Raw genomic sequence first — 56581 nt, forward strand, 5'->3', positions numbered from 1 at the left:
CGGCTGGTCCCCGTCAAACGCTACGACCTGCTCATCGAGGCCTTCGCCCCGGTGGCCGCCGCCCACCCCGACTGGCAGCTGCGCATCTACGGCAAGGGCGAGGAGCACACCCGGCTGCGCCGGCTCATCCAGCGCCTCGGCCTGAGCGACAACGCCTTGCTGATGGGCGCCGCCACGCCGATGGAGGCGGAGTGGGTCAAGGGCTCGATCGGCGCGACCGCCGCCAACTTCGAGCCCTTCGGCATGACCATCGTCGAGGCCATGCGCTGCGGACTGCCCGTGGTCAGCACCGACTGCCCGTACGGCCCCGCCGAGATCATCGAGGACGGCGCCGACGGACGCCTCGTGCCCGTCGGCGACCGGGACGCCCTGACCGCCGCCCTGCTGGACCTCGTCGGCGACGACGAACTGCGCCGCCGCATGGGCCGTACAGCCCTGAGCAACGCGCGGCGCTTCGGCCCCGCGCCCATCGTCGAGCAGGCCGAGCGCCTCATCGAGGCGGCGGCGACGGCCCGCCGGACCGGCCGGCCCCCGGCGCCACCGGAACCCGCGCGCCTGCGCCGGGCCCTGGCCGGCCGCGGCTTCGCCGCCCGGGACGCCGCCTACGCCGCGGCCTCCGCCGCCCGGCGCACGATCCGCGGAGGACAGCGATGACCACGACGACCGAAACGGCACTCGCCACCGCCCCGCGCGCCGCCTGCACGGCCGACGCGGACGGCCGGATCACCTTCCACCTCGCCCCGCCCGACCCGGTGGCCTTCCCGTCGCCCCGGCTGCTGCTGCGGCTGCGCCCCAGGAAGGGCGAGCCCGAGAAGATGCTCCAGGTGCTCGACCTCACCGCCGGCGGCGACGGACGGCTGAACGCCGTCCTCGATCCGCTGCCCGCGCTGCCCGAGGGCCGCTGGGACCTCTATCTGCTGCCCGCACCCGAGGGGGAGCGGGTACGCCTGCGCCCCGGCCTGCGGGACTTGCGGGCCCTCGTGGACGGGCACGTCCGCGACCGGGTGTCACCGGTGGCCGTCCGCATCCCCTACGTCACCAAGGACGGGTACCTCGCGCTGCGGACCTGGCTGCGCGACGCCCATGTGGAGGTCGCCGGCGTCGACGTCACCGACCGGTCCACCACCGTCCGGGCCCGCCTGCACGGCGCCTCGCTCGACGCGGGGGCCACGGTGCGGCTGCGGCTGCGGGGCGGGAAGGGCGTCGAGCGGACCGTGGCACCGCGGGCCGGTGCGGACGGCCGCGACCTCGCCTTCACCGTGGACCACGCGGACCTGCTCCCCGAGAGCGGGGCGGGCGACCGTGTCTGGGACGTCTTCGTCCGGGCGGGGTCCGGCGCCGACACGTCCCTGATCCGCGCCGGCCGTCTGCTCGACGACGTGGCGGACCGCAAGGAGATCTTCGTCCATCCCACCGCCACGGCGGGGGAGTTCGCGGTGCGGCCCTACTACACGGTCGACAACGACCTCGCGGTCGAGGTGGTCCGGCGGACCTGAGCCGGCCGCCCGTCAGGCGGCGCTGCTGCGGTGGGGCGACCGGTGACGGCAGGTCAGGTCGTGCTCGCTGCCGAGGCTGGTCCACCACCGCTCGCAGCACGCCGCGTCGAGCTCGGCCCGCACGATCGCCTCGGCGGCGCCCACGTCACCGCGGCGCGCGGCCGGAGCGGCCGACTCCCGCAGCAACTGGTCCTGTTCACCGATCACGGTCTCGCGCACCACGGCGATCACCGGCACCAGGCTGGCGGCGGCGAACAGGCACGCCGCCCACACGGGGCCGTACCGGATCTCCTGGACCGTGACCCAGGCGAGCCCGGCGCTCGTGGCCAGGTAGAGGAGGCAGAGCAGGCGGCTGAAACAGTTCATGGGCTACACCGTCCTTGGGGGAGGATCGATACCTCTTGCCCAACTGTCGGCGGGCCCATACGGACTCGGGTGATTTATCCCACCGTTACCGAAGACGCCTCCGCGACGCTTCTTCCCTGGAAGGCGGTGCGATAGGCATACGGGGTGGTGCCGACCACCCGCCGGAACCGCTCGCGGAACGCGGTCGGCGACCCGAACCCGGCCTGCCGGGCTATGCGTTCGACCGGATGGTCGCTGTTCTCCAGCAGGTACTGGGCCCGCCGCACCCGCGCCCGCAGCAGCCACTGGAGCGGCGTGGTCCCGGTCTGCTCACGGAAGCGGCGGCTGAAGGTGCGCTCGCTCATCCCGGAGCGCTCCGCCATCGCGGCCAGGGTGAGCTCCCCGGCCAGGTTGTCCTCGATCCACTCCAGCACCGGTTCGAGCGCCGAGCCGCGCGGCACCGGCGGATACTCGTGCACGATGAACTGCGCCTGCCCGCCCTCCCGTTCGAGCGGGACGACGGACATCCGGGCGCTGTGCGCGGCCACCGCCGATCCCAGGTCCCGGCGGATCATGTGCAGACACATGTCCAGGCCCGCGGCGGCCCCGGCCGAGGTGAGGACCGAGCCGTTGTCCACGTAGAGCACGTCCGGCTCGACCTTGACGGCGGGGAAGCGCCGGGCCAGCTCGTCGGTGGCCATCCAGTGGGTGGTGGCGCGCAGCCCGTCCAGCAGTCCCGCCTCGGCGAGCACGAAGGCGCCCGAGCACACGGACGCGATCCGGGTGCCGGCCCGGGCCGCCTCCCGCAGGGCCGCGACGACCGCGTCCGAGGGCGGCCCGGAGTGGTCGCTGCCGGGCACGACGACGGTGTCGGCGTCCACAAGCCCGTCCAGGCCCCGGTCGATCCGCAGGGCGAAGCCCTCCGTGCGCACCTCCGGCCGCTCCGCGCACAGCCGGACCCGGTACGGGCGCCGCCCGTCCGGCAGTCGCGCCCAGCCGAACATCTGGAAGGGCGCCGCCATGTCGAACGGCACCACGTCGTCGAGGACCAGGATCGCCACGGTGTGCATGGAGGCCACCCTAGGCGGATTCCCGCCATCCACAGAACCCCTGGTGGGACGAGGTGTGCCGCAGCAAGGCACAGGCGAGACCGGTTGGCGGGAATCCGTGGGATCCTGTCGATCCAGCCACTGTGCGCGAACGGGGACGATCTCTAGCGTGGGCGGCGCCGATCACCCGCCGACCCCGAGGAAACCCAGCTCCCCATGACCAAGTTCCTGCTCACCCTGCACGTCCTGGCCGCGATCGTGGCCGTCGGACCCGTCACCGTCGCCGCCAGCATGTTCCCGCCCGCGGCCCGGCGCGTCCCCGCCGCGGACGGTGCCGTCGCGGTGGGCACGGTCCGGCTGCTGCACCGCGTCTGCCGGGTGTACGCGACCCTCGGGGTGTCGGTGCCCGTGCTCGGTCTCGCCACCGCCCTGGCCATGGGGGTGCTCGGCAGCGGCTGGCTCATCACGTCGATCACCCTGACGGCGGCGGCCGCCGGCCTCCTCATCGCGTTCGTCCTGCCCCGGCAGGAGGAACTGCTGGAGGAACTGGACGCCGGACGGCCCGTCGAGCGGCCCGCGACGGTCCAACTCGCCATGTTCACCGGGATCTTCAATCTTCTGTGGGCCACCGTCACCGTGCTCATGATCGTCCGGCCGGGCTCCACGACGGGCGCCTGACCCCCGGGCCATAGCACCGGTTCATCCCCCGCCCAAGCACTCTGGCAGAATTCGCACTTCAGTGTGCGTCGGCGCCTAGACTTCACAGCCGTGCCCAAAATGCACACAGGGCCACGACAGAAAGGCGCGTTGACGGGTGTTCCAGGATTCCCCCATCTACGACCGGCTCATCGCGGAGCGCGGCGACATCCCCCTCCAGGTGCGCAGGGAGGCGGAACGCGTGAGCAGGGACCTGGAGTTCGTCCTTCAGCCGCTCCAGTCCCCGGGCCGCCCGCCGGCGCCCAGGGGCCAGGCCGCCGCGGCCCCGGTCTGGCAGCGCACCGCCCTGCCGCCGGGGCCCGCGTCGCTCTGATCCCGCCAGGTCAGACCATCGTCGTGTCCGCGTCGCCGCTGTGCGCGGGCCGTCCCGGCACCGGGGTGGCCAGCCACTCGGCGATGGACCGGGCGATCGGCTGACCGGTGTCCACCTCGACGAACCCGAACTGCCCGGACTGGTTGCACTCCAGGAACCACCACGTCCCGTCCGCGTCCTCGGCGAAATCGAAGGCCCCGTAGGCGAGCCCGGCCCTCCGCAGATAGGCGCGGACGCCCTCGGCCACCCGCGCCCCCACCTCCACGGGCCGCCACGGGCTGTCGGACGGCGCGAACCGCACGTCCACCTCGGCGTCGGCACCGGCCGGCTTGCGGGCGGCCAGCAACTCACCGCCGACGGCGGTCAGCCGGATGTCGGCGCGCTTGACGACCCGCCGCTGCAGCAGCGTCGGCCCGAAGGCGACCGCGGAGAAGTCCGCGTCCGGCGCCACCCTGCTCGTCGGCACCGCCCGTGGCGGGTCCTGCGGATGCGCGCCCGACACCGGCTTGACCACCAGATCCGGGTGACGGGCGGCGAACTCCCTGGCCGCCTGCGGGAACGTCGTGATCAACGTGGCGGGCACGGGCAGCCCGCAGCGCTGGGCGAGCCGCAGCTGCCACGGCTTGTGGCGGGCCCGGCGGGCCGCGTCCGGATGGTTCATCCAGCGCAGGTCACTGGCCCGCAGCATCCCGTAGAGGGCCTGACCGGACTCCTCCGCGAGCCACGGCGAGGGAGCGGCGGCCCGCGCCGCGGGCGCACCCGGCCGGCGCACCCACACCGACCGCAGCCCGCTCAGGGTCACCAGCCGTCCACCGGACGACAGATGGCCGTGGAACGTGCCGTGCGCGTATTCACCGGACAGGGCGACATCGCCGGTCAGGTCGGCGGGGTCGAGCCGGACCACCGGGACACCGGCGGCGTTCAGGTGCACGACCACCATGTCCGCCGTCACGTCCTCTTCGTTGGTCAGAATCAAGACGGTCATCTTCGGCGGCCTGTGTTCAGTCGTCGAAGTGAGTCTTGGAACCCGCCGTGGACGTCGTGGTGCCCAATTCCCGCAGGAGCGCGTGATCGCTGGCGGCTATGCGCCCGTCACGCAGCACGTTCAACTGCAGACCGGAGTCGTAGACGTACACAGCGGCGATCTCCAACTCCGCTGCCGGCCGTGCATAGTTGAGCGCGAACGGTTGCATCGTCTCTCCCTCACAGGTGCTGCTCCGATCGAGCCTGGTCACCCAGCGGCGTCACGCTGCCCTACGACGCCCTTCGGTTTCCACTTACTTAAACGAATCGAACGAGTGGTTGGTTTCCTTACTTTCCGTGACCAACGGCGTCCGATGGCCCGAGCCGGGCGAACGGCGCAGCGTGCGCAGTGCCAGCAGGAGCACGCCGATGTCGTCCAGATACACGGGATCCGGCATCAGATCGGTGGGCAGCACGAAGTACAGGACGGCTCCCCAGAAGACCCAGCGGGGGCCGGTCGGCAGCCCGGCGCGGCGCATCACGCGCCGGGTGCGCACCAGTCGCGTCAGGACCGCGACGGCCACGGCGAGTACGACGGCGGCCAGGGCCGCTCCTGCGACGATCCATGTGGTGGTCGGCTCCACGGACCCTCCTCCCGGCGGGTGGCGCACGCCACACGCTCCGCAGGTCGGATTCCCCCTCGCGCCGCGCACATGGCATGACGGCGGTCACCCGGCCGCATCACGTCACCCGTCAGGACGGAAGACGCCGGATCGGGGCCGGTCACCTGCCCGGGCAGGCGTGCGAAACCGTCGAGGCCCCACCGAAGCGCCCCCGCCCGTTGCGGTACGGCCTGACCGGGCATCCGGCGCAGCGGCCGTACGCCGGATTGTCAGCGGTCGGCGTTCTCCCGGGGCCGCTCGGTGGTCTCCTCGGGGGCGGGGGCCTGCTTGCGGACCCGCGCCGAGGCCTTGAGCCGCTCGAAGGTGCGGGTGAGTTGCTGGAGCGGGGACGGGGCGGGATCGCCGGGCGGCGCGGGCGGCAGCGCGGCCACGGCGTCCGCGGACTCCCGGAAGGCGGCCAGCGCGGCGTGCGCCTCCTCGGCGGCCTCCCGGTACAGGTCCCGTGACTTCGTCATCGCGTCGAGCGCCTCGGCGTACATCCGCACCAGATCGCGCTCGCGCTGGAGTTCCTCCTCGAGGGTGAGCAGGGTCCAGTCCTCGCGCAGCGCGGTCAGGGTGGCGTCCGCGCCGGCCGGGAGCGCGTGCGGCAGCGCCGCGTAGCGGGTGACGGCGTGGATGAGTTCGGCCGGCTCGGTGCCGTCCAGGAAGACGGTGCGGACGGTGAAGTCGTCCGGGTCGTAGCCGGACGGGGCCGGGGTCCCGGGGAGCACGACGGCGCCGCCGCGCGGCAGCTGCGGGCCGAGGTCGCGCAGGGCGTAGTTGACCACGCGCAGCTGGCTGGGGACGGCGCGGTGCTCCACCACCCGGTGCCGCAGGCCCGGCGGCAGCATGCCGGCCAGCGGGGTGCGGCCGCGCTCGTCCGTGGTCATGGCCTCGTGGACGAGGACGTGGATGCCGCCGCCGTCCCGGACGGCGTCCCGCAGCAGGCGCCGTACGGCCTTGTCGTCCGTGGGCAGCAGGTTGACGGTGCCCAGGGGGAGGCCGGTGGCGGCGTCGTGGGCCCAGGGCGCGTCGTCCTCCTCGAGCCAGAACAGGGCGGCCGGCGACGGCCATCGGGGGTCCCACGGGGCCTCGGCCTCCGCGACGAGCGTCCATACGCGGGTGTCGTCGCGGCTCTCCTCCAGCTCCAGCCGGGCACGCACGGTGACCTGACCGGCGACCCGCCAGCGGGCCTCGAAGGCCGTCGCGTCGCTTCCGTCGGGCGCGGGCCGTTCCCGGAAGTCGTCGAGGTCGCCGCTGACATTGCGCCGGGTGAGGGCGGTCAGCAGGTCGTCCCGCGCGGCGGGCCCTCGGTGCCGGCCGCGGGCCGACCACACGGTGGGGGGAGTCATGGGGCGGGTGCGGGAGGAGCTGGGCATGAGTCCATCTGTGGCCGGGGGCGCGTGCTCCGTCCAGTATCGTCACCGCGCGACCGCACCGGGGCAGCGGGGGGTGCACACGGGGTGTGTGTCGCGCGCACCGACCGGTCCGCGCTCACGCGTGGCCCGTGCCCCGGCCGGTCATGACAATGACTCGGTGAGCGGGACCCGTCCACCATCCGCACCGGGACGGGTCCCGTCTCCAGACCGTGTGCCGGTCAGCTGTGGAACGTGATGTACCCGTTGCCGTCCCGGTCGTTCGAGCCCTTGGTGTAGGAGTGCGTGTCGGCACCCGCGCCCGACGGCTTCTTCAGGTAGATCGTGTCCTTGTCGTTGTTCCACATGAAGTTGCAGTTGTTGCGGTAGACGACGTTGCCTGCGTCGGAGTCCGTTCCGCGGCCGCCCCGGAGCTTCACGTAGTCGCCCGGCTGGAGGTAGTGGTTGCGGGTGAAGGTGAACTTGTTGCCGGCCTTGTCCTTCACCACGTAGCCCTTGAGGTTGACCGTGGAGCCCGACGAGTAGTTCTTGATCGTCAGGTACTCCTCGTCGGTGTTCCCGGAGCTGCAGCTGTTGGAGTCGCGGCCGGGCGCGTCGTACTGGACGCCACGGACCTTGAGCGCGGACGAGTACTCGGTGGCCTGGGCCGGGGTGGCGGTCAGGGCCGCGAGGGCGCCGGCGGCGAGGGCCGTCGTGGCGATCGTGCGTATGCGCATGGAGAAACATCCCCCCTGTGTGGAGCTTGTGTGAAGATCAGGAGTGTATACAACCACCTCGCCCGTGCCGTCCACTTCACCGGAACCCGGGACGCGGGAGCCTCAGTGGGGGTAGGCCCGAGGTGGGCGCTGGTGGGGGAGGGCGGTGCGGAACTCCTCGATGGCCGTGCTGATCTGGCGCATCAGGGCGGTGTCCGCCAGGCGGTCCAGGTACAGGTTGCGCCGGGCCAGGGCGGGCGCGTCCACGCAGAAGTACAGCGCCATGAGCGGATTGACGAACAGTTCGCCGCCCCGGGTCCGCTCGGTGAACCGCACATCGCCGAACTCCCCGCGCACGGCCGCCGCGACGGACCCCTGGACGATGCTCGGCCACTCCGGAGTGTCCCGCTGGGCCTGTTCCACCGCGTCCAGGAACAGGCGCCCCTCCTCACTGGCGCGCGGCAGTGAGAACGCGCCCAGGTAGCCGCCCTCCCGGTCCAGGGCGGCGAGGTTCTCCAGCACCAGGGCGTGGCTGATCCCGTGGTAGGCGTCCACCCCGAAGCCGAGACAGGCCACCAGCCGTTCGGCGACCTCGTCCAGCCCCGCCACGGCGGCCAGGCTGGCCATGTCCTCCTCCGGCGTGCCGAGGCCGTGTTCGTCGCCGCGCATCAGGATGTCGGTGCCGCCATCCACCAGCACCACCGCGTCGACGCCGCCGAGGTGCTCCAGCAGGGCGCGGTAGGCGGCCCGCAGCGGCCGTACGCCGGTCTGCGGGAACGCGTACACCGTGGCGGGCAGGTCGTGCGCCGCGAGCCACCGGGCGAGGCTGTGCTCGGGGAAGTACCGGCCGCGGACCGCGGTGTCCGGGCGTACCGCGGCGACGTCGTCGCCGACCCAGACGCCCGCGTCCAGCCCGTACAGATCCGCGAAGGACAGGTTGGCGAGGTGGACCTCCTTGCCGGCGGTCCGCAGCGCCAGGGCCAGCGGCAGCCCGGCGTACACGTCGAAACCGCCGCCCGCACCGGCGACGAGCACCCGCCGCGCGTCGCGCAGGCGGGTGAAGAACGGGGGTTCGAGAAGCGAGAACACCCGGGGAAGCTAACAGACGGTGATCTTCGAGGCCGTCTGTTCTCGCAAGGAGGAGGGCCAAGGACTCCAGCCCCCGGCCCTCCTCGCCGCGTTCGCGGACGCGCTTACGCGCCGCTCTCCCGCAGCATGTCCTCGCGCTCGACGATCTTCACGCGCTCACGGCCCTCGGGCTCGCCCAGCGCCTTCTCGGCGGCGTCGAGCTTGTACCAGCCCTCCCACGTCGTGAAGCGGATCTCCCGCTCGGCCAGGAACGCCTCGACGGCCTCCGGCTCGGGCGAACCCGGCGTCTGCAGGCGGCCGTTCGCGAAGTCGTCCAGCAGGTTCGCCACCGTCTCGTTGGCGTCGCCCTTGGTGTGGCCGATGAGGCCCACCGGACCGCGCCGGATCCAGCCGGTGACGTACGTCGACTGCAGGTGTTCGCCGGACTCCTGGACGACCCGGCCGCCCTGGTCCGGGACGGTGCCCGAGTCGATGTCCCACGGCAGCTTGGGGAGCTTGTCGGACAGGTAGCCGACCGCGCGGTAGACGGCGGTGACGTCCCAGTCCTTGAACTCGCCGGTGCCCTTGACGTTGCCGGTGCCGTCGAGGGCGGTGCGCTCGGTGCGCAGGCCCACGACCTTGCCGTCCTCGCCGAGGATCTCGGTGGGCGACTCGAAGAAGTGCAGGAACAGCTTGTGCGGCCGGTCGCCGACGTCGCGGATCGCCCAGTTCTCCAGCGTCTTGGCGACCATGTCGGCCTGCTTGTTGCCGCGCCGCGTCTCGATGGAGCCCGCGTCGTAGTCGATGTCCTCGGGGTCGACGATGACCTCGATCGTGGGGGAGTGGTCCAGCTCCCGCAGCTCCATCGGGGAGAACTTCGCCTGCGCGGGGCCGCGGCGGCCGAAGACGTGGATCTCCACGGCCTTGTTCGCCTTGAGGCCGTCGTAGACGTTCGGCGGGATCTCCGTCGGCAGCAGCTCGTCCGCGGTCTTGGCCAGGATCCGGGCCACGTCCAGCGCCACGTTGCCGACACCGAGGACGGCGACCTTCTCCGCCTCCAGCGGCCAGGTGCGCGGCACGTCCGGGTGCCCGTCGTACCAGGACACGAAGTCGGCCGCGCCGTACGAGCCGTCCAGGTCGATGCCCGGTATGCGCAGCTCGCGGTCGGCCGTCGCGCCCGTGGAGAAGATCACGGCGTCGTAGAACGCGCGCAGGTCGTCCAGACTGATGTCGTTCGGGTAGTCGACATTGCCGAAGAGGCGGATCTGCGGCTTGTCGAGCACCTGGTGCAGGGCGGTGACGATGCCCTTGATCCGCGGGTGGTCGGGGGCCACGCCGTAGCGGATCAGTCCGAAGGGCGCGGGCATCCGCTCGAACAGGTCGATGGACACACCGGGTTCGGCGGCCACCTCGGACTTGAGCAGCGCGTCGGCCGCGTAGATCCCGGCGGGGCCGGCTCCGACGATGGCTACCCGCAGGGGGCGGGGCATGATCAGGTTCCCTTCGAGAGGCGATAGATCGACTCGGGGGAAGCCTAAACTAAGGCAAACCTTACCCGGTACACGGGTCCGGTCTATGAGCCCATAGATCCATTCTATGACCGGCACCGGGTGCGGGCCGCCGGGTGTGCGGGCCGCCGGGTGCGGGGACGGCGGCCCGCACCCGGTCAGTCGATGTGGAAGCTGTCGCCGTAGACCTTCCAGTCCAGCGGTGTCCTCAGGTCGAGGTTGCCCGCGCGCAGGAAGACCCGCTGGGCGGTGTCCACCCTGCTGGTGTCGCTGTGGGCCTCCTCCTGCCGCATCGCCCACACCCGCGCGTCCAGGAAGGCGTTCAGGTAGGCGGTCTCGTCACCGCCCTCGGCCGGCGGGCGGGCCCGGTCCAGGGCGCGGCGGCGGATGGAGCGGAAGCTCGTCGGGTCCCCGCCGTCGCCGTGCATGACGATGGCGTCGTAGTAGGCGAACTGGCCGAGCGCGCGCAGCCCGTCCGCCTTGCCCTGGCGGACGGCCGGGTCGAAGTACACCCGGTCCCGCTCGTCGTTCTGGGCCTGCTTGAACGCCTGGTCCTCGGCCGCCCGCGCCCAGTCCCGCGGGTAGTCCGGGTCGAGCCCGTCGTGGGAGTCGGTGCCGTCCACGCGGCGCAGCGCCGGCAGGTAGCGGGCCAGGACGTTGCCGGGGCGGCGGGCCGCGTACAGCTCGACCAGGTCGAGCATGTCGCCCGTGCCGGAGCAGAAGCCGATGATGCCGGCGGTGTAGCCGCGGCCGTCGCCGATGTCCTCGATGTAGCGGTACTGCGCCTTCCAGTCGAGCGAGGAGTTCTCCGCGCTCGACACCAGCCGCATGGCGATCTCCTTCTTCGCCGGGTCGTCGAGTCCGGGCGCCCGGCGGTGGGCGGCGGCGGGCGGGGGGTTCAGGAGAGGGACGGACACGAGGGCCGCGCCGAACGCGGTCAGCAGGGTGCGTCGGGACAGGGGTGTGGGGTGCTTCACGGCGACTCCGCATCGTGTGGGGGAAGGAGGCTGGGCCGTACGTGCACTGATAGGAAGGTTTACTATCAGACCTGGGGCATGCCGAACAGCAGGCGCGTCAAAGGTTCGTACCTATGCACAAAGACGCCGTACAAGCGCTCTACGGCAGGGGCTGTGCCGCCCAGATGACCTTGCCCGCCGGCAGGTAGCGGGTGCCCCAGCGCTCCGCCAGCTGAGCCACCAGGAACAGGCCCCGGCCGCCCTCGTCCGTCATCGCCGCGTACCGCAGATGAGGCGAGGTGCTGCTGCTGTCGAAGACCTCGCAGATCAGGCTGCGGTCGCGCAGCATCCGCACCCGGATCGGCTCCCCGCCGTACCGGATCGCGTTGGTCACCAGTTCACTGAGGATGAGTTCCGTGGCGAACGTCAGCTCGCCCAGCCCCCACTCCTCCAGGGTCCGGGTCACCGCCGCCCGCACCCGTGCCACGGCCGCCGGGTCCGACGGCACGTCCCACTCGGCGACCCGGTCCGACCCGAGCTCCCGCGTACGGGCCACGATCAGCGCGATGTCGTCGTTCTGCCGGTCCGCCAGCCGCGCCTCCAGCACCGCCCGGCAGGTCTCGTCGGGGGTCCGCCCGGCGCCCGCCAGGGCCTCCCGGAGCAGTTCGAGGCCCTCGTCGATGTCGTGCTCGCGGTCCTCCACCAGCCCGTCGGTGTACAGCACGAGGCGGCTGTCCGGCGCGAGGTCGAGCTCCGCCGTCTCGAACGGCAGCCCGCCGAGCCCCAGCGGCGGCCCCGTCGGCACGTCCGGGAACTCCACCGAGCCGTCCGGACGGACCACGGCCGGCGGCGGATGCCCGGCCCGGGCGATCGTGCACCGCCGCGACACCGGGTCGTAGACCGCGTACAGGCAGGTCGCCCCGGTCACCGGGGCCGTGTCGGCGTCCTCCGCCTCGTCCTGGTCGATCCGGGCCACCAGCTCGTCCAGCAGCCCGAGCAGCTCGTCGGGCGGCAGGTCCAGGGCCGAGAAGTTGTGCACCGCCGTGCGCAGCCGGCCCATCGTGGCCGCCGCGTGCAGACCGTGCCCGACGACGTCCCCGACCACCAGCGCGACCCGGGTCCCGGACAGCGGCAGCACGTCGAACCAGTCGCCGCCCACCCCCGCCTGCGCCGGCAGATAGCGGTAGGCGACGTCCAGCGCGCTCTGCTCCGGCAGCCGGCGCGGCAGCAGACTGCGCTGCAGCGTCACCGCCATACCGTGCTCACGCGTGTACCGGCGGGCGTTGTCGATGGAGACGGCGGCCCGGGCGACCAGCTCCTCGGCGAGCGCCAGCTCCTCCGAGTCGAACGGCGGCGACTTGCGCGACCGCCAGAAGCTCACCACGCCCAGGACCAGCGAACCCGCCCGCAGCGGCACCGTGATCAGCGAGTGGATGCCGAACTCCATCACCTGCGCCGACCGCTCCAGGTCCTGCGCGCGCCAGCCCCGCGCCTCGTCCAGCCGCGGCTCGACCACGGCCTGCGCGCCCTTGAGCGCCCGGGCCTGCGGCGAGGACTCCACGAACCGGATCTGCCGGCCCGCCGGGTACAGCGGCGCGTCCTCGCGCACCCCGCTGAGCGCGCACCGCCGCACGACGGTCGTCGCCTCCGGCTGCCCGCCGTCCAGCACCGCGTCGAACAGGTCGACGGTCGCGTAGTCCGCGAACCGGGGCACGGCGAGCTCCGCCAGTTCCTCCGCGGTCCGGGCCACGTCCAGGGAGGTGCCGATGCCGACCCCGGCGTCGTACAGCATGTCCAGACGCTCGCGGGCCTCCTCCGCCCGGCCCGACAGGGCCCGCAGCTCCGTCGAGTCGCGGACGGTGGTCACACTGCCGGACGGGCGGCCGCGCAGATGCGTGGGCCGCTGGTTGACCGCCAGCAGACGGTCCTTGACCAGGTGCACCTCGTCCGTGGCCGTCCGCCCCGAGTGCAGCAGCTCCGCGGTCTCGGGGGCGAGCCCCAGGTCGAGGACCCGGCGTCCCTGCGCGTCCCCGGGCAGGTCGAGCAGCCGGTGCGCCTCGTCGTTGGCGAGCAGCAGCCGGCCCTCGTCGCCGACGATGACGACGCCCTCGCGCACCGCGTGCAGCACGGCGTCGTGGTGCTCGTACATGCGGGTCATCTCGTCCGGCCCCAGGCCGTGGGTCTGCCGCAGCAACCGCCGGCTGACCAGGGCCGTGCCCGCCGTGGACAGGAGCAGCGCGGCGGCCGCCGCGCTCAGCACCAGCGGCAGCTGCCGGTCTGCGGTGCCGCCCACGGTGTCCGTGGTGATCCCCGCCGAGACCAGCCCCACCACCCGGCCGGCCGGGTCCTCGACGGGCACCACGGCCTGCACGAGGGGGCCGATCGTCCCCGTGATCTCCTCGACCACGACGCCACCGGCCCGCGCCGGCTCCAGGGTGCCGACGAACGTCTTGCCGATGCGGTCCGGCTTGGGGTGCGTGTAGCGCAGCCCGTCGGTGTTCATGACGACGATGAAGTCCACGCCCGTCGCCTTGCGGGCCGCCTCGGCCCTCGGCTGCAGGACGGCGGTCGGATCGGGGTCGTCCAGCGCCTCCCGGGTGCCCGGCGCGTTCGCGAACGCCTCGGCGACCGCCACCGAGCGCTTACGGGCCTCCTGCGTGCTGTCGTACCGCACCTGCAGCACCAGCGCGACCACCGCCGCGACGACCAGCAGGAGCACGATCACGACCTGCAGGACGAACACCTGACCGGCCAGACTGCGCCCGCCGACCGTCGACCGCACCGCGGAGAACCACCCCCGGCGCCGCCCTCGCTCCACCGCCGGGGCGGGCCCGCGTCCGGACGCGACAGCGGTGGGGCCGGGCGCCGTAGCGGCGCGCCGACCGTCGGGACGACGGGCCGACCGGGCCCCCGAGCGACCCTGTAGTCGGACCATGTGCCATGTCTACACTGCCGCGCCCCGGGAGGCGAGACCCCCCTACATCGGCCGAAGCGGCCTGGAACGCCGGGTCGCGAGCAGCAGGGCGATGTCGTCCGGGCGGTCCGCCGTGTGCCGGGCCGACGCCGTGAGCCGGTCGGCCATGGACGACAGCGAGCGCCCGCCCGGACGTCCGCCCGGCGCACCGGCCCGGGCCAGCGCCACCCGCAGCGCGCTGATCCCCACGTCGATGTCGACGCCGGGCCGCTCCACGAGCCCGTCGGTGTACAGCGCGAGCACGGCCCCCGGCTCCACGCGCAGGTTCGTCACCGGGTACCGGGCCTGCGGATCCACGCCCAGGACCACCCCGCCGGGCAGGTCGAGCACCTGCGTACGGCCGTCGGGCCCGCGCAGCAGCGGCCGCGGATGTCCGGCCACCGCCGCGTGCGCGAGCCCGGTCGCCGGGTCGAGCCGGATGTAGCAGCAGCTGGCGAACAGCCCGGCGTCGAGGTCGATGAGCAGGTGGTTGGTGCCGCTCATGACCTCGTCGGGCGGCCGGTCGCCGAGCGCGAAGGCGCGGACGGCGCTGCGCAGCTGGCCCATCGTGGCGGCCGCCTGCACGCCGTGCCCCTGCACATCGCCGATGACCAGCGCCATCCCGTCCCCGGCGGCCACGACGTCGTACCAGTCGCCGCCCACCTCCATGCCCTGCGTGCCGGGCAGATAGCGGCCGGTGGTCTCCATCAGCGGGTGCTGCGACAGCCGCCGGGGCAGCAGCGCCTGCTGCAGGCCCCGGGCGAGGGCCGCCTCGCTCTCGTAGCGCTGCGCCTTCTCCATGGCGTGGGCGATCAGCCCGGCCAGCGCGGTCAGGACCGTGCGTTCCTCGTTGCTGAAGCCGCGCGGCCGGTCGAAGCCCAGGATGCAGGAGCCGACCGGGCGCCCCGAGGCGATCAGCGGCAGGAAGGCGCGGGAGCCCTCCTCCGCGTCCAGGGCGATCCCCGGATAGGCGTCGGCGAGCTGCCCCATCGATTCGAAGAACAGGGGGCGGCCACTGGTCAGGGTCTCCACGCCGGGCAGCCGCTCGTCCATCCCCACCCCCTCGAACGGCGCGAGGAATCCCTTGGGGAAGCCCGTCTCCCACGCCAGATACAGATGCCGCTCCTGCAGCAGGTAGATCGCCAGCCGATTGCCGCCGAAGGCGGGCAGCAGTTCCCGCATCACCACGGCGGACACCTGACGGGCGGTGACGGCCTCGGTCAGGGCGATGGCGAGGATGATGGGGCGGTACAGCGGGGAGAGGGAGCCGGTCCCCGGGGGCTGGGGGGCGGCCTGTGCCTCCGAGGGCCCGGGGGCGTCCGCCACCCGGTGCCCCAGCCGGACCGTGCAGGTCAGGAAGTCGGCGCCCGGATAGACGGAGAGGGCCAGCCAGTCGCCCGAGAACGGGTGCGGGGGACGCTCGCGCCCCTGCCCGGACGGTCTTCGGACATGGAAGTGCACCGGGTCGGGGGACAGCAGCGCACCGCGCAGATGGTCCTCCAGCGTCGGCTGGTTCAGCCAGGGCACGCCCTCCCACAGCGTGCGTCCCAACAGATCGGTGCGTGGCCGGCGCAGCAGCCGCGCCGCGTGCGGGTTGGCGTAGACGACATGGCCCAGCCGGTCCAGGCACAGCACGCCGTCCGGCAGCAGGTCGGCGGCCGCGTCCGCCACCGAGTCCGGCCCCGGGTCGAGGACGACGCCCCGCACCGCAGGCGGCGCCGCGGAGCCCCGTGCGTCCGTGTGCGGCCCCCACACCTCGACGAGCCGGGGCGCGCCGTGCGGAGCGCGGACGTACAGCGGCAACGCCGGCGACCGCCCCCCGGCGGCCTCGCGCAGCACCGCCAGGACCCGCTCGGCGTCGGCAGGGGCGACGGCCGCCGCGAACGACTCGACCGTGACGGGCTCGCCCTCGGGCGGCACGCCCAGCACGCCGTTCAGCCACGCGTCCGCCGTGACCTCACCGGTCTCCGGCCGCCAGCTGAAGCGCCCGACGTGCCCGGAGGGCCGGCGTGTGGCCGGCGGGCGCACACACAGCGGGCCGCCGTCCCAGGCGACCGTGTCCGGGACCTGGCCGTCCAGCTTCTCCAGCGCCGCCCCCAGCTCCCCGGCCAGCTGTCCCAGACGTTCCCGCACCGGCATCAGTTCGGTGGCGTCCGTCGTCGAGGGCCGCAGCACCGTCAGGACACCGAAGACCTGCGACGCCCCGGCCACGGGTACGGACAGGGAGCCGAACTGGAACGGCAGGGCCGCCGCGAACTGGGGGTAGCGCCGCATCGTCTCCGTCGCGTTCGGCAGGGCCACCTCGACGCCGAGCCGGAAGGAGTCGGCCACCGGGAAGGGCCGGTCGGCGTGCACCCGCCACCACGGCCGGAACAGCGGACCCGGCAGTCCCTCCAGGACCGCGAGACGCAGCAGCCCGGGCGTGCGGGAACGCAGATAGACCCCGGCAGCGTGGCCGCCGGACGCGCTGATCGCCTGTGCCGAGACATCGATCAGCAGTGCCGCCAGCCTGCCGGACCTCCGCTTTGCGCTCTCGGCGCTCCCAGTCATCGGTCCTACCTCGTCCGTACGCATCGCGCGTGCGACACAGCAAGAATGCGCCAGGACGCACCTCGTCCGCACCTGGGCGGCAGGGCCCGGCCACGGCGGCCGTATGGATCGCAAGACGTCACATGCGCGGGGCGAGTACCCCGGACCGCGCCCGGCCAAGCCCCTCCGCCCCCGATCCGGCCGGCGGCCCGCCGGTCTCCGGTCCGGCGCGTGACGCGGCGGGCGACCGGGCACATCAGCAGAAGGGGGCCGACGGCGGGGGAGCGGCCGTCGTCCGCCGTACGCCGTCCGGGCCCGGCCCGCCACCGGAGCGGCCCCGCACAGCCAGGAGAGCGACGATGGAGTACTACGACCTCGGCACCCACACCCGCCCCGTGACCACGTCCTGCGCACCGGCCCAGCTCTGGTTCGACCGCGGCCTGAACTGGACGTACGCCTTCCACCACGAGGAGGCCGTCGCCTGCTTCGAGGCCGCCGCCGAGGCCGACCCCGACTGCGCCATGGCCTACTGGGGGATCGCCTACGCCCTCGGCCCGAACTACAACAAGCCCTGGGAGGCCTTCGACGACAAGGACCTCGCCGGCACCGTCGAGCGCACCCACGCCGCCGTCGAACGCGCCCACGAGAAGGCCGCTACGGCCACACCGGTCGAACAGGCCCTGATCTCCGCGCTGCGCGCTCGCTACCCCCAGAGCCGGGCCCTGCCGGACTGCTCCGTCTGGAACGCCCCGTACGCCGAGCGGATGCGCGCCGTCCACGACCTCGCCCCCGACGACCTGGACGTCGCCACGCTCTACGCCGACGCCCTGATGAACCTCACCCCCTGGCAGCTGTGGGACCTCAGGACCGGACAGCCGGCCGAGGGCGCGCGCACCCGCGAGGCCAAGGAGGTCCTGGAACGGGCGCTCGCCGACCCGCGGGGCCGCGACCACCCGGGCCTGGTCCACCTGTACATCCACCTCATGGAGATGTCCCCGACGCCCGAGCGGGCCCTGACCGTCGCCGACCGGCTGCGCCACCTGGTGCCCGACGCCGGGCACCTGCTGCACATGCCCTCCCACCTCGAGGTGCTGTGCGGCGACTACCGGCGAGTGGTCTCGGACAACACGGCGGCGATCGCGGCCGACGAGAAGTACCGCGCGCGGGCGGGATCGATGAACTTCTACACGCTGTACCGGTCGCACAACTACCACTTCAAGATCTACGGGGCGATGTTCCTCGGGCAGAGCGAGGTGGCGCTCGACACCGTGACGCGGCTCGAGGCGTCCATCCCCGAGGACCTGCTGAGGGTGCAGAGCCCGCCGATGGCCGACTGGCTGGAGGGCTTCCTCGCCATGCGCGTCCACGCCCTGATCCGCTTCGGCCGCTGGGACGACATCCTCGCCCTTCCGCTGCCCGCCGACCCCGCGCTGTACTGCGTCACCACCGCGATGACCCACTACGCGCGCGGCGTCGCCCTCTCCTCGACGCACCGCGTGCCGGAGGCCGAGGAGGAGCGGAGGCGCTTCCACGAGGCGGTGGCCCGGGTGCCCGGCACCCGCATGCTCTTCAACAACACCTGCGCCGACATCCTCGAGATCGCCGGTGCGATGCTCGACGGCGAGCTGGAGTACCGCAAGGGCGACCACGACGCCGCGTTCGCCGCGCTGGAACGCTCCATCGAACTCGACGACAACCTCCCCTACGACGAGCCCTGGGGCTGGATGCAGCCGACCCGGCACGCCTACGGCGCCCTCCTGCTCGAGCAGGGCCGGGTCGCCGAGGCCGAGGCGGTCTACCGCGCCGACCTGGGCCTCGACGACACCCTGCCGCGCCCCTGCCGGCACCCGGACAACGTCTGGTCCCTGCACGGCCTGCACGAGTGCCTGACGCGCCTCGGCCGGACCGCGGAGGCGCACATGGTGGCCCAGCGCCTGCGGCTCGCCGCCGCCCTGGCCGACGTACCCGTGGAGGCGTCCTGCTACTGCCGGCTCGAGAAGGGAGACGCGGACACCGGGGACGCCTGCTGCTCCGGATGAGTGGCACTCCTGGTACAACCCTTCGGTCCCCTCGAACGTCTTGGCTGTGAACCGGCGTTCCGCGCCTCGGTTCCCCCCGTCACCGACGTTCGATCAGAGGACCTCATGTTCCCCACCGCCCCCGGGCTTCGTGTGCACCGCAGGACCGCCGGTGCGCTGGGTGCCGTCGCCCTGCTGGCCGTGTGCGCGGCACCCGCCGCCGCGGACGACCCCGCCCCCGCCCCCGGACTGGTCCTGGAGAAGATCGCCCCGGTCGACGGGGTGCGGCCCGGCAGCACGTTCACGGTGCCCGGCCGCTTCTGGTACACCGGCACCCAGGCGCTCGACAAGGTGTGGATCACGTACACCGTGAGTCATGGACTGTCCCTGAGTGACGTGCCCTCGAACTGCCGTGCCTTCAAGACCTGGGGCTACGACGAGATCCCGACCGGCGCCATGGCGCTGTGCGAGTTCGATCAGCAGGTGAAGCCCGGCGTCGCCTACGCGCCCGAGGGCGGCCTGAAGATCGGCGCCATGGACCGGGCGCTGTACGAGCGCCTCGACGTCTCCGTCACCGACTACGAGGCCTACCCCGGTGACGAGGCCACCTCGGGCCCCATGCCGGGGACGGGCCCGGCCCTCCGGCTGGTCGAGCAGCCGGACGTCCCGGCGCAGGAGCCCGGCACGCCCGTCGCCGAGGACGCGCACTTCAAGCGGACAGCCGTGACGGCGGCGAACACCGCGGACTTCCAGGCGCTGGACCAGGCGATGAAGGGCCGGGTCGGGGACACCGTGGACCTCAAGGTCGGGTTCCGCAACGCCGGTCCCGCCTGGGTGCAGGTGTACCGGGACGGTGTCCCGCTCGCCGAGGTCGAGGTCGAGCTGCCCGCCGGCACCACGGCGACGAAGCACCCGAACTGCGAGAAGGTGTCCGCCCGGACCTATCGGTGCCCCTTCGACCTGGTGTGGGCCGACGAGGACCAGCAGTACGCGCGTACCTTCAAGGTGCGGATCGACAAGGCCGTCGACGGGGCCAAGGGGTCGGTGGCCCTGGTCGGCAAGCTCGGGGAGTGGGACACCGAGCACACCAACGACAAGGCCCCCATCACGCTCCAGGTGACCGGGGGCGACTCCACCGGTGGCGGCTCGTCGTCCGGTGGGGGCTCCTCCTCGGGTGGCGGCAGCGGCTCCACCGGCGGCTCCTCCTCCACGGGCGGGTCCGGCACCGGCGGCACCGGCACCGGCTCCGCCACCGGTGGCTCGACGACCGGCGGAGCGGACAGCGGCGTCTCCGGGGACCTGGCCGCCACCGGCTCCGGTTCGGCCCTGCCGATCGCCGGGGCCGCTGCCGCCGCCGTGGGCGCCGGCGCGGCCGCCGTCCTGGTGGTGCGCCGCCGCCGTACCTCGCGCGGCTGAACCGCCCTGAGCGCGGGCCGGGTTCAGGGGAGCTCGGCCCGTGCGGGCATGTCGTCGAGGAAGCCGCCCGACTGGTGCTGCCAGAGCCGCGCGTAGGTGCCGTCCATCGTGATCAGCTCCTCGTGGGAGCCCTGTTCGACGATCCGCCCGCGGTCGAGGACGACCAGCCGGTCCATCCCGGCGACCGTGCTCAGCCGGTGCGCCACGACCAGCGCGGTGCGCCCCTCCATGAGCCGCCACAGCGCCTCCTGGACGAGGATCTCGCTCTCCGAGTCCAGGGCGCTGGTCGCCTCGTCGAGCAGCAGGATCGGCGCGTCCCGCAGGATCGCGCGGGCCAGGGCGACCCGCTGGCGCTGACCTCCGGACAGCTTGATCCCGCGCTCGCCGACCATCGTGTCGAAGCCGTGCGGCAGCGCGTCGACGAACTCGGTGACATGCGCCGCCTCGGCCGCGCGGCGGATCTCCGCGTCACTGGCGCCGGGCCGGGCGAAGGCGATGTTGTCGCGCAGGGTGCGGTGGAACATCGCCGGGTCCTGCGGCACGTACGCCATCAGGCTCCGCAGGTCGGCCTGGCGCATCCGGCTGATGTCCCGGCCGCCGACGAGGACGCGGCCGCCGTCGACGTCCGTCATCCGCAGCAGCAGCCGGGTGAGCGTGGTCTTGCCCCCACCCGACCGGCCCACCAGGCCGACCCGGGACCCGGCGGGCACCTCCAGGTCGAGACCGTCGAACAGCGGGCGGCCGCCGCGGTGGGCGAAGGTGACCTTCTCGAAGCGGACGTCCAGGGGACCGCACGGCGCGGGCTCCGGCACGGGCGGGTCCAGCACGGTCGCCGGCGTCAGCAGCAGCTCGGTGAACTGGGCCGCCTCCGTCATGGAGTTCTCCAGCCGGCGGTAGATCTGGTTGAACTCGAACATGATCCGGGTGGCGTTGCTGTAGTAGGTGAACGCGACGACCACGGCCTCCACGCCGTGCTCGCCGCCGCCCAGCGTCACCGCCAGCAGCAGGCCCAGCGCGTTGGTCAGCACCGACATCGGCGCGACCAGGGTGTCGATGCGCAGATTGCCGTAGTCCCAGGACCGCAGCGTCAGCCGGCGGGAGGTCGCCACGCGGGAGCGGTGCTCGGCGGCCTCCCGCTCCTCGGCGGCGAAGGCGCGCACGGTGTCCATGTTCATGAGGCTGTCGGAGACATGGCCGGCCACCCGCGCGATCGCCTCCTCGCGCTGGTCGACGAGAGCCTGCCGGCGCCGGACGAGCGGCACCACGCAGACCGCCGTGACCGAGATCATCACCAGCAGGCCGACGACGAGCAGCGGTTCGTACCGCCAGAGCACCACGGCACCGAAGAGCAGCGGCACGAGACTGCCCATGACCTGGAACGTGAGCGTGTCGACGAACTGCTCGAAGCGGGTGGCGAAGCTCAGCACCCGCTTGGTGAGCGAGCCGGCGAAGTTGTCGTGGAAGAACGAGGCGTCCCGGGCGAGCAGTTCGTCCATCCCGAGCACGTAGAGGTGCTCGATGCCGAGGGCGTCCAGCCGGTTCAGGCAGTGCAGGGCGATCCGCCACAGCGTCTCCGCGAGCAGCAGGACGGCGATGAATCCGAGGACGTACGGCAGTGTCGAGGAGACGGTGACCTGCCCGCCGCCGGCGATGTCGCCGACGAGCTTGGCCACGATGAGCGGAGCGATGTAGTTGATGCCGATGTTGCCGAGGGAGGTCAGCAGCATCGCCGGGGCCGTCAGCCACTTGAGGCGGACGAGTTCCCGGCCGTAGTGGCGCAGTGCGAGCAGAACCGAGCGTTTGCCCGGCAGGGTCCTGCGGGTCTCAGGCGTTCCCATCCCACCCCTGTACGGTTCGGGCGACTACGTTGAGTCACGGCGTGAGTACGGCAGTCTCCCGCGCCGACACCCGCTCCGTCCAAGGCTTTTCCGGTCGTCGAACGCGCCCTGTGAGTTTGTGATCAATGAAGGACCACGGCTTCCCACTACCGTCAGTAACATGATCCACTTGCTTCCCGGGTGTTTCACGCGGTCCTCCCGGCGTCCCGCGGCGTCCGCCCGTGCGCCCCCCGACCCACCGACCACTTCGTCAACCACTTCCGAGGACATCGATGTCATCTCCCGAAGAGGCGCTGCAGCAGGCGCGCGCCGACTACGAGCAGCACATGCGGACCTGTCGGCAGTGCAACGTCGGCACGGCCCCGTGCGCTGTCGCCAAGCACCTGCTGCGTCTGTACAACAACGCACGCCGGGGCACCCTTCGGCGCTGAGCCCCACCCGAGTGCCGTGGGAACGGCGAGGGGCGCGCGGGCGCGAGCGGAAGCCCGCGGGCGCGCCCAGCGTGTGACCGGGCCCCGGAGCGCTTCAACACGCCCGGCGGGACCTCACTTCAGGACCGTCTCCCAGGTGTCCACCGCGTAGTGGACACCCAGGCCGTGCCGGGCGTACAGCGCGGGGGCGCCGGTCGCGTTGGCGGTGTCCACTCCGAGTCCGACCGTGTCCCGCCCCCGGGCGGCGAACACGGCGAACGCGTGCCGCAGCAGCAGGCCGCCCAGGCCCCGCCCCCGTGCCTCGCGCCGCACCCCGATGCTGCGGATCCAGCCCATCGCCTCCCGGTCGTCGCGGGCGAGCAGGAACCCGGCGTCGCCCAGGTCGTCGGTCTCGGCGATCCAGACGAGGGACCAGTCGAGCAGGTCGGCGTCGATGTCGTTGAGCCACTGCTCGTAGGAGCGCGGCTGGAAGTCGAAGTGCTCGGCGAACGTCGACTGGTGCAGAGCGTGCACCCGCGCCCGGTCCGCCTCGTCGGCGCAGGCGCGCAGCCGCACACCGGGCGGTACGGACGGAGCCGTGTCGCTTGCCGCGTCGAGCGGGCGCCGCAGTACGTGGTAGCGGCGCACGACGTGCCAGCCGCGCCGCTCCAACAGCCCCTTGTCGGTGGTGGGTTCGGCGTTGAGATGCAGATGCACCACCGCCCGGCCCGCCCCGTTCTCCCTCGCCTTGCCCAGCGCCCGCGCTTCCATCGCGTCCAGCAGCAGCTCACCCGCCCGCCGGTGCTCCGGGAGCACGTAGTGGTCGACGTCGATGCGCTCGCCACCCGACTCGTCCCACAACAGGCCGTAGGCGACGAGGCGTTCCCCGTCGAACGCCAGCCACGAGTCGGTGCCGAGCGTGATGTCGGGCCGCTTCAGGTCGGATTCGACGGTGTGCAGGTCGGTCTCGGGCCGGCCTATCTCGATCCGGTCGATCTCATTGAGCAGGTCGGTCACGGCGGCCGCGTCGTCGAGGCCGGCCGGGCGAAGTACGTAAGGCATGGGCCAAGGGTCCGGGGAGGCGGGGGATCGCCGCAACGGAATTACGGCGGACCCGCCGCCCTGACCTGAGGGCAGGCGCAACCGAACGCGCGCCGCGATCGTCTTTTTGAACATGTTCACCGCAACCGGCCCCGTGGGCGCCCCCCTGCGCCACCTGCTCGACTTCGCGTGGATACAGACGCGGTCGTGCGCCTTCGCCATCGCCCTGATGTCCGGCGTCGCCGCGTCCGGCCTCCTGCACGGACTCCCCGTCGCCCGCTACGACCTGCTCGTGGTCTACGGGGTGCTGCTCACCCTGCTGTTCTGGCTGCGGGGCTGGGAGAACGGCCGGGACGTCGCCGTCATCGCGGTCTGCCACGTGGTCGGCCTCGCCTTCGAGATCGTCAAGGTCTCCCTCGGCTCCTGGAGCTACCCGGAGCCCGCCGTGCTGAAGTTCGCCGGCGTCCCGCTGTACGGCGGCTTCCTGTACGCCGCGGTCGGCAGCTACGTCTGCCGGGCCTGGCGCCTGTTCGACATGGAACTGGTCCGCTACCGGCCCCGGATGACGGCCCTCGTGGCCGCCGCCGTGTACGTCAACTTCTTCACCCACCACTGGCTGCCCGACGTCCGCTGGCTGCTCGCCGTGCTTCTGCTGGCCGTGACCGCGGGCACCTCGGTGCGCTACACGGTGCGCGGGCGGCGCCTGCGGATGCCGCTGGCCCTGGCGTTCGTCCTCATCGGGTTCTTCCTGTGGGTCGCGGAGAACCTCGCCACCTACCTCGGCGCCTGGCGCTACCCCTACCAGCTCGACGGCTGGCAGCCGGTCGGCGTCGAGAAGTTCGGCGCCTGGTCGCTGCTGATCAGTGTCACGTTCGTCCTCGCGGCGGTCGCCCGCTCACGTCGGCCCCACCCCTAGCGGAAGGGGGGCGGGGCCCACGCCCCGCCCCGACGGCTCACGCGCCCTTGGGCGCCGCCTGCTGCACGACCTCGAACGACCACAGCGTCGAACCGGACGCCGCCGGCTTCGGGCGCTCGCCGCCCTCCTGCCCGCCTCCCTGGTGGGCCGCCTTCATCGGGCCCTCCATCCACGCCTGGAAGGACTCCTCGTCCCGCCAGCGCGTGTACACGAGGTAGCTGTCGGTGCCCTCGACCGGCCGCAGCAGCTCGAACCACTCGAACCCGTCGGAGTTCTCCACGGCGTGCGCCCGCGAGGCGAACCGCTTCTCCAGCACCTCCCGCTGCTCGGCGGGTACGCTCAACACGTTGATTTTCACGATGCTAGGCACATGGCACCTCTCACAAAACGGGGCCCCGGCTGGACCCCTAACCTGGATCACGTGCGTGCAGTTTCCTACATCCGGCAGTCCAAGAAGCGTGAGGACGACAGCAAGTCGTCGCCGGAAGCCCAGCTCACGAAGTGCGAAGCCCTGATCACCGCGAGGGGCTGGGACAACGCCGGGCACTTCGCCGACGTCGGTAAGTCCGGCTGGGACCCGAACGTCGTCCGCCCGGAGTTCGAGGAGATGATGGCCGCCGTCCGGGCCGGTCACGTAGACGCGGTGGTCGTGTTCTCCCTCTCGCGGCTCACTCGTCAGGGTGCACTGGAAGCGATGCTGATCAACGACGAGCTTGCCAAGCACGGCGTCCTGCTCGTGTCTGTCGAAGAGCCGTACCTCGACACCTCGACTCCGATGGGCGTCGCGATCTTCGGCCTGATCGCCGCACTCGCACAGCAGGAATCCGACATGAAGTCGGCGTACATCACGGCCACCAAGGAGACCTTGCGTGCAGCCGGCTCGCATGTTTCGGGCATGGCCCCGTACGGCTTCCAGTCCACCCGCGAGGCGCGCGGCGAACTGGTCGTCGTGAAGCTCGTTCCTGACCCTGCCGAAGCCCCGCACGTCCGCGACATGGTGGCCTGGGCAACCGACGGGGTAGCCGCGTCAGCCATCGCGCGCAAGCTCAACGAGTCCGGCGTCCCCACCAAGGCCGCCGACATGACGGCTCGTGTCGCCGCCCGGCGGGCACGCGGGAAGTCCGACCCGCTGGAGCGGACCTCGTGGACGTCGTCGACGGTGCTGCGGATACTCCGTGACCCGCGCCTCGCCGGATACGCCGCCGAACGTCAGGGCACCAAGCGCGTCATTCTCCGCGATGACACCGGCGCACCGCTGGTCGCGCACGAGCCGATCGTCCCGGCTGATGACTGGTGGCGGCTTCAGGACGTGCTCGACGCCCGGACGCAGGTGGTCAAGCAGGGCCGTCGCTCGGTCCCGTCGCTCCTCGGCGGCGCTGGGATGTTGTTCTGCGGCGTGTGCGGCTCCGTCATGGTCACCGACCGGCGGAACGGGAAGCAGCTCTACCGCTGCAATCGGGCGCAGTCCGGCGCAGTCGCAGGACACGGCGGCCTGGCCATCGACATGGCCACGACCGACGACGTCGTTACCCGTCGGGTGTGGACACGGCTCGCTGCGATGGACCCCGAGGACCCCGCCGACGTCGCCTGGCTCGATGAGGCCGCCCGTCGGTTCGCCGCCCAGCAGGACACGTTCGAGCGAGTCGCCGAGCTGGCCGCAGCCCGCACGGAGCTGGGACACGTCCGCGAAGCGCTGCGGACGCTGTACGCCGACCGGCAAGCCGGACTGTACGCGGGCAGCGTGGGCGACCAGATGTTCCGCGAGTCCGTCGAACGACTTACCGCACACCAGGCACGCACGGCCCGTCGCGTCACCGAACTGGAAGCGGCCGACACTGACGCGGTCGCGATCCCGGCGCAGTGGACGGACCCCGGAGAGGACCCGATCGGCCCGGGGTCGACCTGGGCGGGCTGGAGGCTCGCGGATCGGCGAGAGTTCCTGGCGTTCTTCGTCGACCGGGTGACCGTGGCGAAGTCCATCGGGCGCGGACGGAACGCCAACACGGCCGAACGCGTATCGGTGGACTGGGCGGAAGCACCGGCCAGCTGACGGCCGAGGGGCGCGTTCCGGGGTGAAGGTCCCGGGGCGTCGCCCCCCTCGTCTACACGCCTGGTTGGCCCGGATCGGGCGCCGTCCTACCTTCCGCGTCGTCGGCTGGTGCGGAGTTCATGTGCCTGGCCATCTCGTCAAAGAGCACCGTCGCTCGCGGTGTTTACACCTCGACCTGTTTTCTGCCGCACGGCATCGCCGGGCGTGGTCCGGCGTGCTGCGCGGCGGCGCTCAGCGCGCGGGTGCCACGAACTCAGGCTGGTCCAGGACCCGCAGCCAGCTCCCGTCGGGCTGACGCCGCACCACCTGCGCCCGCGCGCCGACACCGTCCTTCGGCGGGGTCGAGGTGAGCGCGATGTCCCCGCTGACCAGGGTCGGCAGCGGCGCCTCCGGCTCGAAGCGGGGACGGTTCGCCAGCACCTTCTCCCACAGCGCGCGGATCGCCTCCCGCCCCACCGTGCGCTCGCCCGGCGGATAGGCCAGCACCGCGTCCTCCTCGTAGAGCGCGGCGACCCCGGCCGCGTCGCCGGCGTTGGACCGCTCGACGAACAGGCGCGTGACGTCCTCCGGTCGCATGGGCTTCTCGTACTCCGGCACGGTGTCCTCCCTGAAGCAGAATTGGCGTTCCTCCGGCTTCCAGCCTGACCGCCCGGAGTGCAGAAATCCAACAGATGGATCTTCTGGGTTCTAGAATCCATAGTCATGGAGTTGAGGCAGCTGGAGTACTTCGTGGCGGTGGCCGACGAGCGGAGCTTCACCCGCGCTGCCGAGCGGGTGCACATCAGCCAGTCCGGGGTCAGCGCCCAGATCCGCCAGCTCGAACGGGAGCTGGGCGCCGAGCTGTTCGACCGGTCGGCGCGGACCGTGACCCTCACCGTCGCCGGCAAGGCCGCCCTGGAGCATGCCCGCGCGGCGCTCGCCGCGGCCGGAGCGGTCGGCCAGGCCGTCGGCGAGGTCACCGACCTGATCCGGGGCCGCCTCACCGTCGGCATGGTCATCGGCTGCACGCTGCCGCCGCTCTTCGACGCCCTGGCGGCCTTTCACCAGGCACACCCCGGTGTGGAGCTCGCGCTGCTGGAGGACAGCTCCGACCGGCTCACCGAAGGAGTGCGGAACGGCACCCTGGACGCCGCGCTGATCGGGGCCGCCGCCGACACCCCCGAGGGACTGGACGCCCTCACGGTCATCAGCGAACGGCTCGTCGCGGCGGTGCCGCCGGGGCACCCGCTGGCGCGGCGGCGCCGGGTCGTCCTGAGCGATCTGATGGACCACCCGATCGTGTGCATGCCGCCCGGCACGGGGCTGCGCGCGGTGTTCGACCAGGCGTGCGCGGCGCGCGGACTGCGGCCCGCGATCGCGCTCCAGGCCAGTGCCGCCGACGCCCTCGCCGACCTCGCCGCGCGGGGGCTCGGCGTCGCCGTCCTCAGCGCCTCGATGGCCGCGAGCCACGACGGCGTCCTCGCCGCCCGGGCCCTCGCCGACGTCGAGACACCGGCCCTGCTCGCCCTGGTCTGGCGGCCGGCCCGGAGCCCGGCGGTGCGGGCCTTCCTCGCGCACGCCGGGCGGGCGTTCAGTGCGTCCTGATCCCCGTCACCGGGTCGCGAGGGCAGGGAGTTCGGTGCCCGCGGCCCGCCCGGCCAGCCCCGGGATCAGCACCGCCGCGACCGCCGCGTGCATCAGGGCGAGGGCAGCGCGGGTGCCGCCGTCCATGCCGTCGCCGGTCAGCGGCAGGAAGGAGACGGCCAGTGCGGCGGCGGCCACCCCCGTCCAGACGGCCCGGGCGCGCCGTACCCCCAACCGCTCCAGGGCGGCCAGCAGTCCCCAGCCGGCGAGCGAGGCGAGCAGGGCGACGAACGCCACGGGCCCTGCGCCCAGCTCGAGGGTCTGGTCCCCGTCCGTGATCCTCAGCCGGTGGCCCAGGAGCGGGTCGGTGACCAGCCAGACCAGGAGGGGAGCGGCGACGGCCGCCGCGCACGCGGTGGCGCGCCTTCCTCGCGTCCTCACCGGCCCTCACCCGCGACGGCTCCGTGCAGGAAGACGTCCACCAGTTCACTCGGCGTCAGATCGGGCTCGTCGTCCGTGCGGGGCTGGGTGAACAGCAGGCCGAAGAACAGGGCCGCGATCTGCTCCGGTGGCCGGCGCAGCGTGGTGCGGTCGGGCTCCAGCAGGTCCGCGAGGGCCGCGCGGAGGCGGGCCGTCGACTCCTGGCGGCCGGCGCCGCGCACGGTTCCGGGGTGTTTGCCGCCGCGATGCCCCAGGGAGCCCATCACGGCGCCCATCCTGGCGAGGTGCGCCTGCAGCGCCTCGGCGGCTTCGGCGAGCCGGTCGGCGAGGGGCTGGGTCACGTCGATCGCGTCGAGTTCGCGGATCGCGTGGTCGGGGGAGAGTGCCTCGGCGACACAGGCCTGGATCAGTTCCTCCTTGTCGGCGAAGACCCGGAAGATCGTGCCCTCTCCGATGCCGGCGGCGCGGGCGATCTTCGCGGTCGTCACGGCGGAGCCGTACTCGGCGATCAGCGGGATCGCGGTCTGGACGATCATCTCGCGGCGCTGTTCCGGCGACATGGCGGGCGCGCGGCGACGGGCGGTCTGCTTCTCGGTGGGAGTCATGGGGACAGGCTACGGAGTGAGTGCTCACTCCGTCAATGAGTGAGCACTCACTCCGATCGATGCCTCAGGAGGGAGAGGCCCCGTGCCCGGCCGGAGCCGGGGCCGGGCACGGGACCTGGATCAGGCGGTGTGCAGGGTCAGGCCGTAGCGGCCCAGGATCTCGTTGACCGGCTGGAACCAGGTCTCACCGCCGCTGGAGCAGTTGCCCCAGCCGCCCGAGGTGACGCCCTGGGCCTGGTCGCCGCTGATGAAGGAGCCGCCGGAGTCGCCCGGCTCGGCGCAGACGCTGGTCTTGGTCATCTGGTGCACGGCGCCCTGGCTGTAGTTGACCGTCTCGTTCTTGGCCAGCACCCTGCCGCAGTGCCAGTGCGTCGTGGAGCCGGAGCGGCAGACGGAGGCGCCGACGGGTGCCTCGCCCGATCCCCGCACCAGCTGGTCCGACACGGTGCCCCAGCCGAGCACGACCGGCACGGTCCACCAGCCGCTGCCGACGCTGACCCAGGCATAGTCGTTGTCCGGGAACGACGAGCCCTGGAAGGTGCCGATGTAACTGCCGTCCCAGCCTCGGACGCCGGCGCCCGGCTGGCCGCAGTGCCCCGCGGTGACGAAGCCGCCGTGCACCGAGAAGCCTATGGAGCAGCGGACGTTGCCCGTGTAGTACGGGTCGCCGCCGACGGTGCCCGCCGCGAAGGTGGAGGGCGCGGACGCGACCGTGCGGACGGTGACGGGACCGGCCGCCCGGGCGCGGGACACGAAGCGCCGGACATCGTTGTCAGCACGCTCGCCCCGGACCACGTTCACGACCACGGTGCCGGCCGCCGGGTCGACGTGCCAGCTGCTCACCCCGGACGGGGCGTCGAGGCGGTCGATGCGGGCCTTGGCGTTGTCGAGTTCCCGTGCGGTGTGCTCGACGGTGCGGACGGCGGCGCCGGTCGCCTTCACACGGCGCACGGTCGCGGGGGAGGCGTCCGCGGTGAGGCCGACGGTGAGCCGTTCGCCGCGTGCGTCGAACCATGAGCCGCCGTAGGCGGATCCGGCCGCCTTGCGTGCCTTCGGCGCGACGGCCGTCGCCGTGCGCTCGGCGGCGAGCCGCGCCTCCGCCCGCTCCTTCGACAGGCCGAGGTCGCGCTGCATGGCCCGGAGCAGTCCGTCGGAGGCGGAGGCGGGTGCGCGGTCCGCCGTGGTGGGGGAGTCGTCCGCGGTGGCCTGCCCGGTGCCGGCCGCGGTCCAGCCGCCGAGCACCAGGAGCGCGGAGAGACAGGCGTAGGTGAGTCTGCTGCGTCTCAAGGGAGTTGCCCTTCGTCGTTCCAGCAAGGTGGGGGTGGAACAACCGCAAGCTGAGAGCGCTCTCATCGGGTTGGGCCGAGCATAGCCAGGGCAGCCTGTCAGGTCCATACCATGCGCGGAAGGTGCTGCAGGCGCACGAACGGCACCGCGCGCACCCGGAGTTCCCCGAGCGCGCGCGGTGCCGTACGGCGTGTGCGTCAGCCCATCTGGCCGGTCCTGGCCTCCCGCCACAGGTCGACGCCGCCGTCGGTGGCGTACTTGTCGATCTCGGCCAGCTCCTCGTCCGTGAAGTCGAGGTTCTCCAGCGCGGCCACGTTCTGCTCCAGCTGCTCGGTGCGCGAGGCGCCGATCACCAGCGAGGTCACCCTCGGGTCCCGCAGCGCCCAGGCGAGCGCCATCTGGGCGAGGCTCTGCCCGCGCCGGGCCGCGATGTCGTTCAGTGCGCGCAGCCGGCCCCGCATCTCCTCCGACAGCCAGCCCTGGTCGAACGACTTGCCCTGCGTGGCCCGCGACCCGGCGGGCACGCCCTCCAGATACCGGCCCGTCAGCAGCCCCTGCGCCAGCGCCGTGAAGCCGATGACGCCGAAGCCCTCCTGCTCGGCGGCGTCCAGCAGCCCCTCGTTCTCGATCCAGCGGTTGAGCATGTTGTACGACGGCTGGTGGATGAGCAGCGGCGTGCCCAGGTCCCGCAGGATGGCGGCGGCCTGCCGGGAGCGCTCGGCGTCGTAGGAGGAGATGCCGACGTACAGGGCCTTGCCCTGGCGGACGGCGGTGTCGAGCGCCCCCATCGTCTCCTCCAGCGGGGTGCCGGGGTCGAGCCGGTGGGAGTAGAAGATGTCGACGTAGTCGAGTCCCATCCGCTTCAGCGACTGGTCGAGCGAGGCCAGCACGTACTTCCGGGAGCCGCCGCCCTGGCCGTAGGGGCCGGGCCACATGTCCCAGCCGGCCTTGGTGGAGATCACCAGCTCGTCCCGGTACGGCGCCAGGTCCTGCTTCATCAGCCGGCCGAAGTTGATCTCGGCGGAGCCGTAGGGCGGGCCGTAGTTGTTCGCCAGGTCGTGATGGGTGATGCCCAGGTCGAAGGCGCGCAGCGCGATCTCGCGCTGCGTCTCGAACGGCTTGTCGTCACCGAAGTTGTGCCAGTAGCCCAGTGACAGCACGGGCAGGTCGAGTCCTGAGCGCCCGGTGCGCCGGTACCGCATGGTGCCGTCGTAGCGCTCGGGGTCGGCGACGTGGTTCATCGAGTGGTCTCCGCAAGGTGCAGTCGGGGTCGTCCGGTCCTGGTGAGGGACCTGTTCACTGTGCTCCTGCCCGATTCTCGCGTCCAACGCATCCTTTTCATCGCATTCAGCGACACCGTTTCTGAATGCCGTCCGCCGTCCGCGCTCATCGTCTGCTCGCGGTCGCCGCCGGGACGTTGTACCCCTCGACCCGGACCACCGGCCGGCCGGAGCGCAGGGCGGACGCCGGCCAGTCGAGCGTGACCGTCCGGGACTCGCCGGGCAGCAGCCACAGGTAGTTGTCGCCGTACAGCGTGGGAAGCACCCGGTCCCCCTTCCCGTCCAGCAGGGACACCCGCACCATGGCCGCCACGGTCGTACCCCGGTTGCGCAGCCGGGCCGTCAGCCCGTGCCGCCCGCCCGTGCGGTCCGTGCCGGTGACCTCGATGGACACCCGGGTCCTGGCCACCTCGTTCAGGGCGCGCAGGTGGGCGGGCTCGCGGTAGCGCCAGTACGTGTTCTCGGCCAGCAGGTCGCCGCGGGCGTCCACGAGCCGCAGCCGCAGCAGATACAGGTCGGGCAGGTCGTCCGTCGAGTCCGTGGTGAGGGCCGACGCCGTCGAGGAGGGGCCGACGTCGACCTTCGCGCGCCGCTCGGGGCCGAGCCGGCGGCCCGAGAGGTCGTGACGGGAGACGACGACCGTGGCGCCCGCGATCCGGCGCGGCGTGTGGTTGACCGCGAGCACCTGCCCGCTCACCGGGTCGGCCTGCACGTGCACGGCCTCGCTCGCCTTGCGGACGCCGTAGTAGGCGCCGTTGACGTCGAAGTCGTAGTCGTACGTCTGCCACACCGTGCTGTACCAGGCCGGATGCGACATCCACAGCAGCAGGGCGCTCGCGTCGTCCCACAGGCGGGCGTTCCACGCCTCGAACATGGCTCGGAAGTTCTCGTAGTTGACGAACTGCGCCTTGCGGCAGAAGTCGTCGAGGTCCTTCGCCTCGCCGAGCCGGGACTCGATCGCCGCCCGGTAGTTCTGCGGCGCCTGGTTCCCCCGGGTGCTCCAGTCGTGGTAATACCAGGCGCCCTTGACGGGCCACTCGGGTTCGTCGCCCACGAGCCGGCGCATCGTCTCCGCCGTCGGCACCACCGGCATGCCGATCTCCGTGTGGAAGCCGAAGTTCCCGCTGCCGTAGGTGCTCGCGGAGAAGTAGCGCTCGGGCTCCACCCAGCCGTAGGGGCCGCCACCGGTGACGATCCCGGCCGCCGAGTTGTTCTGGTACAGCAGCTCGGGCGCCTCCGCGCGGACCGCCGCCCGCATCCCGTCGTCGAGCGGGCCGGGCGGATTGCCCTCGTTGGCGCCGCACCACACGACGATGCTCGGGTGCGAGCGGTAGCGGCGCACGGTGTCCTGGGCGAGGCTCAGGAACGCCTCGTGGTCCGGCGGGTCCATGGCCCACGCGTTGGGGAAGTCGTTCCAGACCAGCAGGCCGTGCTCGTCGCAACTGGCATAGAACTCCTCGCGGTTGCTCGACCCCAGCCAGTTGCGGATCATCGTGAAGTTCATGTCGCGGTGCATGCGCACGGCCGCGTCGATCCGCTCGGCGGGCATCCGGCGCAGCAGCTCGTCCCAGCCCCAGTTGCCGCCCCGGCAGAACACCCGGACACCGTTGACGCTGATCTTCAGGGGCACGGTGGAGTTGTCGACGGACTTCACGTCCGTCCAGTGCTCGCCGTCGTCGGAGACCTGGACCGTGTACGTCTTCGCGTACGCCTGCTCCCACAGGATGACCACCCGGTCGAACCGCACGGACGCGCCCAGGTCGACCTGGATCGACTGCTCGTCCTCGTACGCCGACGACCAGCGGGTGTTCGGATCGCCGTCCACGGCGTTGGCGGCCCGGCTGCCCCCGCCCTCCTCCGAGGAGGCGGTGGCGTCCTTGCGCAGGGCCAGGTCGGTGCCGGGGGAGGCGCTGTCGATCACCGACAGGCTCCACATCGACGCGCCCCAGCTGGTGGCGCGGCTGTGGCACAGCACCCGGACGTGACGCGCGGTGCGCGGCTCGAACTCCACGCTCTGCAGCGCGGCCGAGCCCGAGGCGCGGAACGGCAGCGGCGTCGCGGTGTTGTCGACGGAGGCGGCGTCGCGCCAGGTGTCGCCGTCGTCGGAGACCTGCACGTCGTACGTCTTCGCGTACGCCTGCTCCCAGGTGACGACGACCCGGTCGAAGGACGACTCGGCGCCCAGGTCGACCGCGATCCACTGGTCGTCCTCGAACGCCGACGACCAGCGCGTCCTCGGGTCGCCGTCCGTGACGTTGCCCGGCTTGTGCGCGTCCTCGTCCACGGTCGAGGCGGTGGCGTCCCGGTGCAGGGCCAGGTCGGTGCCCGGGGCGGCGCTGTCGATCACCGACAGGCTCCAGATGGACGAGCCCCACTGGGTGGCCCGGGTCCGGCACCGGATCCGTACATGGCGGGCCTTCTGCCGGGGGAGGTCCACGGTCTGGGCGTAGGCGTCGCTGCCCGACTGGAAGGTGAGCGGGACGTCGTACTCGTAGCCGAACTGGCGTATGCCGAAGCGGGTCGTGCGCCGGTCGCTCTCGCGCCCTTCGACCGTCGCGGTGAGCGTCAGCTCGTGCAGGGCGGGCTCACCGTAGCCGTTGGGCCACCACAACTTCGGGTTCCGCAACCGCAGTCGCGCGTGGTCGGTGGGGCTGAAGACGACGTCGACCGTCTCACCCGCCGGCACGGTGACCGTCCGGGTCACACGCACGCCCTCGAAGGCGGCCCGTACGGTGACGCTGCGGGCGGCCGAGTCCGCGTTGCGGACCGGGACGACCAGCGTCAGCTCGGCCGTGCCGGTGTCGGGCAGTTCAGGCAGCCGGGTGTCCACGCGGACGTCGCCGAGCACCGCCGCGCCGGTCGAGCGCAGCCGCACATGGTTCCACAGACCGGTCGCCCGGTCGCGCACCGCCGGCATCCAGTCCCAGCCCGAAGCGGCCAGATACGTCGGCGAGTTGCGGTTCATCATGGTGGCGCCGGCGTCCACGAACGCCAGCCCGGCCGGACCCTTGTCGCCGGGGCTGCCCGGGTACGGCATCGGCGTGATCTTCACGGCGAGGGCCTGCTCGCCGTGCTCGGCCAGGAGCCGGGTGACGTCGAACGCGGCGCGCGCGAAGGGGAAGACGACCTCGCCCACCCGGTCGCCGTTGAGCCAGACCTCCGCCTTGTGGTTCACCCCGTCAAACTCCAGCCAGACATGACGGCCGGTACCGGTGTCCAGGCCCTTCGGCAGCCGGAACTCACGTCTGTACCACCAGGAGTGCCGGGACAGGGCCTCCGGGACATGCAGATTGGCGAACCCGGCCACCGGGTCGGGCAGATGCCCCTGGTCGACCAGCGAGGTCAGCACCGTGCCCGGCACGGTGGCGGGCAGCCAGCGGCTGGTGTCGAACTCCGGCCGGGACAGCTCGGCGCCCTCGGCGCCGGCCCGGTCGTCCATCGTCAGGTCCCAGCCGGACTCCAGCGGCACGGTGCCGTCGGCGGCCACCTCGAGCGCCGGGGGAGTGCGGTGGTGCACGCCCCAGTCGGTCCAGCCGGTGACGGCCGGGCGACGGTCAGGGCAGGTGCCGTACACCTGGAAGCCGTTCAGGCCCAGCGGGTTGGTGTTCGAGCGCTTGCGCACGGTCAGGCGCACCCAGCGTGCGGTGACCGGCTTCGGCAGTTCGATCACGACGACCCCGCCCCGGCCGGAGTCCGTGCGGTACACCGCCGTCCACGCCTTCTCGTCGCGGGACGTCTCGACGACGAAGTCGACCGCGCAGCTGGAGAGGATCTCCTGCCCTGTGGTGTTGTCGCGGGGATTGCCGTTCGGCGCGTCGACGTACGGCGGGTCGTCCGCGGTCGCCTCGAAGACGAGCCGCAGCGACTCCACCTCGCACAGCGCCTGCAGGTCGACGCTGATCCACTGCGGATCGCCGGCCGCGGCCCGCCAGCCACTGCCGCGCACTCCGACCGTGTCCAGGCCGTCCACGGCGAACTCGGCCGGGGTGGGCGCGTAGTCGGTGGAGGAGACCTTCACCGGCCGGTACGTGGCGAGTTCACCGTGGGTGGAGTCGGGGCGGGCGTGGCCGGTTCCCGCCGCGGCGGCGCCGCCCGGGAAGCCCAGGCCGGCCCCGAAGCCCGCGAGGAGCGTCGATCCGGCGGTGAGGACGGTACGGCGGGACGGCACGGAAGGCTGATCCGGCATGGGACACGGCTCCGATCAGGGAAGTCCGGGGAGGGAGCGAGCGGGGGCAACGCGGGCGCGGCGAAGCGCCGTTGATCGCCCCAGCGGGTCTGACAACGTTGCCAAACCCTGCACCGCCCGTCCCGGCCCGTCAATACTCCGGACGCGGGCGATACGTGTTTCTGTAAATTAGTAATTAATATTGACAGGGTTCCGGCCGCACGCCACAGTCTTCGCCGTGACGCCGACGGCCCCGGCACCCGAAGCGGCCCGCGTCACACCCCTCCTGCTTCCCAACCCTCCGGAGAGGCACGTGACTTCATTCGCCCTGACGACCGCGATCGCCGTCGTCCTGACCGCGTCCGCGGCACCGCCCGCCACCGCGGACGCCGCGCGGGACACCACCGTCGACCAAGGCGCCCCCAGCTACTACGACAGTGGTCTCGCGTCGACGCCCTACATGGGCTGGAACACCTACTACGGGCTCGGCGCGCCCACCGAGAAGGAGGTCCGGGCGGTCGCCGACCAGCTGGTCGCCAGCGGTCTGCGGGACAGCGGCTACGACATCGTGTGGCTGGACGGAGGCTGGCAGGCCGACAACCCCCGTGACGCGCAGGGGCGGTTGACGGCCCACCCCGACCGCTTCCCCTCCGGCATCCCGGCCCTCGTCTCCTATCTGCACCAGCGCGGTCTGAAGGCCGGCATCTACACCGACGCCGGTGCCTACGACGGCGGCAAAACCTGCGGGCTCGGCAGCCGCGGCCACTACACCGAGGACGCGCGGCTGTTCGCCGACTGGAAGATCGACGCCATCAAGGTCGACTTCCTGTGCGGCATCGGCGCCCAGCTCGATCCGGGGCCCGCCTTCAAGGAGTTCAGCGACGCCGTCGCCAAGTCGGGCCGCCGGATGCTGCTCAACCTGTGCAACCCGCTCACCGACGACTGGGGCCTGCCGCACACGCCGGAGCAGGACGCGCACAACACCTACGCCTACGCCCCGCTGATCGCCGACTCCTGGCGCACCGGCACCGACATCGCCTGGGGCACCCCCAGCCCCGGCCAGTGGCCCAACGTCCTGCGCAACATGGACGCCAACGCCTGGCACCCCGAGGCGCAGGGTCCCGGACACTACAACGACCCCGACTACCTCATCCCGACGCGCCGCATGGCCGACGGCTCCCTGGAGCTGTCCGAGGAGGAGTCGACCACCCAGTTCGTGATGTGGGCCGAGATGGGCTCGCCGCTGGTGCTCGGCTCCGACCCGCGCACGCTGTCCGCGTCGATGATCCGGACGCTGCGCAACCCCGAGATCATCGCAGTGGACCAGGACCCGCTGGCCGTCCAGGGCGTCCGGGTGGCCACCGACTCCACCGGGGACGTCTACAGCAAGGACCTCGCCGGGAACGGGCAGCGGGCCGTGGTCCTGCTCAACCGCTCCGACCAGCCGGCCCGGCGCACGGTGGACTTCGCCGACGTCGCGCTCGGCGGCGCGGTCGAGGTCCGCGATCTGCGGGCCCGCGCCGACCGCGGCACGCACACCGGGTCGTACACCGTGGAGGTCCCGGCGCACGGCACCGCGTTCCTGAAGCTGACCGGTGAGGAGGCGCTGCCCGGCACGGGCCTCGGCGAGCGGGCGACGGCGAGCCCGGCGGTCGTCCGCGTCGGCGACACGCTCACCACGTTCTTCCGGGGACCGCGCGGCAGCCTCGTGCAGCACACGGCGACCGGCGACGGCCGCGGCCGTACGAAGGACCTCGGCGGGCCCGCGGGCGGCCGTGTCCTGGGCCAGCCCGCCGCGTACGCCTCGGCCGGCGGCCGGATCGACCTGTTCGTGCGCGGCGCCGACTCCCGGGTGTACCGGCGGGTGTTCGAGGGCGGGCGCTGGGGCGGCTGGCAGAGCCTCGGCGGCCGGGTCACCGACGCGCCGTCCGTGGCCTTCACCGACCCCACGCACTGGACGCTCGTCGCGCGCGGTTCGGACGGGCGGATCGCGCAACGTGGCCCCGCCTCGGACTGGTCGTCGCTCGGCGCTCCCGGGGACCGGCAGACGTACGGCAGGCCGGCCGCCGCCGTGGACGCGCAGGGCCGCGTGCACATCGCCGTGCGCACCCCGTCGGACGACATCTGGACGCGCACGCGCGACGCGTCGGGCGGGTGGTCGGCGTGGTCGTCGCTCGGCGGCACGGTGAGCGGCAGCCCGACGCTGGCCGCCGCCGGGGACGCCGTGGTGCTGTACGCGCGGGCCGGCGACTACACGCTCTGGCAGCAGCGGTACGAGAACGGCGCCTGGCAGGGCTGGGCCAAGCGGCAGGAGTTCCCGAGCGCCGCCTTCGAGGGCGCGCTCGGCGCGGTCGCGGGGCCGGACGGTGCCGTCGACGTCGCGTACCGAGGGGTGGACGGGACCGTCCACCGGACCCGGTTCAAGTAGCCGCCGGACACGGTTCGAGCAACCACCCGACTCAGTTCGAGCAACCACCGGACTCGGACCCAAATAAATTAGTAATTAATCTTGACGTGGTGGAAGCGCCACGCGAACCTGGATCCGCCGCGAGCGGGCCCCCGGCCGACAGGAGGGCCGGCCCCGCCCGCGCGGATCCACAGGGAGCCCTCCATGACCCACCCCCAGCCCAGCCGACGGCAACTCCTCGCCGGACTCGGCGCCGCCGGGACGGCCGCGCTGCTCAGCGGCTGCGTCACCGCCACCTCGTCCTCGAAGTCCTCCTCCTCGGGCGCGGTCACCCTCCAGTCCAACCTGTCCGCCCCCCAGGCCAAGGCCGCGATGCAGGACATCGTCGCGGCCTACGGCAAGAAGAAGACCGGGGACGTCAGCCTCAACACGGTGGCCGCGGAGACCTTCCGCACCCAGCTGCCGACCTACCTCACCTCCGCCAACCCGCCGGACGTCTACACCTGGTACCCCGGCTCCGTCGCCGACGCCTACGCCAGGAAGGACCTCCTGCTCGACCTCGGCGAGCTCTGGGACGGACCCCAACTCAAGGGCTACTCCAAGGCCCTGCACTCCCTGTGCACCGCGAGCTCCGGCACGAAGGTCTTCGTCCCCACCACCTACTACTGGTGGGGCATGTTCTACCGGAAGTCCAACTTCGCCAAGTGGGGCGTGAGCGAGCCGAAGACCTGGGACGAGTTCCTCGACCTGTGCGACAAGCTCAAGAGCAAGGGCGTCGCCCCCATCGGCCTCGGCGCCGGCGGGAACACCGCCTGGGTGGCCTCCGCCTGGTTCGACTACCTCGACATCCGTATCAACGGCGCCGCGTACCACCGCGAACTCCTAGCGGGCAAGCACCGGTTCGACGACCCGCAGGTCCGCCGTGTCTTCGACCGCTGGCGCGAGGTGCTGCCGTACTTCGACCCGAACGGCACCGCGGGCGCCTTCCAGGACGCCACCACCGCCCTGCTCAACGGCCGCAGCGGCATGATGCTCATCGGCACCTTCTTCGCCGACGCGGCCCCCAAGGACGCCCTCGACGACATCGACTTCTTCCGCTTCCCCGTCATCGACCCCAAGGTGCCGCTCGCCGAAGAGGCCCCCACCGACGGCTACTTCGCCAGCGCCCGCACCGGCCGCCGCGAGGGCGTGCTCGACCTGCTCGGCTACCTCGCCACCGCCGAGGCGCAGGAGATCTACATCAAGGGCTCCTCCGGCACCGTCCTGCCCTGCCACCCCGACGCCAAGGACGCCGGCACCCCTCTGGTGACGAAGGGCCGCAAGCACATCGAGGAGGCCGTCGAGATCACCCAGTTCTTCAACCGCGACTCCAGCGACGCCCTCCAGCCCACCGCCGACACCGCGCTGACGAAGTTCCTCGCCAAGCCCAAGGAGATCGACTCCATCCTCACCGACTGGCAGCGTGAGGCCGAGAAGATCTGGAAGGCCTGACATGGCCGTCCTCACCGCCCCCCACCGCAAGCCCCCGGTCCCGGCGCCGTCCCGTGGCGGCCGGGCCCGGGGCCGGCGCACCCCGCCGCTGGTGCTCGCCTTCGTCCTCGTCCCGCTGCTCGCCGAGGCCGTCTGGGTGTTCTGGCCCGCGCTCCAGGGCTTCTACCTCGCCCTCACCAGCTGGGACGGCGTGTCCGCGCCGCGGTTCGTCGGCCTCGGCAACTTCCGCGAGATGGCGTCCGACGACGTGTTCCGCGGCGCCCTCGGCCACACCGTGCTCTGGCTGCTGCTGTTCGGCGGCCTCTCCGCCCTCCTCGGGCTCGCCGCCGCCCTGCTGCTCCAGCAGGAGCGGCGCGGCGTCGGCTTCTACCGCGCCGCCCTCTTCCTGCCCGTCGTGTTCTCGCTCGTCGCCACCGCCCTGGTCTGGCAGGCCGTCTACCAGCCCGACGGCGTCCTCAACCAACTGCTGGAATCGGTCGGCCTCGGCAGTCTGCGGCACGCCTGGCTCGCCGACCAGGACACCGCCCTGTACGCGGTCATCGTGCCCGCGCTGTGGCGGCAGATCGGCTACGTGATGGTCCTCTACCTCGCCGGCCTCAAGGGCATCGACCCCGCCCTGTACGAGGCCGCCAAGGTCGACGGCGCGAGCACCTGGCAGCGCTTCCGCCACGTCACCCTGCCCCAGCTGCGCAGCGTCAACGCGGTCGTCGTGTCCGTCATCATCATCGACTCGCTGCGCTCCTTCGACGTCGTGTGGTCGCTGACCCGCGGCGGCCCCTACCACTCGTCCGAACTGCTGAGCACCTACATGTACTCGACCGCCTTCCAGTCCCTGCGGCTCGGCTACGGCTCCGCGCTCGCCGTCGTCATCTTCCTGCTGGCGTTCGGCGTCATCGCCTCCTACCTCGTCCGCGCCTTCCGGGAGGCCGACTGATGTCCGCCACCACCACGGCCGTACGCCGCAGGCGGGCCGCGACCGCCGGATTCCATCTGAGCGCCGGCGCGCTGGCCCTGCTGTGGCTGCTGCCCATCGCCCTGGTCCTGGTCACCAGCCTGCGCTCCTTCGACGACATCGCCGCCCACGGGCTCGGCAGCCTGCCGCACTCCTTCACCCTGGACAACTTCCGCCAGGCCTGGGTCGACGGCGGCCAGCAGCGTGCCCTGATCAACAGCCTGCTCGTCACCGTCCCGTGCGTCCTCGCCACGCTCGCGCTCGCCGCCATGGCCGCGTTCGCCCTCAGCCGCTACGACCTGCCGCTGCGCCGCTCCCTGCTGCTCCTCATGCTCGGCGGCAACCTGCTCCCGCCGCAGATCCTGCTCATCCCCGTCTCCAAGCTGAGCGAGATGATCGGCGTGTTCGACACCCTGCCCGCCCTCGTCGGCGTGCAGATCGGCTTCGGCGTCGGCTTCTACGTCTTCGTGCTGCACGGGTTCATGCGGGCCATCCCCGCCGAGATCCAGCAGGCGGCCGTCGTCGACGGCGCAGGCCCTTGGCAGGTGTTCTGGCGGATCATCCTCCCGCTGACCCGGCCCGCGCTCGCCGCGCTCAGCGCCCTGTCCTTCACCTGGATCTTCAACGACCTGCTGTGGGCCATCACCGTGCTGCGCAGCGACACCAAGATGCCCATCACCGCCGCCCTCATCGGACTCCAGGGCCAGTACGTGTCCATGTGGAACGTCATCGCCGCCGGATCCGTCATCGCCGCCGCGCCCACCGTCGCCGTCTTCCTGCGCTTCCAGCGGCACTTCGTGGCCGGCCTCAACCTGGGGGCGGTCAAGTGACGCACCCCCGCTGGACCCTGCGCACCGAGCACACCACCTACACCGTCCGCCTGTCCCAGGACGGCCCCTGGGCCGAGCTGGACTCCTGGGGCCCGGCCGGTGTGGAGGACGGCCCGTCCGCGCTCGACTGGTCCCACCGCACCCACTTCGTCACCCCGGCCGACGCGGCCCCCGCCGAGTATCTGCCGTACGGCCAGCGGCCCTTCACCGGGGCCGAGCTGGTGGCGGCGTCCCCCGTCGGGGAGCGCGGCGCCTGGTGGGAGTTCACCGGTGCAGAGGAGAGCGAGGACGCGCTGCGGCTGTCGTTCACCGACGACGTCCTCGGTCTGCGCACGGTCCTGTGCTACGAGACGGTGCCCGGCACCGACGTGATCCTGCGCTGGACCGAGCACACCGCGGCCCGCGAACTGCGCCTGGAACGCCTCGACTCGGCCGCCGTGAACGTGCCGGTGACCGCCGGCGCCCGGCTCACCTATCTCACCGGCCAGTGGTCCCAGGAGTTCCAGCGCACCCAACTGCACCTCACCCGGGGCACGTTCACCATGGGCAGCACCCAGGGCGTCCCCGGCCACGCCTACGCGCCCTGGCTCGCCGTGCAGGACGGCACCCCCGGCGACGGCCCCGCCTACGGAGTCGCCCTGGAGTGGGCCGGCAACTGGCACATCACCGCCGAGGCCGAACCCGGCGGCGCGATCCGGGTCCGCGCCGGACGCGTCCCGCACGAGGGCGCCACCGTCCTCGCGCCCGGCACCACCCTGATCACCCCCCGCCTCGCCTGCGCCTTCAGCGCCGACGGACTCGACGGGCTGTCCCGGGTCTGGCACCGCTACGAGCGCCGCCTCGCCGGCGACCGCCTGCACCGCCCCCGCAAGGTCCTCTACAACTCCTGGGAGGCCACCGGCTTCGACGTCGACGCCGCCGGACAGCTCGAACTCGCCAAGGTGGCCGCCGACATCGGCGCCGAGCTGTTCGTCGTCGACGACGGCTGGTTCACCGGGCGCGCCGACGACACAGGCGGCCTCGGCGACTGGCACCCGGACCCGGAGGCGTTCCCGCACGGCTTCGACCGGTTCGTCGAGGACGTGCGCGGCCTCGGCCTGGACTTCGGCCTCTGGGTCGAACCCGAGGCCGTCAGCCCCGGCAGCCGTCTGCACACCGAACACCCCGACTGGGTGTACCGCGTGGAGGGCCGGCCCGCCCGCCTCGTCCGCAACCAGCTGCTGCTCGACCTCGGCCGCACCGACGTCCAGGACTTCGTGATGGGCACCCTGGACCGCCTCCTCGGCACCTACGCCGTCGACTACCTCAAGTGGGACATGAACCGGCCGCCCACCGAACGCGGCCGGCCCGGCGCCGGAGCCGTCGACCTGGACGCCGAGCACGTCGCCGGATACCTGCGCGTCCTGGACCACCTGCGCACCGCCCACCCCCACGTCACCGTCGAGGGCTGCGCGGGCGGCGGCGGACGGGTCGACCACCTCACGCTGGCCCGCACCGACGTCGTCTGGCCCAGCGACAACACCGCCCCCCTGGACCGGCTCTCCATCCAGTACGGCTTCCTGCACGCCCACGCCCCGCACGTCATGAGCTCCTGGGTCACCGACGCGCCCGGCGTCTTCGACCCCCGCCCGCGCAGCCTCGCCTTCCGGTTCGTCAACGCCATGTGCGGCGTGCTCGGCATCGGCGCCGACCTGCGCGCCTGGACCCCCGAGGAGCGCGCGGAGGCCGCCCGCTGGATCGCCCGCTACAAGGAGGTCCGGGACGTCGTCCACCACGGCGAGGCCCGCCTGCTCGGCAGCCCCGACGAGCCGACCTGCGGCGTCCAGTACGACGCCGGGGAGCGCACGGTCGTCGCCGCGCTGAGCACCGGACGCCTCGACGGCGCCCCGCTCGTGCCCGGCCGGCCCGCCCGGCTGCGGCTGCGGGGCCTGGACCCGGCGGCCCGCTACCGCGACACGGCCACCGGCACGACGTACGGCGGAGCGCATCTGCTGCACTACGGGCTGCCGTTCGCCTGGAGCGCCGGTCACGACGCCGATCTGGTGGTACTGACACGTGAGTGAGCCGCATATGTTGCCCGGACGGCCCGCCCGCCCACGGCCCACGACCGCCACCCCCGAAGGAGACGACCCCACGATGGACCGCTTCACCGGCCGCACCGCCGTGGTCACCGGCGCCGCCTCCGGCATCGGCGCCGCCACCGCCGAACGCCTCGCCGAGGAGGGAGCCGCCGTCGTCCTCGCCGACGTCGCCGAGGACGCCGGCACGGCCGTCGCCGAACGGATCACGAAGGACGGCGGCCGGGCCCTGTTCGTCCGCGCCGACGTGGCCGAGGACGGCGACTGGCGCCGTGTCGTCGCCGCCGCGCACACCTTCGGGCCCGTCGACCTCCTCGTCAGCAACGCCTACACCGTCGAGGTCGCCCCGGCCGACGCCATGACCCTCGCCTCCTGGCAGCGGCAGCTCGACGTCAACCTCACCGCGAGCTTCCTCGGCTTCCGGGCGGTCCTGCCCGACCTGCGCGCCCGGCGCGGAGCGGCCGTGCTCACCTCGTCCGTGCACGCCCGGGTCGGCCTCCCCGGACACCCCGCCTACGCCGCGTCCAAGGGCGCCCTGCTCTCCCTGTGCGGGCAGCTCGCCGTCGAGTACGGGCCCGAGGTCCGCGTCAACGCCGTCGTCCCCGGTCCCGTCCTCACCGCCGCCTGGGACCGGGTGCCCCCCGAGGACCGTGAGCGCAGCGTCGCCGAGACCGCCGCCCGCCGCTTCGGCACCCCGGGCGAGGTCGCCGCCGCCATCGCCTTCCTCGGCTCCGACGACGCCTCCTTCGTCACCGGCACCAGTCTCGTCGTGGACGGCGGCTGGAGCGTCGTGAAGTCCTCCGCATGACCCGCACCCCCCGCCCCCTGCAGAAAGGCTGGACCACATGACGCCCTACGCCCGCCGCGGCGTGCACGGCCAGACCGTGGAGGCCCTCGCCCGCCGTATCCTCGGCGGCCGGATCCCCGAGGGTGCCACGCTCGACCTGGTGGCGCTGCAGAGCGAGTTGGACGTCAGTCTCACCGCCCTGCGCGAGTCCCTGAAGGTGCTCGCCGCCAAGGGCATGGTCGACGCCCGGCAGAAACGCGGCACCTTCGTGCGGGCCCGCTCCGACTGGAACCTCCTCGACGCCGACGTGCTGCGCTGGCAGTTCGAGGGCGCCGGCGAGGCCACCGACGCCGACCGGACCCTGCTGCGCGACCTCGCCGAGGTCCGCGTCATCGTCGAACCGGCCGCCGTGCGCCTCGCCGCCGAGCGCCGCACCGACGCCGACCTGCACGCCCTGGAGGCGGCCCTCGACGCCATGGGCGAGGACGGCGCCGGACCCGGCCACGCCGTCGAGGCCGACCTCGCCTTCCACCGGGCGCTGCTCGCGGCCACCCACAACGAACTGCTCGAACGCATGGAGATGGTCATCGAGCCGGGCCTCGCCCACCGGGACCGCATCGTGCACAGCCACCCGCACAGCGAGGACCCCGTCCCCGCCCACCGCGCCGTCCTCGACGCCGTGCGCGAACGGGACCCGGCGGCCGCCGAGACCGCGATGCGCGCCCTGCTCGTCCAGGCCGGCCGCGACCTGGACCGGCTCGACGGGCCCGGCGAGGCCGCGGGCGACGACGACACGAAAGGCACCGGGGGCAAGTGAAGATCACGCGGATAGAAACCTTCCAGGTCCCGCCGCGCTGGCTGTTCTGCCGGGTGGAGACCGACGACGGAGTGGTCGGCTGGGGCGAACCCGTCGTCGAGGGACGCGCCGAGGTCGTCCGCGCCGCCGTGGACGTGCTCGCCGAATACCTCGTCGGCCAGGACCCACTGCGCATCCAGGACCACTGGCAGGTGCTCACCAAGGGCGGCTTCTACCGGGGCGGCCCCGTCCTCTCCAGCGCCGTCGCCGGACTCGACCAGGCCCTGTGGGACATCGCGGGCAAGACCTACGGCGCGCCCGTGCACGCTCTGCTCGGCGGGCCCGTACGCGAACGGGTCCGGGTGTACGCCTGGGTCGGCGGCGACGAACCCGCCGAACTCCGCGAGCAGATAGCCGCCCAGGTCGAGGCCGGCTTCACCGCCGTGAAGATGAACGGCGCCGGCGTCACCTCGCCGATCGCCACCGCCGCCGAGACCGCCGCCGTCGTCGGCCGGGTCGCCGCCGCCCGCGAGGTCCTCGGCCCCGGCCGGGACGTCGCCGTCGACTTCCACGGCCGCTTCACCGCCGCCAGCGCCCGCCGCGTCCTCGCCGAACTCGCCCCGCTGCACCCGCTGTTCGTGGAGGAACCCGTCCTCCCCGAGCACGGCCGTCTGCTGCCCGGCCTGGTCGAGGCGAGCCCCGTACCCCTCGCGACCGGCGAACGGCTCTACTCCCGCGCCGAGTTCCTGCCCGCCCTCACCGCCGGTGTCGCCGTCGCGCAGCCCGACCTGTCCCACGCGGGCGGCATCACCGAGGTGCACCGCATCGCCTCCCTCGCCGACACCTACGGCGCCCAGCTCGCCCCGCACTGCCCGCTCGGCCCGATCGCCCTCGCCGCCAGCCTCCAAGTCGCCTTCGCCACGCCCAACTTCCTGATCCAGGAGCAGAGCCGGGGCATCCACTACAACAAGGACGCCGACCTGCTGTCCTACCTCGCCGACCCCACGCCGTTCCGCTTCGTCGACGGGCACGCGCCCCGCAACGACGCCCCCGGTCTCGGCATCACCCTCGACGAGGCGGCCGTACGGGCGGCCGACCGGTCCGGACACGCCTGGCGCAACCCCGTGTGGCGGCACGCGGACGACTCCTTCGCCGAGTGGTGAGCGCGTGCTGACCCTCACCACCGACCCCGCCCACGGCGGCCGTTGGACGTCCCTGCGCTCACCCACCCGCGAATGGCTCTGGCACCGCCCGGCACCCGGACGGGACACGGCCGCCCCCGGGGACGCGTTCGTCGACGCGGGCGGCCTGGAGGAGTGCGTCCCCACGGTCCGGGGCCTGCCCGACCACGGGGACGTCTGGGCCCGGCCCTGGACCCGCGACGACGACGGCACCGAGCACGTCCGGGCCACGTCCTTCGCGCTCGCCCGCACCGCCCGGACCGACGGCGACCGCCTCCACGTCGACTACCGGCTCACCGCGCCCGCCGGCTTCCGGTTCGTGTGGGCGGCGCACGCCCTGCTGGACCTCTCCGAGCACGCCGCACTGCGGATGCGCGGCGACGCGGACACGCGCCTCTTCCCGGAGGCCGCCCCACTCGTGGACGGCGCCTGGCCGGCCGGCGCGCCCTGGATCGCCGGGCCGTGGCCCGCCCCGCACGGGGTGCCCCTGGACCGGCTCGGACCCGAGGACGGGACCGCGGTCGGCGCCGTCGTCGCCACCGCCTCGTGCTGTGTGCACGACGGCGCCGACCGGCTCCACTTCGCCTTGGAGGCGGAGGGACAACCTGTGTCGATCGCCCTGTGGCGCAACCTCGGCGGCTTCCCCGGCACCGGCCCCTACCGCAGCACCGGCGTCGAACCCATGCTCGGCCGCGTCTTCGACCTCGCCGACGCCGGACCCGGCGACGCCGCGCGCGTCCCGGCCTCCGGAGAGGTCCGCTGGCGGCTCACCCTCACCGGGGCCTGCCGCTGCCCCGACACCCCCGCACCGTAAGGAGCACCGTCCGTGGACCTGACCGCCGCGCTGGCCACCCACCGCCTGGTCGCGATCGTGCGGGGCGACGACCCCGACGCCGCGCTGCGCACCGTCCTGACCCTCGCCGAGGAGGGCGTCGAGCTGATCGAGGTGTCGCTGTCCGGCAAGGACGCGCCCACCGTCATCGAACGCGCCCGCTCCGCCCTCGGCCCCGGCCGTCCCCTCGGCGCCGGAACCGTCCTCACCGCCGAGGACGCCCGGGCCGCGCACGCAGCCGGCGCCGACTTCGCCGTCACCCCCGGACTGGGCGAGGGCGTCACCGCCGCACAGGACCTGGGCCTGCCCGTCCTCGCCGGGGTGCTGACCCCGACCGAGGTCATCGCCGCCCGCGCCCTCGGCGTGGCCGCGCTGAAGCTGTTCCCGCTCGCCCAGGCCGGGGGAGTGGAGTACCTCAAGGCCCTGCGGGGTCCGTTCCCCGACGCCCCGTTGGTGCCCGTCGGCGGCATCGACGAGGACGCCGCGCGGGCCTGCCTGGCGGCCGGCGCGCTCGCGGTCGGCGTCGGCTCCCCGCTGGTCGGCGACGCCGCCGAGGGCGGGCGTTTGAGCGCCTTGAAGGACCGCGCCCGCCGTTTCCGCGCCGCCGTCGAGGGGGTCGGCCGATGACCACGACAGCACCGCGTGCCGCTCGCCCCGATCGGCTCGAGCTCGGCGAGGGTGTCCGGTGGACCGGTACGGAGGTCGTCCTCGTCGACATCCTCGCCGGGCGGCTGCTGTCCGCGCCGCAGGACGAGACGGCCGCTCTGCGCACCCTCGCCGAACTCCCCGTCCCCCTGGGTGCCGTCGCCCCCCTCGCCGGGCACCAGGGCACCTGGGTCGCGGCCGCCGGCACCGGGATCTGCCTGCTCCGGCCTGGCGGCTCCCTCCACTGGCTGGCCCGCCCCGAGGACGGCGCCGCCGTCCCCATGCGCATGAACGACGCCGTCGCCGACCCGTTCGGCCGGTTCTGGGCCGGAAGCATGGCGTACGGCGCCGACGACGGCGCCGGCTCGCTGTACCGGCTCGACCGGGACGGCACGGTCGTCCGGGTCCTGGACGGAATCACCGTGCCCAACGGGCCCGCGTTCACGCCCGACGGCAGCCTCATGTACCTCGCGGACAGTGCCCGCGGCGTGGTCCGCCGCTATCCGGTCGACCCGGCGACCGGCGTCCTCGGCGCCCCGCGCCCCTTCGTCACCGTCGAGGACGGCAGCCCCGACGGGATGGCCGTCGACGCCGAGGGAGCCGTGTGGATCGCGGTCTGGGGCACCGGCACGGTGCGCCGCCACCTGCCCGACGGCACGCTCGACCGGACGCTGCGGCTGCCCGCGCGTCAGCCTGCCGGCGTCTGCCTCGCGGGGGATGTCCTGCACATCGCGACGGCCCGCGTCGGCCTGTCCGCGCCCGGCCCCGACGACGGGGCGCTGTTCACCGTCCGCGTGGACGTGCCGGGCACCCCGACGCCGGCCTGCCGGCTCGACGCGGCGGTCGTGGAGGGCCGGGCATGACGGGCCCGCGCGCCCCGTGGCGCCCCGGCCCCGGACCGGTCGTCTGTGTCGGCGAGACGATGGCGGCCCTCGCCCCCGATCCGGCGGGCCCGCTGGCGGACGCCGGACGGCTGCGGCTGTCGGTGGCGGGAGCCGAGTCGAACGTCGCCATGTACCTCGCCGACCACGGCGTCCCGGTCACCTGGCTGTCGGCGCTCGGCGACGATCCGCTGGGCCGCCGTGTCCGCGCCGCCGTCGCCGCCCCCGGCGTCGACGTGTCGCACGTGCGCACCGACCCGGCCCGCCCCACCGGCCTGCTGGTGAAGGACCCGGCTCCCGGCGGGACCCGTGTGCACTACTACCGGCGCGGCTCGGCGGCGTCCGCGCTCGGCCCGGACGTGCTCGACAGCGCACCTGTCCGCACGGCCGGGCTGCTGCACCTGACCGGGATCACCCCCGCCCTGTCGCCCTCCTGCCGCCGGCTGGTGGAGCGGGCGCTGGAGCCCGGGCGCCCGCACGCCGTGAGCTTCGACGTCAACCACCGCGCCGCCCTGTGGCCGGACGGCACCGCCCCGGCCGTGCTGCGCGACCTGGCCGACCGCGCCGACCTTGTCCTCGTCGGCCTGGACGAGGCCCAGGCGCTGTGGGGCGCGGATCTCACGGCGCGGGACGTGCGGGACCTGCTCCCGCGCCCGCACGTCCTCGTCGTCAAGGACGGCCCGCGCGCCGCGACCGCCTTCACGGCCGACGGCACCGTCACGGTGCCCGCGCCGCGGGTCGGGGTCGTCGAGGCGGTCGGCGCCGGGGACGCCTTCGCGGCCGGCTTCCTGGCGGGGCTCCTGCGAGGGCGGACGACGACAGCCGCCCTGCGGCTGGGGCACCTGACCGCCGGGTCCGCGCTGCGGGTGACAGGCGACCACGGTCCCCTGCCGGACCCGGGGCGGACCGAGGAGCTGCTGGCGCTCCCGGACGCGGAGTGGGCCGCACTCGGAACACCCCAGGTGTGAGCCGGCGCGCGGGCTCGCCGCGCATCATGGCATTCACCCGCCTATGCTCCATTTGTGTGACGACCATCTTCGAAGAGCTCGTGGCGAAGCAGCGCGCGGCAGAGCAGGCCCACAGCCGCGTGGAGGACCTGCGCGGCAAGTACGGTCCACCGACGCAGGTGGGCGGGTGGAGCGCACGCCAGACCGAGACGTACAACACCGCCCTGCGGGCCTGGCGGGACCTCGCCAGGGATCTGCAGACGGCGGTGGCCGACTACGCCAGGAGCCAGGGAGCGTCACGCAGCAGCGTCGAGGAGGAGATCCGCAAGGCCGCCCACGCGGCGGAGACCCCCGGACCCGGGGCCTGAAAGGCCGCCCACGCGCCGAAGGCCCCAGGACCCGGGGCCTGAGGCCGCGGCCCGTGTCAGGCGTCCCCGTCGACCGCCGCGTCGAGCAGCGGCCCGAGTTCCGCGCTCACCGTGGCGAGCGGCCCGACGTCGTGCCGGGCCCGGGCCATGAGGATGGCCCCCTCCAGTGAGCTGATCATGAGCGTGGCGAGCGATCCGGCGCGCCCGCGCGGCACCCCCATGCGCGTCAGCGCGTCCGCGACCGCTCCCGTCCACGCCTCGAACGCGGCGGTGGCCGCCTCCCGTGTGGACTCGGTGTGCTGGGCGCAGTCCACGGTGGCGGCGGCGACCGGGCAGCCGCCCGCGAAGCCGGCGGCCTCGTACTCCTCCGTCCACTGCCGCACCATCGCCGCGAACAGCCCGCTGGGCGTCGGCTCGGGGAGCGCGGCCAGGAAGCGGTCGACCCGGCGTGCGGCGTAGCGCCCGGCCCAGCCCACCGCCTCGTTGACCAACTGCTCCTTGCCGCCCGGGAAGTAGTGCTGGAGCGAGCCGCGCGGCGCCTCGGCGTGGGCGGCGACCTCCCGCATGCCGGCGGCGGCCACCCCGCCGCGCCGCAGGAGCTGGGCGGCGCTGAACACCATCCGCTCGCGCGGCCCTCGCTCGGGCGGCACCGTCATCGCCGACCTCCGTCCGTCCCGGTCCGGTTCACCGGGTCCATCCTATGACCGGTGTCATACGATCCCGTACTATGACGACTGTCATAGAGGCGGGCGCGGGCTGGTCCCGTACGCGGCGGAACGGCGGTGCGGCATGAACGTCGGAAACACGGGCAAGGACCTCGAACTCACCGGTAAGGACGTCGGATTCATCGGCCTCGGGGTCATGGGACGGCCCATGGCGCTCAACCTGGCCCGCGGCGGGACGCCCCTCGTCGTCTGGAACCGCACCCCCGGCCGCTGCGACCCCCTGCGGGAAGCGGGCGCGCACGTCGCCGAGAACCCCGCCGACGTCTTCGCACGGGCCGGCACGGTGATCCTCATGCTGGCGGACGAGGCCGCCGTGGACGCCGTCCTCGGGCGCGGCACCCCCGACTTCGCGGCCCGCGTGGCAGGACACACCGTCGTCCACATGGGCACGACCTCCGCCGAGTACTCGGCCGGGCTGCGGGACGCCGTCCTGGCCGCGGGCGGACACTATGTCGAGGCCCCGGTCTCCGGCTCCCGGGTCCCCGCGGAGCAGGGACGGCTGGTGGCGATGCTGGCCGGGGAGCGCGACGCCGTGGCGGCCGTACGGCCCGTGCTGGCACCGATGTGCGACGAGACCTTCGACTGCGGCGACGTCCCCGGCGCCCTGCTGATGAAGTTCTCCGTCAACCTGTTCCTGATCACCCTGGTCACCGGTCTGACCGAGGCGTTCCACTTCGCCGGCCGCCATGGACTCGACCAGGGCCTGCTGCGCGCCGTCCTGGACGCGGGCCCCATGGCCAGCGCCGTCTCACGCGGCAAGGGCGCCAAGCTGCTCGCCCGTGACTTCGACGTCCAGGCGGCCGCCACCGACGTCCTGAAGAACAACCGTCTCATCGCCGAAGCCGCCCGCAGGACCGAGGTGGCCACACCGCTTCTCGACGTCTGCCACGCCCTGTTCGGCGAGACCGTCGCCCAAGGGCACGGCACCGAGGACATGGTGGCCGTCCTGCACGCCCTCGAAGCCCGCACCGGCGCCTGACAGTTCCGCCCCGCCGGGCAATTAAGCTCCCGCCCATGAGTGAGGACGGCAGAGGCCCCGCGAGACACGTGGTCGACGGGCGCTTCGAGTTGGAGGCCCGCCTCGGCGGGGGCGGAATGGGCACGGTGTGGCGCGCCAGGGACCTGGTGCTGCACCGGCTGGTGGCCGTCAAGGAGGTGCGCCCGCCCGACCGGGACCTCGCCGAGTACGACCCCGAGGGCGCACGGATGCTCCGCGAGCGCGTGCTGCGCGAGGCCAGGGCCCTGGCCCGGCTCGACCACCCGAACGTCGTCACCATCCACCACGTCGTCGACGGCGGCCAGGGCACCTACCCGTGGCTCGTCATGGAACTGGTCACCGGCGGCTCACTCGCCGACCGGCTGGAACGCGGCCCGATGACGCCGCCCGAGGCCGCACGGGTCGGCCGGGGGGTGCTGGCCGCGCTGCGCGCCGCGCACGACGCCGGCATCGAGCACCGGGACGTCAAGCCCGCCAACGTCCTGATACGGCCCGACGGACGCCCCGTCCTCACCGACTTCGGCATCGCCGCGATCCGCGGCACGACCACGCTCACCGTCACCGGCTCCCTCATCGGCACGGCCGACTTCATGGCACCCGAGCGCGTCTCGGGCCACGAGGGCGGAGCCGCCTCCGACCTCTGGTCGCTGGCGATGATGCTGTACACCGCCGTCGAGGGCCGCCACCCGCTGCGCCGGGGCACCACCCTGGCCACCCTCGCCGCCGTCCTCCACGAGGACGTGCCGCCGCCGGCCCGGGCGGGTGCTCTCGGCGACGTGCTGATGGGCGTGCTCGTGAGGGACCCGTCCGCACGGCCCACCGCCGACGCGCTGGACGGGGCGCTGGCCGCCGTCGAGTCGGGCCGCACCGGTCCCGCGCCCACCACGTCCTACCCCCTGGCACCGCCCAGCGGTCCGCCGGCCGCCCCCGTCTCCCACGGCACCTTCGGGCCGCCGCCCGTCCTGCCGCCCCCGGGGCAGGCGATGACCGTGCCCCAGCGTCCGGCCACCGCGAGCACGCGCGGCCGGGCCGTCCTGTACGGCGTCACGGGCGCCTCGCTCACCGGCGCGCTGGCGCTGCTGTGGTGGCTGCTGCCCCTCGGCACCGACGCCCACAAGGCCGACGCCGACGGCCGGCCCAGCACGTCCGCCCCCGGTCCGGACACCTCGTCCCCGTCCGGCGCGCGCACCCCGGCCGCCGACCGGTCGAAGGCGGCGGACACCGTCCCCGCGGGTGGCCTGCTCACCCCGGACGGCATCCGTACGGCCATCAAGGCGTTCGAGGAGGCGACGGGCCGGGACCGGTACGCCGACTTCACCGTCTATCCCGACCACGCCTCCGCCGAGCTCATGGTCGAGGGCAGCGACAAGAAGTACGACTCGTACACCTACTGGCCGGGGCGCGGCGTCGAGAAGGGCATCATCAGCGGCACGATCATCGGCGGCGACCGGCCCGTCCGCCTCGACGGCTTCGACTGGACGAAGGTCCCCGGCCTGTTCGAGCAGGCGGAGAAGAAGCTGAACGTCGACAAGCCGACTCTGCGGTACGTGATCCTCAAGTCGCCCAGCACCACCTTCGATACCCCGGCCGGCATGGCCGTGTACCTCACGGACGACTACGGCACCGGCTACCTCGTGGCCGACCCCCACGGCAAGGTCACCGGCGTCCACCCGGCCGAGGACTGACCCGGACGCACGGGCCACAGGAAACGCGGCGCTCCGGCTTGATAGGCAAGTGGATGCTTGCCTATGGTGGCGGGGTGGCCGACGACCTCTTCAAAGCCCTGGCCGACCCGACCCGCCGGATCATCCTCGACGAGCTGACGGAGCGGTCCGGACAGACACTGTTCGAGATCTGCGGTCGCCTCGCCATGAAGCACGGACTCGGCATCTCCCGCCAAGGCGTCTCCCAGCACCTCGCCGTGCTGGAGGCCGCCGGTCTCGTCACGACCCGGCGGGAGGGCCGCTACAAGTTCCACGACCTCGACACGGCCCCGCTGCGGCGGATCACCGAGCGCTGGCCCCTGCCCGACACCTCCGCACCCGAGGAGAACACCCCATGAAGATCCGTCTGACCAGCGTCTTCGTCGACGACCAGGCGGCGGCCCAGCACTTCTACACCGAGATCCTCGGCTTCCGGACGAAGCACGACGTCCCGATCGGCGAGAAGGACCGCTGGCTGACCGTCGTCTCGCCCGAGGAGCCCGACGGCACCGAACTCCTGCTGGAGCCCCTCGGCCACCCGGCCGCCCGCACCTACCGCGACGCCCTCGTGCAGGACGGCATCCCGCTCGCCCAGTTCGCCGTGGACGACGTCCGGGCCGAGTACGAGCGGCTGCGCGCCCTCGGCGTCCGCTTCACCCAGGAGCCCACGGAGATGGGCCCCGTCACCACCGCCGTCCTCGACGACACCTGCGGCAACCTCATCCAGATCGCGACCCAGCCCGAGTGATCAGTTCGAGCCAGTCCACGAGGAGGCGGTTCGTCTCCTCGGGCCGCTCCTGCTGCACCCAGTGACCGCAGCCGTCGAGCAGATGGGAGGAGACGAGCCCCGGCAACGTGACCGGGAACGCCTCGATGGCGTCCCCCAGCCAGGTCGTCGAGGCGTCCAGGGACCCGCCCACGAACAGCGACGGCTGGGTCAGCGGCGCCCCGTCGTACCCGGCCAGATCCTCCCAGTCGCGATCCATGTTCCGGTACCGGTTGAGCGCGCCGGTGAAACCCGTCCGCTCGAACTCCCCGGCGTACACGTCGAGGTCCGCCTCGCCGAGCCAGCCCGGCAGCCGGCCCTGCGGGAACCGGTCCCTCAGCATGCCGCCCGCGCCGACGAAGTGCGGATCGGGGGCGCCGGGCCCGGCCATGGTGTCGGCGGACAGCGCCGCGTAGAAGCCGGCCAGCCACCCCCGTACGTCGGGTTCGATCTCGGCCTCGGCACGGCCGGGCTCCTGGAAGTACGAGACGTAGAACTCCTCGTCCCCGCCGATGCGGGAGAAGACGTCGCTGGGGCGTGGTCCCCCGCGCGGCGTGTACGGCACGGAGAGCAGTCCCACCGCCCGGAAGACGTCCGGCCGCAGCAGCCCGGAGTTCGCGGCGACGGCCGCGCCCCAGTCGTGGCCGACGACGACGGCCGACTCCTCGCCGAGCGCGTGCACCACCGCGACGTTGTCCTCGACCAGGTCGCGCATCCGGTACGCCTCCACGGCCGCCGGCCCGGCCGACCGGCCGTACCCGCGGACGTCGAGCGCGACCGCCCGGTAACCCGCCGCCGCGAGGGCGGGCAGCTGGTGGCGCCAGGAGTACCAGGACTCCGGGAAGCCGTGCACGAGCAGCACGAGCGGGCCGGTGCCCTGCTCCACCAGATGGATCGCGCCGGCCGGGCCGGGGATCGTGCGACGGGTGAACCGTTCCGAGCCGTCCTGCCGTGCCATGTGTCCTCCTGCGGACGTCGCTGCCTCGCCCGAACGGCCCCCGCGCGGGCCGCCGGATCCGCCCCTGCGGTCACGCCGATCCTGCGGAGCGCGACGGCGGCGCGGCCAGCGCGTTTGCCGGTCCGGCAAACTCCCCGCCGAGGGTGTGCGGCGCTCTTTCCCAGCTGTCGCACCACGGGTGACGTGGGAAGATCTCCGCGTGAGCACCGGTTCGCCGAGAGGGAGCCCGTGGACCTGGACACCGTGGCCGACGAGCTGTACGGACTGCGGCCCGAGCAGTTCACCGCCGCCCGCAACGAACGAGCCGCGGCCGCGCGCTCGGCCGGGAACCGGGCGCTCGCCGACGAGATCGGCCGGCTGCGCCGCCCCAGCCTGTCCGCCTGGGCCGGCAACGCCCTGGTGCGCGCCCGGCACGACCAGGTCGAACCCCTCATCGAGCTCGGCGAGGCCCTGCGGCAGGCCCACCGCGACCTGGACCCCGCGCAGTTGCGCGACCTCGTGCACCAGCAGCGCCTGCTGATCGGCGCGCTGACACGGCAGGCCGCCCAGCTCGCCGCCGACGCCGGACACCCGCTCGGCCAGGACGCCCAGCGTGAGGTCCAGGACACCCTCCAGGCGGTGCTGGCCGACCCGGAGGCCGCACGGCAGTGGGCCTCGGGCCGCCTCACCAGGCCCCTCACGCCCACGGCCGCGTTCCCCGCCACCAGCGGCGAGGCCCCGCCCCGCCGTGCGGCCGGGCCGGACCGGGCGCAGCGGTCCGCGCCGGCCGAGGCGGAGAAGTCCGCCGAGGACCGGCGGCGCCGCCGTCGGCTCGCCGAGGCCCGCGAGGCGGCCGAGGAGGCCGACCGGGAACGGGCGGCGCGCGCCGCTGAGGCCGAGGAGGCGGCCCGGCGGGCGGAGGAGGTCAAGGAGAGGATCGCCGAGCTGAGGGACCGGGTGGAGACCCTGTCGAACGAGCTGAAGGACGCCGAGGCGGAACTCGCCCAGGCCCGCTCCGACGACCGTACGGCCCGCGAGGAGACGCGGGCGGCCGAGCGCCGCGTCCGCGACGCCGACCGCGCGGCGCAGAAGGCGGCCCGGCGGGTGGAGGAGCTGTCGGACGCCGGCTGACGCCCGCACCCGTCAGCCGCGCCCGTTCACGAACCCGCCCACTGGTCCGGCTGCTTCGCACCCGGCGACGCGGGCGCCGACTCCGCCTGCTCCTCGGGTGTCACGGCCCGGCCGCCCGGATGACGCAGGGCGCACAGGAAGGCGACACCGAGGGCGATCGCCATGCCGTAGAAGACCCACTGGTTGGCCTCGGCGAAGTCCATGCGGATCGCGCCCATCGCGTCCCGGATCGCGTCCGCCGCCGGTCCCGTGCCGGTGGGCCCGGCGTCGTCGCCGTTGCCCGTGACGGACTCGGTGACCCCGCGGGCGACGTCCTCCGACACGCTCGGCGAGAAGCCGCGTCCCTCCAGGGTGTTTCGGACGTTCGCGTTGGTGACGTGGGTCAGGATCGTTCCGAACACCGCCAGGCCCACGCTGGCCGCGAAGTTGCGGATGGTCTGCGTGATGCCCGTGACCTCGCCGTACGA

52 protein-coding genes (2 of these 52 running past the window's edge) are annotated in these 56581 nt (G+C 73.1%); 28 read left to right on the forward strand and 24 right to left on the reverse strand.

The window, feature by feature from the left end; genetic code table 11:
- Positions 1-654, forward strand: partial view of a glycosyltransferase family 4 protein gene (locus ACFV46_RS07485; RefSeq protein ID WP_376726060.1) — the 3' portion only. The gene continues 615 nt to the left of window position 1, outside the view; only the last 654 of its 1269 coding nucleotides appear in the window; the start codon falls outside the window, past its left edge; its stop codon occupies positions 652-654.
- Positions 651-1496, forward strand: a complete 846-nt coding sequence (locus ACFV46_RS07490; protein ID WP_361933052.1) for a transferase — start codon at positions 651-653, stop codon at positions 1494-1496. The genes ACFV46_RS07485 and ACFV46_RS07490 overlap by 4 nt, the downstream gene beginning before the upstream one ends.
- 12 nt (positions 1497-1508) lie before the next feature.
- Here the strand turns inward: ACFV46_RS07490 and ACFV46_RS07495 are convergent, their stop codons facing one another.
- Entirely contained in the window at positions 1509-1862 is a 354-nt protein-coding gene (locus ACFV46_RS07495; protein ID WP_361933054.1) for a hypothetical protein, read from the reverse strand.
- Positions 1863-1936: 74 nt separating this feature from the next.
- A complete protein-coding gene (locus tag ACFV46_RS07500; protein WP_376726062.1) occupies positions 1937-2911 on the reverse strand; it encodes a GlxA family transcriptional regulator in 975 nt (324 codons plus the stop codon).
- Between the two features lie 195 nt (positions 2912-3106).
- On the opposite strand from ACFV46_RS07500, the gene ACFV46_RS07505 reads away from it, so the two are divergent.
- A complete protein-coding gene (locus ACFV46_RS07505) occupies positions 3107-3568 on the forward strand; it encodes a DUF2269 family protein (RefSeq protein WP_361933060.1) in 462 nt (153 codons plus the stop codon).
- A 136-nt stretch (positions 3569-3704) separates the two neighbouring features.
- Positions 3705-3920, forward strand: a complete 216-nt coding sequence (locus ACFV46_RS07510) for a hypothetical protein (protein WP_376726063.1) — start codon at positions 3705-3707, stop codon at positions 3918-3920.
- 10 nt (positions 3921-3930) lie between these two features.
- On the opposite strand, the gene tgmB is transcribed toward ACFV46_RS07510, so the two are convergent.
- From tgmB to ACFV46_RS07560, 10 genes are all read right to left on the reverse strand, one after another.
- Entirely contained in the window at positions 3931-4905 is a 975-nt protein-coding gene (tgmB, locus tag ACFV46_RS07515) for an ATP-grasp ribosomal peptide maturase (RefSeq protein ID WP_361933066.1), read from the reverse strand.
- A 16-nt stretch (positions 4906-4921) separates the two neighbouring features.
- Complete coding sequence (tgmA, locus tag ACFV46_RS07520) at positions 4922-5113, reverse strand: putative ATP-grasp-modified RiPP (RefSeq protein WP_062672239.1); 192 nt, start codon at positions 5111-5113, stop codon at positions 4922-4924.
- An 84-nt stretch (positions 5114-5197) separates the two neighbouring features.
- Positions 5198-5527: a YkvA family protein gene (locus ACFV46_RS07525; RefSeq protein ID WP_151782533.1), complete on the reverse strand. Its 330-nt coding sequence runs from the start codon at positions 5525-5527 to the stop codon at positions 5198-5200.
- A 248-nt stretch (positions 5528-5775) separates the two neighbouring features.
- A complete protein-coding gene (locus ACFV46_RS07530; RefSeq protein WP_361933070.1) occupies positions 5776-6924 on the reverse strand; it encodes a hypothetical protein in 1149 nt (382 codons plus the stop codon).
- Positions 6925-7142: 218 nt separating this feature from the next.
- Entirely contained in the window at positions 7143-7637 is a 495-nt protein-coding gene (locus tag ACFV46_RS07535) for a lamin tail domain-containing protein (RefSeq protein WP_385497349.1), read from the reverse strand.
- Positions 7638-7739: 102 nt separating this feature from the next.
- Positions 7740-8705, reverse strand: a complete 966-nt coding sequence (locus ACFV46_RS07540) for a DUF1152 domain-containing protein (RefSeq protein WP_376726066.1) — start codon at positions 8703-8705, stop codon at positions 7740-7742.
- Between the two features lie 104 nt (positions 8706-8809).
- The gene (locus ACFV46_RS07545) at positions 8810-10174 is read right to left on the reverse strand and encodes an FAD-dependent oxidoreductase (RefSeq protein ID WP_361933077.1); all 1365 of its coding nucleotides are present in this window, start codon (positions 10172-10174) and stop codon (positions 8810-8812) included.
- 176 nt (positions 10175-10350) lie between these two features.
- A complete protein-coding gene (locus ACFV46_RS07550; RefSeq protein ID WP_376726068.1) occupies positions 10351-11169 on the reverse strand; it encodes a chitosanase in 819 nt (272 codons plus the stop codon).
- Between the two features lie 139 nt (positions 11170-11308).
- Complete coding sequence (locus ACFV46_RS07555; protein ID WP_385497350.1) at positions 11309-14083, reverse strand: SpoIIE family protein phosphatase; 2775 nt, start codon at positions 14081-14083, stop codon at positions 11309-11311.
- 42 nt (positions 14084-14125) lie between these two features.
- Positions 14126-16651 carry a SpoIIE family protein phosphatase gene (locus ACFV46_RS07560; protein ID WP_385497351.1) on the reverse strand — a complete coding sequence of 842 codons (2526 nt, stop codon included), beginning with the start codon at positions 16649-16651 and terminating at the stop codon, positions 14126-14128.
- 338 nt (positions 16652-16989) lie between these two features.
- On the opposite strand from ACFV46_RS07560, the gene ACFV46_RS07565 reads away from it, so the two are divergent.
- Together ACFV46_RS07565 and ACFV46_RS07570 are read left to right on the forward strand one after the other, a co-directional pair.
- Positions 16990-18669 (forward strand): tetratricopeptide repeat protein, encoded by a 1680-nt coding sequence (locus ACFV46_RS07565; RefSeq protein ID WP_385497352.1) that lies wholly within the window; start codon positions 16990-16992, stop codon positions 18667-18669.
- A 105-nt stretch (positions 18670-18774) separates the two neighbouring features.
- Positions 18775-20064, forward strand: coding sequence for a hypothetical protein (locus ACFV46_RS07570; RefSeq protein WP_385497354.1), 1290 nt, complete (start codon positions 18775-18777; stop codon positions 20062-20064).
- A gap of 23 nt (positions 20065-20087) precedes the next feature.
- Here ACFV46_RS07570 and ACFV46_RS07575 read toward each other — a convergent pair whose 3' ends face one another.
- A complete protein-coding gene (locus tag ACFV46_RS07575) occupies positions 20088-21902 on the reverse strand; it encodes an ABC transporter ATP-binding protein (RefSeq protein ID WP_385497355.1) in 1815 nt (604 codons plus the stop codon).
- A gap of 272 nt (positions 21903-22174) precedes the next feature.
- Here ACFV46_RS07575 and ACFV46_RS07580 point away from each other — a divergent pair, with 272 nt between their 5' ends.
- Positions 22175-22333 (forward strand): hypothetical protein, encoded by a 159-nt coding sequence (locus tag ACFV46_RS07580; RefSeq protein WP_192806035.1) that lies wholly within the window; start codon positions 22175-22177, stop codon positions 22331-22333.
- A 114-nt stretch (positions 22334-22447) separates the two neighbouring features.
- Here the strand turns inward: ACFV46_RS07580 and ACFV46_RS07585 are convergent, their stop codons facing one another.
- The gene (locus tag ACFV46_RS07585; RefSeq protein ID WP_385497356.1) at positions 22448-23374 is read right to left on the reverse strand and encodes a GNAT family N-acetyltransferase; all 927 of its coding nucleotides are present in this window, start codon (positions 23372-23374) and stop codon (positions 22448-22450) included.
- A 112-nt stretch (positions 23375-23486) separates the two neighbouring features.
- On the opposite strand from ACFV46_RS07585, the gene ACFV46_RS07590 reads away from it, so the two are divergent.
- The gene (locus ACFV46_RS07590; protein WP_361933097.1) at positions 23487-24269 is read left to right on the forward strand and encodes a DUF817 domain-containing protein; all 783 of its coding nucleotides are present in this window, start codon (positions 23487-23489) and stop codon (positions 24267-24269) included.
- 37 nt (positions 24270-24306) lie between these two features.
- Here the strand turns inward: ACFV46_RS07590 and ACFV46_RS07595 are convergent, their stop codons facing one another.
- A complete protein-coding gene (locus tag ACFV46_RS07595) occupies positions 24307-24639 on the reverse strand; it encodes an antibiotic biosynthesis monooxygenase family protein (RefSeq protein WP_376726076.1) in 333 nt (110 codons plus the stop codon).
- 51 nt (positions 24640-24690) lie between these two features.
- Between ACFV46_RS07595 and ACFV46_RS07600 the strand changes: the two genes are divergently transcribed.
- Positions 24691-26319: a recombinase family protein gene (locus ACFV46_RS07600; protein ID WP_385497357.1), complete on the forward strand. Its 1629-nt coding sequence runs from the start codon at positions 24691-24693 to the stop codon at positions 26317-26319.
- 231 nt (positions 26320-26550) lie between these two features.
- Here ACFV46_RS07600 and ACFV46_RS07605 read toward each other — a convergent pair whose 3' ends face one another.
- Complete coding sequence (locus ACFV46_RS07605) at positions 26551-26916, reverse strand: YybH family protein (RefSeq protein WP_376726078.1); 366 nt, start codon at positions 26914-26916, stop codon at positions 26551-26553.
- 105 nt (positions 26917-27021) lie between these two features.
- Between ACFV46_RS07605 and ACFV46_RS07610 the strand changes: the two genes are divergently transcribed.
- Positions 27022-27903, forward strand: coding sequence for a LysR family transcriptional regulator (locus ACFV46_RS07610; RefSeq protein WP_385497359.1), 882 nt, complete (start codon positions 27022-27024; stop codon positions 27901-27903).
- A gap of 6 nt (positions 27904-27909) precedes the next feature.
- Here the strand turns inward: ACFV46_RS07610 and ACFV46_RS07615 are convergent, their stop codons facing one another.
- The 5 genes from ACFV46_RS07615 to ACFV46_RS07635 all read right to left on the reverse strand — a co-directional run bounded on the left by ACFV46_RS07615 (position 27910) and on the right by ACFV46_RS07635 (position 35681).
- Positions 27910-28323: a DUF6069 family protein gene (locus ACFV46_RS07615; RefSeq protein ID WP_385497360.1), complete on the reverse strand. Its 414-nt coding sequence runs from the start codon at positions 28321-28323 to the stop codon at positions 27910-27912.
- Positions 28320-28859 (reverse strand): TetR/AcrR family transcriptional regulator, encoded by a 540-nt coding sequence (locus ACFV46_RS07620; protein ID WP_385497424.1) that lies wholly within the window; start codon positions 28857-28859, stop codon positions 28320-28322. The genes ACFV46_RS07615 and ACFV46_RS07620 overlap by 4 nt, the downstream gene beginning before the upstream one ends.
- A gap of 189 nt (positions 28860-29048) precedes the next feature.
- A complete protein-coding gene (locus ACFV46_RS07625; RefSeq protein WP_385497361.1) occupies positions 29049-30215 on the reverse strand; it encodes an alpha-lytic protease prodomain-containing protein in 1167 nt (388 codons plus the stop codon).
- A gap of 197 nt (positions 30216-30412) precedes the next feature.
- Positions 30413-31456, reverse strand: coding sequence for an L-glyceraldehyde 3-phosphate reductase (mgrA, locus tag ACFV46_RS07630; protein WP_361933107.1), 1044 nt, complete (start codon positions 31454-31456; stop codon positions 30413-30415).
- A 145-nt stretch (positions 31457-31601) separates the two neighbouring features.
- A complete protein-coding gene (locus ACFV46_RS07635) occupies positions 31602-35681 on the reverse strand; it encodes a discoidin domain-containing protein (protein ID WP_385497362.1) in 4080 nt (1359 codons plus the stop codon).
- A 292-nt stretch (positions 35682-35973) separates the two neighbouring features.
- On the opposite strand from ACFV46_RS07635, the gene ACFV46_RS07640 reads away from it, so the two are divergent.
- The 13 genes from ACFV46_RS07640 to ACFV46_RS07700 all read left to right on the forward strand — a co-directional run bounded on the left by ACFV46_RS07640 (position 35974) and on the right by ACFV46_RS07700 (position 49855).
- Positions 35974-38088 carry a glycoside hydrolase family 27 protein gene (locus ACFV46_RS07640; protein ID WP_385497364.1) on the forward strand — a complete coding sequence of 705 codons (2115 nt, stop codon included), beginning with the start codon at positions 35974-35976 and terminating at the stop codon, positions 38086-38088.
- A gap of 183 nt (positions 38089-38271) precedes the next feature.
- Positions 38272-39558 (forward strand): ABC transporter substrate-binding protein, encoded by a 1287-nt coding sequence (locus ACFV46_RS07645; RefSeq protein ID WP_361933115.1) that lies wholly within the window; start codon positions 38272-38274, stop codon positions 39556-39558.
- A gap of 1 nt (position 39559) precedes the next feature.
- Positions 39560-40492 (forward strand): carbohydrate ABC transporter permease, encoded by a 933-nt coding sequence (locus ACFV46_RS07650; RefSeq protein WP_385497365.1) that lies wholly within the window; start codon positions 39560-39562, stop codon positions 40490-40492.
- The gene (locus ACFV46_RS07655) at positions 40492-41340 is read left to right on the forward strand and encodes a carbohydrate ABC transporter permease (protein ID WP_361933121.1); all 849 of its coding nucleotides are present in this window, start codon (positions 40492-40494) and stop codon (positions 41338-41340) included. The genes ACFV46_RS07650 and ACFV46_RS07655 overlap by 1 nt, the downstream gene beginning before the upstream one ends.
- On the forward strand, positions 41337-43403 hold the full coding sequence (locus tag ACFV46_RS07660; RefSeq protein WP_385497368.1) for an alpha-galactosidase: 2067 nt from the start codon (positions 41337-41339) through the stop codon (positions 43401-43403). The genes ACFV46_RS07655 and ACFV46_RS07660 overlap by 4 nt, the downstream gene beginning before the upstream one ends.
- Before the next feature lie 73 nt (positions 43404-43476).
- Positions 43477-44226: an SDR family NAD(P)-dependent oxidoreductase gene (locus ACFV46_RS07665; protein WP_385497369.1), complete on the forward strand. Its 750-nt coding sequence runs from the start codon at positions 43477-43479 to the stop codon at positions 44224-44226.
- Between the two features lie 37 nt (positions 44227-44263).
- Positions 44264-45022: a FadR/GntR family transcriptional regulator gene (locus ACFV46_RS07670; protein WP_385497370.1), complete on the forward strand. Its 759-nt coding sequence runs from the start codon at positions 44264-44266 to the stop codon at positions 45020-45022.
- Positions 45019-46164 (forward strand): galactonate dehydratase, encoded by a 1146-nt coding sequence (gene dgoD, locus ACFV46_RS07675; protein WP_361933128.1) that lies wholly within the window; start codon positions 45019-45021, stop codon positions 46162-46164. The genes ACFV46_RS07670 and dgoD overlap by 4 nt, the downstream gene beginning before the upstream one ends.
- 4 nt (positions 46165-46168) lie before the next feature.
- On the forward strand, positions 46169-46996 hold the full coding sequence (locus ACFV46_RS07680) for a hypothetical protein (protein ID WP_385497371.1): 828 nt from the start codon (positions 46169-46171) through the stop codon (positions 46994-46996).
- A 12-nt stretch (positions 46997-47008) separates the two neighbouring features.
- A complete protein-coding gene (locus ACFV46_RS07685) occupies positions 47009-47641 on the forward strand; it encodes a bifunctional 4-hydroxy-2-oxoglutarate aldolase/2-dehydro-3-deoxy-phosphogluconate aldolase (protein WP_385497372.1) in 633 nt (210 codons plus the stop codon).
- Positions 47638-48522: an SMP-30/gluconolactonase/LRE family protein gene (locus ACFV46_RS07690; RefSeq protein WP_385497374.1), complete on the forward strand. Its 885-nt coding sequence runs from the start codon at positions 47638-47640 to the stop codon at positions 48520-48522. The genes ACFV46_RS07685 and ACFV46_RS07690 overlap by 4 nt, the downstream gene beginning before the upstream one ends.
- Entirely contained in the window at positions 48519-49508 is a 990-nt protein-coding gene (locus ACFV46_RS07695) for a sugar kinase (RefSeq protein ID WP_385497375.1), read from the forward strand. The genes ACFV46_RS07690 and ACFV46_RS07695 overlap by 4 nt, the downstream gene beginning before the upstream one ends.
- Before the next feature lie 56 nt (positions 49509-49564).
- Complete coding sequence (locus tag ACFV46_RS07700; protein WP_361933141.1) at positions 49565-49855, forward strand: hypothetical protein; 291 nt, start codon at positions 49565-49567, stop codon at positions 49853-49855.
- A gap of 56 nt (positions 49856-49911) precedes the next feature.
- Here the strand turns inward: ACFV46_RS07700 and ACFV46_RS07705 are convergent, their stop codons facing one another.
- Positions 49912-50511: a TetR/AcrR family transcriptional regulator gene (locus ACFV46_RS07705; protein ID WP_385497377.1), complete on the reverse strand. Its 600-nt coding sequence runs from the start codon at positions 50509-50511 to the stop codon at positions 49912-49914.
- A gap of 133 nt (positions 50512-50644) precedes the next feature.
- Here ACFV46_RS07705 and ACFV46_RS07710 point away from each other — a divergent pair, with 133 nt between their 5' ends.
- The 4 genes from ACFV46_RS07710 (at position 50645) to ACFV46_RS07725 (ending at position 54028) form a co-directional block, all read left to right on the forward strand.
- The gene (locus ACFV46_RS07710) at positions 50645-51559 is read left to right on the forward strand and encodes an NAD(P)-dependent oxidoreductase (RefSeq protein ID WP_385497379.1); all 915 of its coding nucleotides are present in this window, start codon (positions 50645-50647) and stop codon (positions 51557-51559) included.
- Positions 51560-51594: 35 nt separating this feature from the next.
- Positions 51595-53262 carry a serine/threonine-protein kinase gene (locus ACFV46_RS07715; RefSeq protein WP_385497381.1) on the forward strand — a complete coding sequence of 556 codons (1668 nt, stop codon included), beginning with the start codon at positions 51595-51597 and terminating at the stop codon, positions 53260-53262.
- Positions 53263-53336: 74 nt separating this feature from the next.
- On the forward strand, positions 53337-53639 hold the full coding sequence (locus ACFV46_RS07720) for a metalloregulator ArsR/SmtB family transcription factor (protein WP_361933152.1): 303 nt from the start codon (positions 53337-53339) through the stop codon (positions 53637-53639).
- On the forward strand, positions 53636-54028 hold the full coding sequence (locus ACFV46_RS07725; protein ID WP_283289032.1) for a VOC family protein: 393 nt from the start codon (positions 53636-53638) through the stop codon (positions 54026-54028). Before ACFV46_RS07720 ends, ACFV46_RS07725 begins: the two co-directional genes overlap by 4 nt.
- On the opposite strand, the gene ACFV46_RS07730 is transcribed toward ACFV46_RS07725, so the two are convergent.
- Complete coding sequence (locus ACFV46_RS07730) at positions 54000-55004, reverse strand: alpha/beta fold hydrolase (protein WP_385497382.1); 1005 nt, start codon at positions 55002-55004, stop codon at positions 54000-54002. The genes ACFV46_RS07725 and ACFV46_RS07730 overlap by 29 nt on opposite strands.
- Positions 55005-55232: 228 nt before the next feature.
- Here ACFV46_RS07730 and ACFV46_RS07735 point away from each other — a divergent pair, with 228 nt between their 5' ends.
- Positions 55233-56114: a hypothetical protein gene (locus ACFV46_RS07735; protein WP_385497383.1), complete on the forward strand. Its 882-nt coding sequence runs from the start codon at positions 55233-55235 to the stop codon at positions 56112-56114.
- Positions 56115-56140: 26 nt separating this feature from the next.
- Here the strand turns inward: ACFV46_RS07735 and ACFV46_RS07740 are convergent, their stop codons facing one another.
- Positions 56141-56581, reverse strand: the 3' portion of a protein-coding gene (locus ACFV46_RS07740; protein ID WP_385497425.1) for an MFS transporter. It continues 1122 nt past the right edge of the window; only the last 441 of its 1563 coding nucleotides appear in the window; the start codon falls outside the window, past its right edge; its stop codon occupies positions 56141-56143.

This window comes from Streptomyces sp. NPDC059852 (assembly GCF_042731455.1).
GTDB lineage: Bacteria > Actinomycetota > Actinomycetes > Streptomycetales > Streptomycetaceae > Streptomyces.

Bases quoted from the DNA above. Each gene is read 5' to 3' on its own strand.
- ACFV46_RS07715 (WP_385497381.1), top strand. From the start codon at position 51,595: ATGAGTGAGGACGGCAGAGGCCCCGCGAGACACGTGGTCGACGGGCGC.
- ACFV46_RS07530 (WP_361933070.1), bottom strand. From the start codon at position 6,924: ATGCCCAGCTCCTCCCGCACCCGCCCCATGACTCCCCCCACCGTGTGG.
- ACFV46_RS07495 (WP_361933054.1), bottom strand. From the start codon at position 1,862: ATGAACTGTTTCAGCCGCCTGCTCTGCCTCCTCTACCTGGCCACGAGC.
- ACFV46_RS07505 (WP_361933060.1), top strand. From the start codon at position 3,107: ATGACCAAGTTCCTGCTCACCCTGCACGTCCTGGCCGCGATCGTGGCC.
- ACFV46_RS07705 (WP_385497377.1), bottom strand. From the start codon at position 50,511: ATGACGGTGCCGCCCGAGCGAGGGCCGCGCGAGCGGATGGTGTTCAGC.
- ACFV46_RS07670 (WP_385497370.1), top strand. From the start codon at position 44,264: ATGACGCCCTACGCCCGCCGCGGCGTGCACGGCCAGACCGTGGAGGCC.
- ACFV46_RS07610 (WP_385497359.1), top strand. From the start codon at position 27,022: ATGGAGTTGAGGCAGCTGGAGTACTTCGTGGCGGTGGCCGACGAGCGG.
- ACFV46_RS07565 (WP_385497352.1), top strand. From the start codon at position 16,990: ATGGAGTACTACGACCTCGGCACCCACACCCGCCCCGTGACCACGTCC.
- ACFV46_RS07655 (WP_361933121.1), top strand. From the start codon at position 40,492: ATGTCCGCCACCACCACGGCCGTACGCCGCAGGCGGGCCGCGACCGCC.
- ACFV46_RS07575 (WP_385497355.1), bottom strand. From the start codon at position 21,902: ATGGGAACGCCTGAGACCCGCAGGACCCTGCCGGGCAAACGCTCGGTT.
- ACFV46_RS07695 (WP_385497375.1), top strand. From the start codon at position 48,519: ATGACGGGCCCGCGCGCCCCGTGGCGCCCCGGCCCCGGACCGGTCGTC.
- ACFV46_RS07650 (WP_385497365.1), top strand. From the start codon at position 39,560: ATGGCCGTCCTCACCGCCCCCCACCGCAAGCCCCCGGTCCCGGCGCCG.
- ACFV46_RS07590 (WP_361933097.1), top strand. From the start codon at position 23,487: ATGTTCACCGCAACCGGCCCCGTGGGCGCCCCCCTGCGCCACCTGCTC.
- ACFV46_RS07635 (WP_385497362.1), bottom strand. From the start codon at position 35,681: ATGCCGGATCAGCCTTCCGTGCCGTCCCGCCGTACCGTCCTCACCGCC.
- ACFV46_RS07725 (WP_283289032.1), top strand. From the start codon at position 53,636: ATGAAGATCCGTCTGACCAGCGTCTTCGTCGACGACCAGGCGGCGGCC.
- ACFV46_RS07580 (WP_192806035.1), top strand. From the start codon at position 22,175: ATGTCATCTCCCGAAGAGGCGCTGCAGCAGGCGCGCGCCGACTACGAG.
- ACFV46_RS07490 (WP_361933052.1), top strand. From the start codon at position 651: ATGACCACGACGACCGAAACGGCACTCGCCACCGCCCCGCGCGCCGCC.
- tgmB (WP_361933066.1), bottom strand. From the start codon at position 4,905: ATGACCGTCTTGATTCTGACCAACGAAGAGGACGTGACGGCGGACATG.
- ACFV46_RS07665 (WP_385497369.1), top strand. From the start codon at position 43,477: ATGGACCGCTTCACCGGCCGCACCGCCGTGGTCACCGGCGCCGCCTCC.
- ACFV46_RS07560 (WP_385497351.1), bottom strand. From the start codon at position 16,651: ATGACTGGGAGCGCCGAGAGCGCAAAGCGGAGGTCCGGCAGGCTGGCG.
- ACFV46_RS07690 (WP_385497374.1), top strand. From the start codon at position 47,638: ATGACCACGACAGCACCGCGTGCCGCTCGCCCCGATCGGCTCGAGCTC.
- ACFV46_RS07545 (WP_361933077.1), bottom strand. From the start codon at position 10,174: ATGCCCCGCCCCCTGCGGGTAGCCATCGTCGGAGCCGGCCCCGCCGGG.
- ACFV46_RS07555 (WP_385497350.1), bottom strand. From the start codon at position 14,083: ATGGTCCGACTACAGGGTCGCTCGGGGGCCCGGTCGGCCCGTCGTCCC.
- ACFV46_RS07570 (WP_385497354.1), top strand. From the start codon at position 18,775: ATGTTCCCCACCGCCCCCGGGCTTCGTGTGCACCGCAGGACCGCCGGT.
- tgmA (WP_062672239.1), bottom strand. From the start codon at position 5,113: ATGCAACCGTTCGCGCTCAACTATGCACGGCCGGCAGCGGAGTTGGAG.
- ACFV46_RS07585 (WP_385497356.1), bottom strand. From the start codon at position 23,374: ATGCCTTACGTACTTCGCCCGGCCGGCCTCGACGACGCGGCCGCCGTG.
- ACFV46_RS07535 (WP_385497349.1), bottom strand. From the start codon at position 7,637: ATGCGCATACGCACGATCGCCACGACGGCCCTCGCCGCCGGCGCCCTC.
- ACFV46_RS07645 (WP_361933115.1), top strand. From the start codon at position 38,272: ATGACCCACCCCCAGCCCAGCCGACGGCAACTCCTCGCCGGACTCGGC.
- ACFV46_RS07730 (WP_385497382.1), bottom strand. From the start codon at position 55,004: ATGGCACGGCAGGACGGCTCGGAACGGTTCACCCGTCGCACGATCCCC.
- ACFV46_RS07620 (WP_385497424.1), bottom strand. From the start codon at position 28,859: ATGATCGTCCAGACCGCGATCCCGCTGATCGCCGAGTACGGCTCCGCC.
- mgrA (WP_361933107.1), bottom strand. From the start codon at position 31,456: ATGAACCACGTCGCCGACCCCGAGCGCTACGACGGCACCATGCGGTAC.
- ACFV46_RS07710 (WP_385497379.1), top strand. From the start codon at position 50,645: ATGAACGTCGGAAACACGGGCAAGGACCTCGAACTCACCGGTAAGGAC.
- ACFV46_RS07500 (WP_376726062.1), bottom strand. From the start codon at position 2,911: ATGCACACCGTGGCGATCCTGGTCCTCGACGACGTGGTGCCGTTCGAC.